The organism is Micromonospora sp. NPDC000121, assembly GCF_042899165.1.
GTDB lineage: Bacteria > Actinomycetota > Actinomycetes > Mycobacteriales > Micromonosporaceae > Micromonospora.
Window position 1 is genome coordinate 1 of record NZ_JBIAZP010000016.1, and the last position, 53,156, is coordinate 53,156.

Here is a 53,156-nt window from a genome sequence, read left to right on the forward strand (position 1 = left end):
ACAACCGAAAGCTCGTGAGGGGTCACCGCGACATGACACTACCGCCAGCCCTCAGCAACCCCTCCGACACGCCGGACCTAACAAAGCACTACTAGCCCCCGCCCAATCAATCGTTCGCTCTTCTGCAGCTGAGGATCATCTGCTCCGCCGTATGCCCGCCATCGGGTACTCATTGTGACTGGGTCCTTCCAGCCCGTCCGGGGGGCATTGGGCTCTTACAACAGGTGGAGCACTTCATGGCGACTTAAATCGCCAACGTGGTTCACACGCATGTAGATCATCGACGACCGCGCGCTTCGCTGGTCCTGCTGGTAACAGCGCGCCAGTTCAAGTCGGGAGCCAGGTCAGTGATGGAGACGCCAGCGGCAGCAAGCTGCCGCAGGTTCGCTTCGTACGCTGGATGCGCGGCGAGTTCTGCCTTGACGTTCGGAAAGGCATATACGGGCAGGCCGGCGCCCAAAGTCTGGTTGAGAATGCCGAGAGCAAGAGTGTCGTTGATGCCGAGTGCCCACTTGTTTATGACGTTGAATGTGGCTGGTGCTACCACAGTCACGTCAGCCGCGGGGTGAGGCTCTGGTTCGCCGGGCAGTCGCCACTCAACCCGAACCGGGTACCCCGTTTGTTGAACCACGGCGTCCCGATCGATCCAGGTTGCGGCGGTCGGCGTAGCAGTCACGCAGACAGTCCAGCCCTCATCCATCAGCAGGTCGATGAGCTCACCGATCCGCAGCGCCGGCGGGGCGGCGCAGACAACGAGGGCCAACACCGGATACGTGCTCATACCGATAGCCCTGCCCGCTCAGCCAGCGGTCGGAGCCCCGGCATAGCAACCCGCCGCTCCTTGGACAGCAGGTCGAGCAGAAGCTCGCGGGCCTGGATGTTGGTGTGTACCACCTCCGCGGCTACCCGTTCGGCTTCGAGCAGGTGGAGCACAGCAGCGGATTTGTCCGGCGTGCCCATCATCGCTGCTGCGGCCAGGTCGACATGTACCTGCGCCCGCCGGCCGACGAGCACGGTTGGCAGGTGTGAGGTGTCGAGCCGGACTCCGACTTCGACAGCATGGCCTACGTTGCCAGCACCTACCGCCACCGAGACGGTGTGGATGGCGACATTGGTGGGACCGAAACCGGTCCACAAGCAGTTGCGGTCCGCCCCGAGCTTTTCGGCCAGCCCATCGGCTCCGGCGAGGTTTCGTGCCGCATCCTTCGGCTTACCACGGCCGGCGGCAATCACGGCAGCCAGGAGCAGCAGTGCGCCGTGCGCGGAGAGGAGGGCCGGATCGGCCGTCCGCGTGTCGGGAGCGAGTTGCGCGATGCTGGTCTGCACGACCTGCTCGGCTTCGTCCCTCCTCCCTGGCGCACGCAGTAGCCCGCAAGCCGCCTGGTAAGCGGCTACTGCCGCCAAAGCGCGATCGCCAGCGAGCCCTGCGGACGTCGATGCCCGGTCGGCCGCTAACAAGGCGGTGTCGCCATCTCCCACCTTGACCGCGAGCTTCGAGGCCGCAATGTAGGCAGCGGCCAGCACCCGGAACGCGCTGGAGCGCTGGACCCCGGACGCCTGCCCCGCCAGGTCGGTGGCCTGGCTGAGGACATCCGGCAGCAGTCGAGCGGTGGAGCTGTAGCTTGCACGCTGGTAGAGGTGGTGGAGCCGACCCACGCTCCGGCGTACCTCCACGAGGGAACGTAGCGGCTCCGCAGACCGGCCAGGTATGTAGCTGGTGAGGAACGTACGTACGCCGGTCAGGAGCTCTGAACGGGCCGCTGCCGACGCGGGACTGCGGATATCCTCTCCCATCATCTTTCCTCGACACTTCGCCACTGACACGTCGACGAGCATCTCGTCGAGTTGTTCGAGGGTAATTCGCAGTGCCGAAGCAATCCGGCTCCGGTGCCATGGCTGTGGGTCTGTCTCGGCGCTTTCCCAGCGGACGACGGTCGACCTCTCCACACCGAGCGTTTCGGCCAGTCGCTCCTGACTGAAACCGAGCGCCTTCCGCCGCTGGCACAGCCGGTGTCGTTTCAAGGCCACGACCGGTTCTCCCTCCGTCTGCCGCCACTGTAGTAACAGTCCGTCGATAGAGCGGGTACGCGCATGCCTCACTTATGCGTCACTTCGGCCCCTCGAACGCTGTAGTCCCTGGTCAGCCGTGCGACAAGGCTGAAGCGCATGGCCCGGGGCGGGTGCTGGCTCCGGAACTGCGTCGACCCGAACGACGCAGCTCCGCCCCCGCCCGCCCCGGTGCCGTTCCACAAACCGCAAATTGAGGGGCAGCAGAAACGTGACCACCCTGCTCGACGACTTCCCGGTCCTCACCCCCGTCACCGACGAGGACCTCGCCACCGCCGTACGGGCGGTGCGCACCCACGTGCCGGAGAGCTGGCCGGAGGGCGAGCTGTGCCGCAGCGAGCGCGTCCCGTACCCCTGCCGCCTCGCCCGCTGGGGCCGCGCCACCCTGGAAGCCGCCGGCCTCACCGAAGCCGAAGCCGAGGCCGAAGCCGGGGGCGAGCAGGGCGGCTGGGCATGACCGCACAGGAGGCGGTCGGCCAGTGGCTACGCCTCGTCGTGGCGGACGCCGAGCTGTCGCCGTACCTCATCGGGGTCGATCTGGACCGGCTCGGCGCGCACCTGGCGGCGAGCCTCACCGCGGCCCTCGAAGGTCAGCCAGCGACGGACCCGTGGCGCGGGTTCGGCCTGTCGGAGGCGCAGCACCGGCGGATCATGGACTACCTGGCCGGCGTCCTGTGGGCGCTCGACCTGCCCGACGACCGGGTCGCCCGCACCCGGCGGGCCTTTGCTGACGAGGTGGGCGCGTGAACCTCGCCGCCGCCTGGGAGGCGGCCGTCGACAAGGGCGCCGACGCCTTCTGGTGCACGCTGGAGGACAGCCGCCCCGGGCTGCTCCCCGAACGGGACGCGCCACTGCTCTTCGCCGCGCTCGGCCGCCTGACCAGCGGCGGCGACAACCCGGCCGGGCGGGCGGCGCTGCTGACAGTGCTCGGCCGCGCGTACCGCCGGCACGGCCTGCTGCCGCACGAGGCCGCCATCGGCGAAGCGCTGCTCGCCGCCGTCGCCCGGCAGGCCCGCGCACTGTGGACGCCGCCGCTTGCCGCAGAGTGGGAGCGCGCCGGCCGCCGCGCCGCCGAGGCCGTGCGCGACGCCGCCGCCCGCGCCGACGACGGCCCGGCCTGGTGGCCCGTCGAGGTGATCGGCCGCGACCGGCCGTGCGACACCGTCGTGATCCTGACCGTACGCCCCTGGCGTCGCCTGCCCCACCGGCCCGGCCAGGCGGTCCCGGTCTGCACGCCGCGCCGGCCCGGCCGCTGGCGTTGGCTCTCCCCGGCCAACGCCCCGCGCCCGGACGGCACCGTCGAGCTGCACGTCCGCGCCATCGCCGCCGGCACCGTCTCGCACAGCCTCGTCCACGACGTACGGCCCGGCGAGCTGCTCTGGCTCGGCCCGCCGCGCGACGCCGGCCTCTGCCTGGACCTGCCCTTGCGCAGAGATCTGCTGCTCGTCGCCGGTGGCACCGGCCTGGCGCCGCTGCGCGCCCTGGTCGAGCAGGTCGCCGCCGCGCCGGACGCCCGGCGGGTGACCCTGGTCGTCGGCGTCCGCAGCTTCGCGGACCTCTACGACGCGATCGCCCTCGACCGGCTCCAGGGTGCCCACGACTGGCTGACGGTCGTGCCCGCCTTCAGTCACGACCCCTGCGCCGAGCCGGCCGAGCAGGGCGACGCCCTCACCATCGCCCTCGACCACCATCGTCCGGACCACGACGTGTACGTCTGCGGCCCACCGCCGATGCTGGCCGGCGCGCGGCTGCGGCTGCTCGCCGCCGGGGTGCCCGCCGACCGCATCCACCTGCCGTCGGAGATGGCGCCCTGATGGCCGTCTACCGCAGCCGGCACGCCCTGCCTGGCCCGCTGACCCCGGACCGGGTCCTCGGCGTCGCGCTGCCGCGCACGTCGCTCTGCCGGCGCGGCTACCGGGTCGACGAGGTCGACGCCCTGCTGCACCGCCTCGCCCACGAGCTGCGTGACCGCACCCGCCAGCTCGACCTCACCCGGGCGGAGAACCACCGCATCAAGGAGGCGCTCCGCACCTGGCAGACCCGGCACGCCGGCCGGTAAGCGGTCGTCTCGCCCGATGAGCCGGCAGGGGGCGTTCGGCGGTCGGCCGTCCCGGCGATCGGGCCCACTGTGGAATGACGGAAGCACGTTGGTGTCGGTAGCCTCCTTGGATGCTCGACGCCATCCACGACGACCTGTTGGCCGACTTCACCCCCGTCCAGCCGTACACCACGGAGGCCGCGGCCGCCGCGCCCCAGTCGCCGGGCGTGCACGTGGTCCTTGAGGACGGGAAGGTCATCTACGTCGGCTTCACGGGCAACCTGCGCAACCGGCTCCGGCAGCACCTGACCGGCAACCGCGAGTCTTCGGTGCTGCACCAGCAGGTCGGTCAACAGCTCGACAAGCTCGGCCCGGTGGCAACGGCCACGGACATCGCCGACTGGCTGGGCCGGTGCGAGGTCCGCTGGCGGAAGGACGACAACCCGCAGGGAGCGAAGGAAGCACTGGTCCTGGCCCTGAAGCCGCGCTTCAACCGGCAAATCCCGAAGCCCCGCCCTGCCGCAGAGTAGGAGCGGGGGCTTGGCGGCCCTCAGCTTGCTGCGGGGCGGGGAGTCGTCTTGCGCTCGGGCACCCGGATGATGTCCGTGTCGATGCCTGGTCGCCGGGGAACATAGAACCAGCCCTCATCGGTGTCCGGGTCGTAGTGCAGAACAGTGTTCTCCCTCGCGAGCCGCCTGAGCCAGGCGTCCAGCTTGACTCTCTCCTCTTCCCGCAGTTGCTTGCCGGCGCGACGGCGCGCTTCGGTGCGCAACATCTGGATCGGGAAGAGCCACCGGTGCTCATCCCTGAGGAGCCACGGGATCAGCTCGTCATTGCGGATCGTCCGCCGCTGGAGTCCTCGCCGTCGGCGGAAGTTTCCCCAGAGCGAGGGCACGGTGTCGATGCCGTACTTGCGGCGGTACTCCTCCACCATCCACTGGTAGCTTCGCCCCTCCTCGAACCATCGCAGGACCTCTTGCTCATTCTGGATCTTGCTAGCGGGCATCCCGATTCGTTCGACTTTCTTTCTGGCTGGGCGCGCCAGCTGATCAACAACCTGCGGGATGAGTGAACATCCGGGTGGTCAACACGTCAACCACTGTCAGTAGGCTGCGGTGCAGCATCGGCGACATGAACAGGAACGGTTGTGAAAGTCACCATCACCGTGTGTGACGTGTGTCAGGACAGGCAGCGTGAGGCCAAGACGTACGAGGTCGTCTCGGAGGGCCGGACCGCGGAAACCGACCGCTGCGCGGAGCATGCGGCTCCGTTCGAGGCGCTGTTCCCAGTGACCGAGCCGCGTCCGGGGCGACGCCGGTATCAGGTCACCACGATGGAAGAGATCGAGGCGCGCAAGGCGAGCCAGGCCAGCACCCGCTCGCGGGCCTGACCGCAGCTCATTACGCCGCTCGGAGTTCATGGCCACCCGCGCCCGCCGCGCCTCTGCTCACTTGCGCCAAGCCGGGGCCATGCGCTCGGACATCTCGTGCCAGAAGGTTCGCAGGTCGTCCCGGTTGACCGCCTGCCAGTCCGCCCGCCCGGGCGAGCGGAACCAGCGCCCGACGAGGTCGATCTGGTGGGCGCAGAACGCCTCGTCCATCTGGTACGGCAGCTCGTCGCCCTTCGGTGGCAGCGGGCACAGCCGGAACGGGCAGTCGTCGATGCAGGTGGAGCCCGGCTGGACGTCGTGGGCCTGGCGGCGGCTGAGGGTGACCCGCATGGCGGTGCGGTCGATGGTGAGGCACGGGGGCAGGTCGGCGCGGCTGGCCCGGCTGAGCCGGCGCGCCCGCTCGTCGTTGTCCCGGCCCCGGTCGGCGAGGTTGAGCAGCAGCATCACGTCGGCCAGCAGCCGTTGGGCCCGCGGTTCCAGGACGGCCCAGCCGTGCGACGGCGGTAGCCAGGAGTCCTGGAGCCGGCGGATGCCCGGCTGCGGGCTGACCGCCCCTACCCGGCCGACGATCTCCCGCTCGTCCACCCAGCAGTGGCGCTCGGGGTGGCGGTCGATGAGCGCCTCGACGCACAGGTCCGCGACCTCGAGGACGAGCGGGTGGGCCGTACCGCTGCCGGGTTGTGGGGCGCGGTGCCCGCCGCCCGCGATCGAGGTCCAGAACGCGACCAGCCCGCGCGGGTCCGAGCCCTGACCCCGTTCGTGCAGCGTCTCGCCGGGGTCGCGGGGAAGGGCCAGCAGGGTGAGCGCCTGGATGAGCACCAGGTGGGAATACCAGAACCGGGAGTGCCGCAGCGCCTTCTCGGCCTCCTCGACGAGCAGGCTGCGGTGCGCCGGGTAGGTGCGGCAGTTGGCGGCGAGCCGGAAGCCCTGGGCGAGGGTGAGCTCGTAGACGCGGGCCCCGTCGGAGGCGTCGGTGGCCAGGCGGTGCACCCAGCGGCGCAGGGTCTCCCGGGCCACGTGCTGCCAGTTCGGTTCGCCGGGGGCGTGCGCGCCGTCGGCGTAGAGGAACAGTGACGGCGCGATCCAGGTGCGCAGCTCCTCCAGGCGCTCCCGGCCCGTGGCGTCGGCCGCGTGCGGCGGCTCGTCGAGCAGGTCGCGCAGCGCGCGGGCGGCCGCGTTGCCGCCGCTGGCGATCTCGCGGGCCGCGGCGAGCCGGGGGAGGTACGACGACTCGTCGGCCATCATCTGGAACAGCTGGCGGTACTGCGGTGTGGGCTGCCGCGGCCGGAGCCCGGTGGGCTCGGGTGGCCGGTCGGCGAGTTGCCGGGCGGCGTCGCCGTACCGGTGCACGAGGGCGATCTTGGCGTCTTCGAGGGGGCGGTCGGTGACGGACCCGTCGCCCTGGTAGCGGGGCCAGGCGTGGCGGATGGCGTCGGCCAGTTGCCGGTGCGCGGCGTGCCCGGTGGCGGCGTCCATCTCCAGCGCGGCCGCGAACATCTCCAGCGCCCGGGTGCGGTTGCGCGTCGCGGTCGCCGCGTCGAGGAGCCGGCGCACGAGCGCGGCCGACCGGTGGCGGGTGGCCCTCTCGTCCCGGCCGCCGGTGGGCAGGCCGACGGCCCGCCGGGCGGTGTCGGCGAGACGGTGCAGGTCGGCTCGCCGGGAGGCGGGGCTGCGCCGCCCGTCCAGTCGTTCGAACGCGCCCGCGCTGCGGGTGTGCAGGGTGAGGGCGGACAGCAGTTCCCGCCCGGGGCCGTGGTTGCGGGTGAAGGCCTGCGTGAGGAAGTCGTCGTCGCGCATGGCGGCGGTGAGGAAGCGCGAGCCGAGGTACGCCTGGATCACCCCGTGCTGGAAACGCACCCCGTCCTGCCGCTTCACCACGATGTTCAGGGCGTCCCCGGTGGTCTCGGCGAGGCCGATGTCCTGCGGGTTGTCGGCGCTGAGCTTGTGCAGCCGGGCGCGCAGCTCGGTCAGGATCCACCCCCGGCCGGCGTCGGTCGTGCCGTCGCCGCCGGTGAGTTCCGTCGTACGCACCGACAGCCGGTTGTTGCGCAGCCCGATGCAGGCGAGGGCGGAGAGCACCTCGATCGCGTCGGACCGTTCGGTCTGCGGCATGCCGTAGTCCTCGTACAGGTCGCCGGCGACGGTGGCGTCACACCACTCCTCCAGCAGGCTCCAGCGCAGCGCCGACCTGCCGGGGCCTGCCGGCTCGACCCGGTCGAGGCGGTCGACCTCGTGGAGCTGCCCGATGACCCGCAGGTAGAACGGTGAGTCGGCGACGTCGGCGGCCTTGACCAGCCCGGTGATGCGGTCCCACCGGTGCCCGGCGTCCGAGCTGCGGCTGTGGGCCCGCACGTACTCCAGGGCGGCGCCCTGGGAGAGCGGTTCCAGTTGCAGCAGCAGCGCGTCCAGCCCGCGCAGCGGGTCGTCGGGCCGCGACGCGACCACCAGGGGGAGGCGCTCGCGGACCGCGCCCCGGACGGCCTCCCGGAGCACGCTGTCCCGGTCGGCGGGCTGGGTGGCGTCGGCGAGGACCTCCTCCAGGCCGTCGGCGAGCACCACGATGCGGTTGTCCAGCCAGAGCCGCCGCCACATCCGGTCCGCCTCGCCGGCGGCGTGGAGCTGGGTGTCGATGGTGCGCTGGAACTGTTCGAGGGCGAGCTGGTGGAAGTTCAGCTTCTCCGGATCGGTGACCGTCCGCAGGTCGATCCCGATCGGCACGACGCCGGTGGCCATCAGCATCTCCGCGAGGCGTGCCAGGGTGGCCGTCTTGCCGGTGCCGATGCCGCCCACCAGCAGCAGCGGGCGTCGGGTCGTCTCGTCGCGGAGCCGCTGCATCATCAACTCGCACAGCTCGTCGCGGCCGACGACCCTGCTCGGGTCGAGGTCCCGTTCGGCGGTGGGCAGCAGGATGCGGCTGTTGCGCAGGACGTTGCGCCGGTACCAGCGACGGACCGGCACGTATCGCCAGAAGAGGAAGAGCGCCAGGCCCAGCGCCGCGACCATCGGGGGCTTGACGAAGCCTTCCACCTGCCCGCAGTAGTACGACCTCGGCGGTTCGCCCGCACACCATTTCGACACCTTGAGGAAGCCTGGCTCGGTGTCGAGGATCATCAGGACCAGGGAGAGGGCGGTCCACACCAGGAACACCCCGGCAATGGCGACGATCGTCCACCGCAGCCCGCGGTGGTGCCGCCAGCTCATCCGGTGGTCGGCCCGCTCGTCCGTACGCCGGCGGCGGTTGCGTTCCGCCTGCCGTTCCCGTCGGGTGCGCCACCGACGCCGCCGCTGGCGGAGCCAGAGTTGGGCCGCCCAGACCGGACCACGTTTCGGCCCGTGCATGGACACCCCCATGATCGACATGGTCGGCCACCGGACGGCGACGCCTGCCCCTCCACTCCACGCCAACGCTAGTGCGGTCGCCGCAGGCCAGCGCCCGGTTCCGGCATTCCCGCGCCGGCCCCGGGCCCGGCCGTGACCCGTCGGCGGTCGTTTGGCGTAATGTCCCGTGGACCTCGTGGGGAAGGTGAGGGCGATGGTTGTCGAGCTGGAGGTGCCGCCGGCCGTCGAGGCGGAGCGGGTCATCACGGCCGTGCTGGCCGACCTGCGCTCGGGCGAGCACCGGGGCGTCGTGGTCGACTCGCCGCCCGGGGCCGGCAAGTCGACCCTGGTGGTGCGGGCCGCCGTCGAGCTGGCCGCCGCCGGCGAGCCGCTGATCATCGTCGCGCAGACCAACGAGCAGGTCGACGACCTCATCGACCGCCTGGCCCGCAAGGTGCCCGAGCTGCGCATCGGCCGGCTCTCCGCCGCCGACTACAAGCCGTCCGAGCGGGTGAAGGGCCACGAGACGGTCCGGGTCGCCGCGAAGGTCGCCGACCTCGGCGGCCCGGCCGTCATCATCGGTACGGCCGCCAAGTGGGCCACGGTCGCCGAGGGCTCCTGGCCGTGGGCGATCGTGGACGAGGCGTACCAGATGCGGTCGGACGCCCTGCTGCGCGTGGCCGGCAGGTTCGAGCGGGCGCTGTTCGTCGGCGACCCCGGTCAGCTCGACCCGTTCTCGACGGTGGAGACGGCGCGGTGGACGGGGCTGACCTGGGATCCGATGCAGTCGGCGGTGGCGGTGCTGCTGCGGCACAACCCGGAGCTGCCGGTGCACCGGCTGCCGGTGTCCTGGCGGTTGCCCGCCTCGGCGGCCCCGGTGGTGGCGGCGGCGTTCTATCCGTTCACCGGGTTCCGCGCCGGCACGTCCGCGTCCGACCGGGCGCTGACCTTCGCCGAGGCGGGGCCGGGGGACGCGCTGGACCGGGTGGTGGACCTGGCGGCGTCCACCGGCTGGGCGCTGCACGAGTTGCCGGCCCGGCACACCCTGCGTACCGATGCGGAGGCCGCCTCGGCGTGCGCGGCGCTGGCGCTGCGGGTGTTGCAGCGCGGCGCGGTCGCCGTCTCCGAGCACGCGCCGGCGGGCGCGCCGGTCACCGCGGACCGGATCGCCGTCGGGGCCGCCCACCGCGACCAGGTCGCGGCCATCCGCGCGCATCTGGGCGAGGCCGGGGCGGGCATCACCGTCGACACCGCCAACCGCCTCCAGGGCCGGGAGTACGACGTGACGATCGTGCTGCACCCGCTGTCGGGGCGGCGGGACGCCACTGCGTTCCACCTGGAGTCGGGGCGGCTCTGCGTGTTGACGTCCCGGCACCGGCACGCGTGCGTCGTGGTGGCGCGCGCCGGCATCGGCGAACTGCTGGACGCCCATCCGTCCACCGAGATCGTGCACCTCGACGTGCCGGTGAAGTTCCCGGACGGCTGGGAGGCGAACCAGACGATCCTCGCGCTGCTCGCCGGCTCTGTCGGCGGCCGGTCGCGGTGACGCCGTCCCGGCCCGCCTGCCGGGCGTTGGCCTCCAGCCGGCCCGCCTGCCGGGCGTTGGCCTCCAGCCGGCCCGCCTGTCCCGGCCAGCCTGTCCCGGCCCGCCCGATCCGGCAGGCCGGGACGGACCGGCGCCCCTGGTGACTAGAAGTCGGCGGCCACGGCCATGTTGAACTTGTCGATGGCCTCCTTCTTCTCCGGCGGGAGCGCCTCGACGTCGATCCGGTCGGTCTCGCTCTTCCCGTCGTGGGTGTCGACACCCTTGATGAGGTGATCGACGACGGAGTTCGCCTCGTCGGGGGTGAAGCCTGCGTCGGTCAGGATGTGCAGCGGAAGTTCACTCATGTCGGCCGCCGGTACCCGTCATCACCCGCCTGCACACGCCGTCGGGACCCCTTCCGCAGCGATAGGGGTGGACGACTTCCGGCCCAGTGGCGGGGTGGCCGCCGCGCCGACCGCCGTCACCGTCGGGGCGTACGAGGCGGAGGCGTTCGCCGGCAACTGGTCGAACACCACGTACGCGATCTGCGCGACGGCGTAACCGACGCGCAGCCCCGGCCGGTGGACACGCCCGACGAGGGCGCGTCCGCCGCGGCCGCGTCGGCGATCGGGTCGGGATGCCGGGCAGGGTGGACGCGCCGTGGGCGCGGACGCGGAGCGGTGAGCCCGGCGCTAGGCGGTGGTGGGAAGGCTGAACCGCACGCCGGTCGCCTGTTCGGACAGGTCCCACAGGCGGCGGCCGGTCTCGACGTCGGCCGCCGCGGGGGACAGCCGCACCAGCGTCGGTCCGCCGCGCAGTTCGGCAAGGCCGTCCGGCCCGACGAACTGGCCGCCCCGCACGGTCGGGTCGGTTGCCGCATACAACTGTGGCAGCGCGCCCACGGCCGGGGCCTGGGCGAACAGTGGGTTGCCGATGCGGCCGAGCACGACCCGCCACGGGCCGACCGGCGCGCTCGTCTGCAGATTGGTGGCGGTGTAGCCGGGGTGGGCGAGGACGCTGCGGACCGGGCTGCCTGCGGCGGTCAGCCTGCGGTGCAGCTCCCACCCGAAGGCGGCGTTGGCGAACTTGGACTGGTTGTAGAAGGCCATGGGCGAGTAGCCGTGCTCGCCGGTGAGGTCGTCGAACCGGATCCGCCCCTGTCGGTGGTTGATCGAGCTCACCGTGACCACGCGGGGGTCGCGTCCGGCGGTCAGCAGGTCGAGCAGCAGCCCGGTGAGCGCGAAGTGGCCGAGGTGGTTGCAGGCGAACTGCAACTCGTGGCCCTGTGCGCTCAGCGACCGCGGCGGCGCCATCACGCCGGCGTTGTTGACGAGCACGTCCAGGCGGGGATGGTCGGCGCGCAGCCGGTCGGCGAAGGCGCGGACCGAGTCGAGGTCGGCCAGGTCGAGGTGGCGTACCTCGAGGCTCGCGTCAGGGTGCTCGGCGGCGATGTCCCTGACCGCCGCGTGGCCCTTCGCCTCGTCGCGTACGGCGAGGATCACGTGGCCGCCGCGGCGGGCGAGCGCCCTGGTGGTGGCGAGGCCGAGGCCGCTGTTGGCTCCGGTGACGACGAACACCCGACCGGTCTGGTCCGGGATCCTCTCGATGGTCCAGCCCTTCCGCATCATGCGGCACATCATGTCCCCGGTGGCACTCAGTGTCAATAAGTTGCCGGGGTGTCATGCATGGCATGGTTTAACATCGGCCCATGAGCGCCAAGCCGGAAGTGACCATGGCCCAACGCAAACGTCAGCTCGTCTCGGACGAGCTGACCGAAGCGGCGCTGCAACTGCTGGCACTCAAGGGGTTCGACGCCGTCACCATCGACGAGATCGCGGCCGCCGCCGGCGTGTCCCGGCGTACGTTCTTCCGCTACTTCGCATCCAAGGAAGACGTCGTCGTCCAGTTCCTCACCGGCATGGGCGCCGACATCCAGGCGGAACTGGCGGCACGACCCGTCGAGGAGCCGCCCTCCGTCGCGCTGCGGCACGCCGTCTGGGTGCCGATCGCCGCCTGCGCCGACCATCCGGGCAGGGCGCTGCGCGTGGTCCAGCTGATCCTGCGTACCCCCGCCCTGCTCGCCCGCTTCCTGGAGCGTCAGGCGCAGTGGCGCGACGACCTGGCGGCGGTGCTGGGAAGCCGCCTGGGGCTCGACCCGGACACCGACCTGTACCCACGGTTGGCCGCCGGGATGGCGCTGAGCGCCTTCGACGCCGTGCTGCAACGCTGGAGCGACAGCGACGGCGCCGAAGACCTGGCCGACCTCACCGACCGGGCCTTCGCGGTCATCGCCCCGGCGCTGGACGCCGTCGAGGGGCGAGCCGCCGACGCACGCGAACCGCGGTAGACCGGCCGTCGAGGGGCCGGCGCCGCGGGCCCGGGTGGCAGGAGGCGGTGGCGACGCGAACGACCTCGTCGGCCACCTGATCCGCTGGCCGAACCAGCCGTCACCGGCCCGGGGGCTGGTATTCGACCCGCTCCCGGGTCGCCTCGTCGATCTCCTCCGGGGTCAGCACCGGGGTGACCCGGGTGTCCACCCCACCCGCCGCCCGGATGTCGATGGCTACCGCGGCGGCGGTCTTGTGGTCGGGCAGATCGCACACCACGTAGGTGTCGTCCGCGCCGAACCCGAAGTGCATCGACTCCATCCGACCGCCGGCGCCTTCGATCGTCTTCCGGACGACCTCGGCGCGTTTGGTGCCGCCGTCGGCGGTGAGCCCCTTGATTCCGTCGATCGTGTAGGTCGACTTCAGCAGGAACTTGGCCACGCCGCCATCACCTCCCCGAAAATCGTCGCCCAGGGATCAGCTCGATCCCTGTCGTTGGACCCGCTGTGCGCCCTCGACCTTGGCCCGTCCCTGGTCGCGTTCGCTGCCGGACGATCCGCTGGCGGTGCGCAGGTGACGGGCCTTCGGCGAGTGCTCGGTGGAGGAGCCCTGGTGGCCGGGCGCCCCGCTGCCGGGATGTCGCCGGCCGCGCGCCGACTCGCCGCCGGGATCGTGCTTGTTCTCCTTGTGGCTACCCATGCGCCGCGCGTACCCGGTCCTCCGGCGGCTAGTCCTCGCCGCGCAGTCGGCCGACGACAGCGGGCGAGAAGCGGGCATCCGACCCCGTCCGGGCGGAAAGCCGACCGGCAGCACAAGACCCGGATCCGCGCCGCCGTCGATCACCGGAATTCATGTCGGTCTACCGATAGAACGACGATTCATCTGATCAATGTCGGTCGATAGCGTGACCGGGAAAGGCCGTCCATGAAAGGCGGACCATGACCAATCCCATCACCTCACCGTCCCGGCGGCGGATCCTGCTCGGCGCCGCCGCGGCCTCGGCGGTCACCGTCGCCGGGGCGAGCGCCGCACACGCCGCACCACCCGCCGGGGGAGCATCCCCGGCGCGACCCGCCCAGCCCCTCGTGGCCCGGGACCGGGTCGCCACGGCACGGCTGGCCGGCGGGCCGGCCCGCTTCCAGGCCGACTTCCACGAACGCCTCGACGCCTGGCTGGCCTTCTGGTCGGCCAACTCGCCCCGGAGCTGGAGTGCGCCGGTGGAGGTCGAGGGCACGGTGACCGCGGCCGGCGACGCGTTCACGCTGCACACGATCCGGATCAGCCGCGACGACGAGACGCGGGACGCCTTCACCGCCGGGCGGGTGGACGCCGGCCACCTGGCGACCCTCGCCAGCCTGCACCACCACTTCCCGTCGGTGCGCGTCGAGGCCGGCGGCGCGTTGCGGGTCACCGACGGCCCCGCCGGCTGGACGGGCTCGGCGGAGCAGGTCGCGTTCGCCGTCACCGCCTGCCGTGAGATGTGGGGGCTGCGCGCCGCCGACGCGACCAACTGGCGGGCGCACGCGCGCCGAGCCGGGCACGGGGTTGACCCCGCCTCCCGCTCCGGCTGGGCGGCATTCACCAGGGCGAGTCTGCGGCGCGGGCTGCGGACCGAATCGTACTGATCTGTGGAGGTAAGGACATGGCACGCAGCGAATTCCGGTTCGTCGTCGACGGCGTCGAGCTGACCCCCGACCAGCAGAGCCTCATCGCCAGCGAGATCCAGAAGGCGGGCCTCAACGCGCTCTCCGTCGCCGGCAGCAAGCTGACCAACCCGCTCGCCGTCGGGCACGCCAACATCAAGCTCCGTCCCGAGTGGTACGGGCTGTGGCTGATCGACGGCCCGTTCGCCGAGGAACTCGGCCAGAAGATCAACGACCTCGGCTTCTGGATGCAGCGGTGACGGACCCCGTCCACCGGCCGGACCCGCCGGAGCGGATGTGCCCGAGCACCCCCGCGGCCAACGCCACGGTCTTCCTCGGCATGATCACTCCGGCGGGTCGGGTCGCCTACGTCACGCCGCCGCTCCCGGCCGAGGTCGCCCTCGCCCAGGCCGGCACGGACGAGCCGGTCGAGTCCCGCTACCGGCTTGCCGGCCCGTGCGTCACCGCGAAGTGCGGCTTCTGGACCGGCGAGCACTGCGGCCTCGGCGAACGGGTCGCCGCCTCGTACCGCGACACCGCCGGCCCGGCCGAGGCGGACCTGCCGCGCTGCGCGATCCGGCGGACCTGCCGGTGGTACGCCGAGCAGGGCCGCGCGGCCTGCGCGGCCTGCTCCCACGTGGTCACCGACGCCCGCTGACCCGGTGCCGCCCGACGTCCTCGCCCGCCTTCGGCGTCGGTCGACCTTCCGGCAGACGGGCCGGAGGCGGCGGGATGTCCGACGGTTCCGCTACGGTCGCAGGCGTTCAGCCGCTGCCCCGGCACCTCTGGCTCCCGGGGCGACCGCTGACCCGAAAGGGCGGGTAAACCTCGCGGCCCGCTGCGGTGTCTTGCTGACTGACGAGATCAGGAGGCCAGATGCGGGACACGCGTGGCGCGGAGTTCGACGACTTCGTCCGTACCCGGTCGGTGGCGCTGCTGCGGGTCGCCTACCTGCTGACCGGTGACCGGCACGCGGCCGAGGACCTGCTCCAGGAGGTGCTGGAGCAGGTGTACGTGCGGTGGCCCCGGGTGCGGATCTCCCCGGAGGCGTACGCCCGGCGGGCCTTGGTGAACCGGTCGATCAACCGGTGGCGGCGGCGCGCCCGGCGGCCGGAGCAGGCGCTGGGGGACAACGACGGGGTCGCCCGCGACCACGCCGACGACATCGCGCTGCGCCAGGCGGTCGTAGCGGCGCTGCGTACCCTGCCGCCCCGGCAGCGCGCCGCTGTCGTGCTCCGGTATTTGGAGGACCTGTCGGTCGCCGACGTCGCGGCGACGCTGCGCTGTTCCGAGGGAGCGGTGAAGAGCCACGCCTCCCGTGGGCTGGCCCGCCTCCGGGAGGCGCTGGCCGGATCGAGTCTCGTCCTGCCCCTCCCGACCGGCACCAGGAGTTCGCGATGAGCATCAACGACAGTGACGTCCGGGCCGTCCTGCATCGGGTGACCGACGGCCTCACCGGCCCGCCGACTCTGCTCGACGACGTGCGTCGGGGCGGGCGTCGCCGGTTGCTGCGACGTCGGGTGGTGCTGGCCGCGGCGTGCGCGGCCGTGTTGGCCGTACCCGTCGGAGGTGCGCTGCGCCTGTCGCACGACGGGCCCGCGGTCGAGGTCGCCTCGCCGCTGTTCGACGAGCCCACCCGCGGCGATCTGGCCGGCGACGAAGGGTACCTGCGGCAGGCGCGGGAGGCGTGGCAACAGCGGATGAGGGAGGCCGACGCCGACCTCCCGGGCGAACCGCACGTGGTCTGGGCGGGCAGCACCCCGGCCGGCCCCGCCGCCTATGTCGTCCAGCGGGCGATCAGCAAATCGGTGGTGTGGGAGCCGCCCGGCGAACGCGTGATCGGCCTGGCCGCGTTCGTCGAGCCGACCGCCGACGGGCCGCAGGTCATGAGGGTGGAGAGCCTCAGCGAGGCCGGCACGGACGGCAACTCGCAGGCCGTGCTGCTCGGACCGAGTCGCGACGTGCTGGTTCTGCTCGACTTCGGAGACCCGGTGGAGTTCTCCCCGACGCTCCGGTACGCCGCCGACGGCCGGATCGAGCGCACCTTCCAGCGGGTGACGTTCCGGGACGGGGCCGCTGTCCTGTCGGTGCCGTCGCAGCACGGCAAGGTGACCGTCGCCCTGTCGCGGCCGCCGGTCAGCCTCAGGAACGCCGTGCACATCAGCAATGCGAGCCAGATCCTCTTCCCGGACGGGCAGAGCAGCCCTCAACCGCGGCAGCTCACCCACACGTTGCCGGGCGCGCAACGGGCCTGGGGCCCCGAACCCGCCAGGCAGGCTGCCCTGGCGGCTCACGACACGGACCCGCTCGCCGCCTACATCGACGCCGGCGGTACCCACCGAGAGGGGGATGCGCCGCGGCTGACCGTCTACGGGGCCACGCCCGACGGTCGGCGGCTACTGCTCCAGACCATCCAGTACGACGACGACCCCGCCCGCGTGATCGCCCTGCTCACCCGCGGCAACGCCCCCTTCCAGGCGGCGGCCAGCGGGTTCGCCGACTGGCAGGCGCCGCTGCCGGTGCGGCTGCGGCTGCCGGATGCGCAGGGTGTCCTCGTCGCCGCCGAGGGCGCGACGCTGAGCTACCGGGTCGGCGCCGGGCGGTGGCAGGACGCCGGGCGGGACGCGGCGCTGCTGCCCGCCGATGCCACCGACGTGCGCGTCACCGCCGCCGACGGCGAGATCGCCACCGTCCCCGTCGGCCCCTGACCGGCCACGGAAACGACGACGGGCACCACCACGGCCGTGGCGGTGCCCGTTGCCCGTTTCGCGAATCAGCGGCGGTTGTAGCGGTACATGGTCAGGACGCCGAAGACCACCACGAACCCGGCGCTCCACGCCAGCGTCCACATCGTGCTCGACGCGTCCGACGCACCCGACATCACGGCCCGCACCGACGCCACGAGCTGGGTGATCGGGTTGACCTTCACGAACGCCTGCAACCAGCCGGGCATGGTGGCCGGATCGACGAAGACGTTGCTCAGGAAGGTCAGCGGGAACAGCACCATCATGCTGACCCCCATCACCGACTTCTCGCTGCGCAGCACCAGGCCGAAGAACGTCCAGACCCAGGAGAACGCGAACGAGAAGACCACCAGCAGGCCGATGCCGCCCAGCACGCCGAGCAGCCCGCCGTCGGGACGGAAGCCCAGCACCAGCCCGACGCCGAGGATGACCACGGCGGCCAGCACGTAGCGCAGCACGTCGCCGAAGATCATGCCGACCAGCGCGGCGGGCCGCCACACCGGCAGCGTCCGGAACCGGTCGAAGACGCCCTTCTCGATGTCGGTGTTCAGGCCCACCCCGGTGTACATGGTGATCATCACGACGCTGGTGACCATGATGCCGGGCAGGAAGAACTGGAGGTAGTCCCGCGGGCTGTCGGCGAGGGCGCCGCCGAACAGGTACGTGAACATCAGCACCATGATGATCGGGAACGCCGTCACGTCGAACAGCTGCTCCGGCACGTGCTTGATCTTCAGCAGGGCCCGCCAGCCGAACGTCAGCGACGCCGACAGCGGGCTCGGCCGGCTCGGCCGGGCGCCGGGCGCGAGGACGGTCGCCAGCGCGTCCGCCGACGGTACGTAGACCGACGGGGCCGGCCCGGTAGTGGTGGTGGCGTCGCTGCTCATCGGGCTGCCTCCAGCTGCGCGTCCCGCTCGTCGGCGCCGACCGCGGGGTGATCGGTCAGGGCCAGGAATACCTCGTCCAGGCTCGGCTGGCCGAGAGAGAAGTTGTCGACGACGATGCCGGCGCGGGCCAGGTCGCCGAGCACCCGGGCGGCCTGCTCGCTGGCGTCGAGGTCGCCGCCCTCGCCGCCGACCCGGGCGGTCAGCGCCACCGGGTCGGGCTCGAGTTGCACCGGCACGCCGAGCACCGCGTGCAGCAACCGCTCCGCCTCGGGCCGCTGGTGCGCGTCGCGCAGTCGCAGGTGGATGGTGCCGGAACCGACCGAGGACTTCAGCTCGCCCGGGGTGCCCTCCGCGATCACCCGGCCGTGGTCGACCACCGCGATCCGGCCGGCCAACTGGTCGGCCTCGTCGAGGTACTGCGTGGTCAGCAGCACCGTGGTGCCGTGCGCCACCACGGCCCGGACGATCTCCCACACCTGGTTGCGGCTGCGCGGGTCCAGACCCGTCGTCGGCTCGTCCAGGAACAGCAGGTCGGGGGTGTTGAGGATGCTCGCGGCGATGTCGAGGCGCCGCCGCATGCCGCCCGAGTACTTCTTGACCTGCCGGTCGGCCGCCTCGGTCAGCCCGAACGCGGCGAGCAGCCCGGCGGCCCGCTGCCGCGCGGCCGGCTTGCCGTACCCGAGCAGCCGACCGAGCAGGATCAGGTTCTCCAGCCCGGTCAGGTCCTCGTCCACCGAGGCGTACTGGCCGGTGAGGCTGACCCGGGCCCGCACGGCGTCGGCCTCCTGGACGACGTCGTGGCCGAACACCCGGGCCCGCCCGCCGTCGGGGCGCAGCAGCGTGGCCAGCACCCGCACCGCCGTGGTCTTGCCGGCGCCGTTCGGGCCGAGCACCCCGTAGACGGTGCCGGCGGGCACCGCGAGGTCCAGGCCGTCCAGCGCCCGGGTGTCCCCGAACGAGCGGGTCAGGCCCTCGGCCTCGATGGCCAGGCCGGTGCTGCGTCTGTTCACGATCCCTTCCCTTCTTCACGAATCTTCAAAGGACGTACGGGGGGCGCGGCGCGGCCGCCGCGCATCGTCACGACGTGCAGGGCGGTGAAGACCGTCCGGAGCCGGTACATGGCGTGCAGGCCGACCGAACCACAGCCGTACGACACAAAACCCACCGGCTTCGCGTGCCACTCGTCGTACGCGTTGTCGATCGCCTGTTTCAACGACGCCGGGAAGCTGTGGTTGTACGCGGGGGAAGACCACGACGGGCTGGGCGATCCTGCCCGGGCACCAGGGCCGCGGGCTGGCGACCGCGGCGGTGCGGGCGGCGGTGGCCGTGGCCCGCGCCCGGCGGACGCACCGCTTCGCGCACGCGTACCCGTCGGTTGACAACGCCCCGTCCAACGCGGTCTGCCGCAAGGCGGGCTTCACGCTGCTCGGCGAGACCGAGTTCGAGTACCCGCCCGGGCGTCTCATGCGCTCCAACGACTGGCGCCTCGACCTGACCACGTAGTCGGGGCGAGGGCCGACCGGGGAGCGCGATCAGTGGATCGGATCGTGGGAGCCGGCCCGGTATGCGGCCAGCGGTCACCAGGGCAGCACGCCGTAGCCCCCGCCGGCGTCCATCTGGTAACCCCAGAGCAGCCCCGTCGGCCCGTCCGCCGGCAGCGTCGCCAGGTGCACGCTCACCTCCGCGCCCTGCTCCGCCGTGCGGAAGCCGCCGTGCCCGTTGAGGTCCGTGGCGCAGTAGCCGGGGTTGGCCGCGTTCACCTTGATCGGGGTGTCCCGCAGCTCCTTGGCGTACATCGCGGTGACCATGTTCAGCGCCGCCTTCGACGACGGGTACGGCACCGAGGTCAGCTCGAAGAACGCCCCCTGCGGGTCCGTCATCACCGCGATCGAGCCGACCTCGCTGGAGACGTTGACGATCCGCGCGGCCGGCGCCCGGCGCAGCAGCGGCAGCAGCGCGTTCGTCACCGCCACCACGCCGAAGACGTTCGTCTCGTAGACCCGGCGCAGCGTGGCGACGGTGGCCTCGCTCGGCAGCGACCGGTCGCCGTCGCCGAGCACGATGCCGGCGTTGTTGACCAGCACGTCGAGCCGGCCGTACTCCTCCTCGACCAGCTTGGCGGCGCGCGCCACCGACCCGTCGTCGGTCACGTCCAGCGGCACGTGGCGGGCGTCGACCCCGCCGTCGCGCAGCTCCCGCTCGGCGGCCAGGCCCCGCTCGGCGTCCCGGGCGCCGACCAGCACGGTCATCCCGCGCGCGCCGAGCTGCCGGGCGGTGGCGAGACCGATTCCCTTGTTGGCCCCGGTGACCAGGGCGATCATCTTCGTCGTCATGCCGTCGACCCTGCCGGCCGGGCCGGGTCGCGGGGAGAGACCGGCCGAGGCTGGGACCGGCGGTACCACCCTCGCCGCCCCCGCGTACGGCAGGCTGGAGGACATGACGACCACCGGGCTGCGCCGCGACGAGCTGGCGGCCTTCCTGCGTACCCGCCGCGCCCGGCTGCGCCCCGCCGAGGTCGGCCTCCCCGACGGGGTGCGCCGCCGCACCCCCGGCCTGCGCCGGCAGGAGGTGGCCCAGCTCGCCGGGATGTCGGTCGACTACTACATCCGCCTGGAGCAGGGCCGCGGCCCGCACCCGTCCGGGCAGGTGCTGGCCGCGCTGGCGCGGGCGCTGCTGCTCACCCGCGACGAGCGGGCGTACCTGTTCCGGGTCGCCGGCCAGAGCCCGCCGCCGACGGCCGGGCCGAGCCGCGAGGTGGACCCGGGGCTGCGCCACCTGATCGACGCGATGACCGAGACCCCGGCGTACGTCGTCGACGCCCGGTACGACGTGCTGGCCTGGAACCGGCTGGCCGAGCACTTCTTCGGCGGGTTGTCCACGGTGCCGGGCGCCGACCGCAACATGGTCCGCTGGATGTTCCGGCGGCCCGCCGACGACCCGCACTGGTCCGACCCGGACACCCTGTGCTTCGTCCGCAGCACGGTCGCCGACCTGCGCGCCGCCTACGGCCGCCACCCCGCCGACCGGGGCCTCGCGGAGCTGGTCACGGAGCTGCTCGGCACCGCACCCCGGTTCGCGTGGTTCTGGGCCGAGCACGACGTCGAGGAGCGCCGCCCGGTGGTCAAGCGGGTGACGCACCCGGAGACCGGGCCGCTGGAGTTCGAGTGCCGGGTGCTGCACGTGCCGGAGACCGGGCAGCGGCTCGTCGTCTACGTCCCCGAGCCCGGCTCGCCCACCCAGGCGGTCTTCCGTCGGCTCGCCGAGCGCGTCGGCTCCTGACCCGGCCGGCGGCCCACCAGGTCCTCCCCGCCCGCCGAGCGCCGGTAGAGCACGCTGTGCCGGTCCCGGCTCCGGACCACCAGACCGGACCGCAGCAGCACCCCGAGGTGGTAGGAGACGGTGGCCGGGGCCAGCCGGTGCCGCTCGCTGAGCTGCCGGGTGGAGCGGGGCACGTCCAGGTCCGCCAGGATCGCCGCCCGGCTCGTGCCGACCAGCTCACCGAGCCCGCCCCGGCGCTGGTCGGCGCGCCCGGCGCCGATCGGGTAGACCAGCACGGCGTTGCCGGCGTCGCACATCTGCGTCGAGATGTGCGGCCAGGCCAGCACCGACGGGGCGAGCACCAGCTCCGCCTCGACGAGCGCCGTGGTGATCCGGTACGAGCTCTCGATGGTCAGCTCCCGGCCGGTCCAGGCCACCCTGGGATGCAGGCTGTTCAGCACGCTGCCCACCCCGGTGGTCGCCATCGTGGTGGCCCGCAGGGCCAGCTCCGCCTCCAGCGTGGCGCGCAGCGCCGGCCACTGGTCGGCCAGCGCGGCACGCCAGAAGTGCCGGAGCCCGTCGGCGACCCGCCGGGCCAGGGCGCCGTCGTCGACCGCCGCGCGTACGCGCACCGGCAGCCGGCCGGCCGGGAATCGTTCGTCCACCTGCACGGCCACCTCGTCGGCCGACGTCGCCTCGACCGCTGCCAGCTGCTCGTCGAACACGGCGTCGGGCGGGCCCAGTGGCGGCTTCGGGGTGAGCAGGTCCGGCGTGTAGCCGAGCTGGCCGGGCGGCATGACCAACCGCGCGACCAGGGCGACGTCGGGGTGCCGCAGCGCGGCCCGCGCGGCCGGGCCGGGATCGCCGTGCACCGGGTGCCCGAACGGCGACAGCGCGGCCTGGAGCCAGGACGTCACCTCCGCCGCCGGCGAGGTCGCCAGGCGGAGCCGGGCGAGAGTCGGGCCGTCCAGATGCGCGACCAGCACAGGCGGAGCCTACCGGTGGTGTCGTCGGTGCGGTGTCGGCATTCGACCTGGATCGAATCACTGGCCGGGTGCGCCGTGGGCGGGGTTGGCTGCCCTCCGACCGCCCTGCTCGTCGCCGAGGAGCCTCCGATGCGCCCACCCGCCTCCGCCCGTACCGCCGGCCGGCTCGGCCACACGCTCGCCCTGCTCGGGCTCGCCGCCGGCCTGCTCGCCGCGGCTCCCGGGGCCGGGTCCGCCGCCCCCGACGACGCGACGGCCGGGGGCGGCGACGCCACCGCCCACGGCTGCGAGCGCGCCTTCGACCGCGCCGTCCAGGCGTACGTGGACACCACGGTGCGACGTGACCTGGACGGCTTCGCCGCCCTGCTGCACCCCGACGTCACCTGACCCCGGGGGGGGTCACCATCGGGGGGAGGGGCGGGCGCGGCCGTTGCCGCGCCCGCCCCACAGCGGGTGCTCGGGCGGCCTGTCACAGCGCGGCGGGTCCTCAGCCGGCATGTCACAGCGCGGCGGCTGTTCGGCCGGCCTGCCGCAGCGTGGCGGGTGCTCAGGCGGCCTTCGCCAGCGCGGCGGTCGCCAGCGGGGCCACCTTGGCGAGCAGCGCGGTGCCGGCGGCCAGGTCGCCGTCGTTCGCCGAGACGTCCACCTGCATCACGAAGTTGCCCCTGACCAGCAGCAGCGTGCACTGGTGGCGCGTGGCCTGGCCGATCAGCTTCTCGCAGAACGTGATCACGTCCGGGCCGTTCGGCACCGGCGGGGGCGACGGCCGCACGATCACCGAGGTGCGACCGTCGTCCGGCACCTCGTACTTCTCGCACGTCTTGAGCACGGATCGCAGCTCGTCGGCGAGCTTGCGGCCGGGCACCTTGAGGTAGCCGACCACGTACTGCCGGATCCACACGGTCTCGCCGTCCCAGATCCGCTCCCGGTGGGCGGTGCGCCTGCGGTCCGAGGGCAGGGCGTCCCGGCACAGCGAGATCAACTTCCACGCGTCGCTGTTCTCCTCGGTGTGCTCCGCCGTCTCCGGGTGGAACCCGTCGCCCAGGTCCAGCATCGCCGCCGAAACCCGGCTGCGTACCTCGGCCGTGGAGGTCGGGGCGGGGCGCGGCGGCTCCGGTGTCGGCGACGCCGCCGCCGACACCGGTGCGGACCAGCGGGGCGGCTCGGCGGCCTGGCCGGGGGCGCAGGCGGCGGACCCGGCCAGGGCCAACGACAGCAGGACCAGGGGAGTGCGGCGCGTCATCGCGGGAGCGCTGTCCTTCCGTACGGGCAGAGGGGGCCGTTCGGCCCCCTCCTACGTGCGCTGTCCCGCGGTGTCGCGTTACGCGGGGACGTAGTCGAAGGTGTCCGGATGCGCGCCCTGCCGGCCGGCCTCGCCCCGGTCCAGCCCCGTGATCCGCTCCATCGCCGTGTCGTCCAGTTCGAAGTCGAAGATGCGGACGTTCTCCTCGATCCGGGCCGGCGTGGTCGACTTCGGAAAGACGATGTCGCCGCGCTGCACGTGCCAGCGCAGCACCACCTGGGCCGGGGTTCGGCCGACCTGCTCGGCGACGTCGACGACCGTGGGATCGCCCAGCACCTTGCCCTGCGCGATCGGCGACCACGCCTCGGTCAGGATGTTGTGCTTGTGGCCGTGCTCCCGCACCTGCTCGTTGCCGAAGTACGGGTGCACCTCGATCTGGTTGACCGCCGGCGCCACGTCCGCCTCGGCGGCCAGCCGCTCCAGGTGCGGCACCTGGAAGTTCGACACGCCGATCGAGCGGGCCCGCCCCTCGCGCTGGAACTCCTCCAGCGCCTTCCACGTCGAGACGAAGTCGCCGTCGTAGAGCGTGGGCAGCGGCCAGTGGATCAGGAACAGGTCGATGTGGTCCATCTTCAGCGCGGCCAGCGTCGACTCGAACGCCCGGCGGGCGTCGTCGGGCCGGTGGAAGGCGTTGCTCAGCTTGCTGGTCACGAAGACCTCGTCGCGGTCCAGCCCCGACTCGCGGACCGCCTGGCCCACCTCCGCCTCGTTGCCGTACATCTCGGCGGTGTCGATGTGCCGGTAGCCGACCTCCAGGGCCTTGCGGACCGCCGCCACGGTGTCCTTCGGCTCGATCTGGAACACCCCGAAGCCGAGCTGCGGGATGGTGTTGCCGTCGTTCAGGGAGATGCTGGGGATCGCGTTCGCCATCGGGGCTCCTTCGCCGGTCGTCAGGAAGCCGGGTGCGGGAAGCGCTTCCACGCCCGGCGGGCCGTGTCCTGGCGTACCCCTGATCCGAGGTGTTGCAACCGTTGATCCCGGCCTCAGGCCGGCTCGTCGAAGAGCACCGGCCAGGGCCGGGGCGCCGGCACGGGCGGCGGCGCCGGGGGCGCGGACCCGTCGGCCAGCACCTCCGCCGCGAGTTGCCCGAACATCGGCGCGGCCGGGTGCGCGGACCGGCGCGGCCAGGCCGCCGAGGTGCGCTTGACCAGCGGCGACCCGGCGATCGGCCGCCAGGCGATCCGGGGTTCCCGGCGGGCCGTCGCGGCGGGCTCGACGGCGACCCCGCCGCCGGCGAGCACCAGCCCGAAGAGGAACTCGGGGTTGCGCGCCGGGCGGACCCGCGCCGGCGCGAACCCGTGCCGGCGGCAGACGTCGAGCAGGTGGTCGTGCCAGCCGGGCGCGGTGGCCCGGGGCGCGGTGACCAGGTCCAGGCCGGCCAGCGCCGCCAGCTCCACCTCCCGCCCCCGGGCCAGCGGCGACGCGCGCGGCAGCAGCACCCCCAGCGGTACGTCGACGGCGGCGCCGAGGCGCAGCCCCTCGTCGGTGACGGGGTGGTGGAGCAGGCCGACGTCCAGCCGCCCCTCGGCCAGCATCCGTTCCTGCTCGCCGCTGGTCAGCTCGTGCAGGTCCACGTCGAGACCGGGCGCCCGGTCGGCCAGCCGGTCGAGCAGCTCGCGCAGGGTCACCGCGGGCGTCTCCGGGGGCACGCCCGCCCGGAGCACCCCGGACACCCCGTCGCGCACCTGGCGCATCAGGTTGCGCAGCCGGCTCTCCCCGGCGAGCAGGTCCTCGGCCTCGCCGAGCAGCAGCTGACCGGCGGTGGTCAGGCGCACCTGGCGGCGGGACCGGTCGAACAGCTCGACCGCCAGCTCCCGCTCCAGGCGCTGCACCGACTGGCTCAGGGGCGGCTGGGCCATGCCGAGCAGCTCGGCGGCCTGGCCGAAGTGCAGCTCGCGGGCGACCACCACGAAGTGCCGCAGGTGCCGGAGCAGGTCCACGGCCGGACCCTACGCCAGCGCCCCGACGCGGACGGCGGCTACCGTGCGCAGGGTGGTGACGGAGCGGATCGCGGAGATCTTCGAACGGGTCGGGGTCGTCGGGTGCCTGCACGCGGTCGACCTCGACGTGGCCGACGACGGCGCGGGGCGGCCCGGCGGCCGGCGGGAGGTGGCGGTCCGGGCGGACGAGCAGGTGGTGATCGCCTCGATCTTCAAGATCCTGCTGGTGCTGGAGTTCGCCCGGCAGGTCGTCGCCGGCCAGCTCGACCCGCAGGAGCGGGTGCTCGTCGCCGCCGCCGACCGGCTCGGCGGGTGGGGGATCGCCGGCTGCGCCGACGACGCCGAGGTGTCGCTGCGGGACCTGGCCTACTTCGCCATGTCGGTCAGTGACAACACCGCCGCCGACCTGCTGCTGCGCCGGGTCGGCGCGGACGTGCTGCCGATGCTCGCCGCCGAGCTGGGGCTGCCGCGTACCCGGATCGTCGGCGGCCCCCGGCACCTGGTGGAGATGATGCTCGCCGACGTCGGCGCGCGCACCGAGGCGGACTTCGCCCGGATCTTCCCCACCCTGCCCGCCGAGCGGGTGCGCGCGATGCGGGTGTTCGACCCCGCGCACACCACGTCGAGCACCGCCCGGGAGATCACCCGGCTGCTCGGCCTGGTCTGGCGGGACGAGGCCGGTCCGCCCGAAGCCTGCGCGATGGTCCGGGGCTGGATGGCCCGGCAGCTCTTCTGGACCCGGCTGGCCTCCGGCTTTCCGCCCGGCGTGCGGGTGGCCGGCAAGACCGGCAGCCTGCCGGGGCTGCACCTAGAGGCCGGTGTGGCCGAGTATCCCGACGGCGGCCGGTACGCGATCGCCGTCTTCGCCCGGGCCGCCCACCTCGCCACCCGCCGCATCGACGTCGACCTGGCGATGGGCGAGGCCGCCCGCGTCGCCGTCGAGGCGCTGCGCGCCCGCTGATTTCCGGCCGGGACGAGCCGCGCCAGGCCCCGCTGAGCTGGCCCGATATGCCGGCGGCTATCGACCGTTCCGGTCGCGGATCTTGGACCGGTCGGGGGTCGTGCTGGTTGGCTCGGACCGACCGATCAGCACCACGACGGGGAGAGTTCCGCATGCCCAACCTCGACCGCCGCCGCTTCCTCCGCGACGCCGCCGCCAGCACCGCGCTGGTCTCCGCCGGCGGGCTCGCCGGCACCGCCCTGGCCGGCGGCCCGGCACAGGCCGCGCCGCCGGCCACCGCCCCGGTCGCCGCCGCACCGGCCGGCCGCCGTCGCGGCCCGGTCAGCTTCCGCTGGTGGGGTACGTCGGCCTGGCGCATCGACATCGGCGATCACACCCTCCTGGTCGATCCCTTCCTCAGCCGCATCGACACCGGGCTGTTCAGGGGCGCCTTCGACGCGGCCGTGCCGCTGGAGGTCCGCACCGACGTGGTGGACTCCCTCGTGGACCGGGCCGAGACGGTGCTCGTCACGCACACGCACTGGGACCACTACATGGACGTGCCGCACATCGCCGGCCGCACCGGCGCCCGGGTCGTCGGCACGCTGACCGCCTACCACCTCGGGCTGGCGTACGGGCTGCCGTCGGGGCAGCTCAGCCCGGTGCGGGGCGGGGAGGTGCTGGACTTCGGCGCGTACACCGTGGAGGTGGTCGGCTCGCTGCACAGCCGCAACGCGTCGTACTCGATGGCCTTCCCGGGGGTGCGGGTCAGCCGGCCGGCGCAGCCGGCCACCATCGCGGACCTGCCGGAGGGGGACACGCTGGCGTACCAGGTGCGGGTGGCCGACGGGCCGTCGGTGTTCTTCATGGGGGCGAGCGACTTCGTCGCGCGGAACCTGACCGGCCTCGCCCCCGACGTGGCCATGGTGGCGTTGCCGAGCAGCACCGCCACCGCCGACTACGTCGAGCGGCTGCTCGACGCGCTGGACCGGCCGAAGGTCGTGGTGCCGGTGCACTTCGACATCTTCGAGACGGAGCTGCGCAACCCGGTGCCCGTGGCGCCGAAGGACCGGGAGCGGCTCGACGGACTGATCGCGGCGGTGCGGCGGGTCTCCCCGCGCAGCCGGGTGGTCGTGCCCGAGTACCACACCGCGTACCACTTCTGACGGGACGGTGCGGTCGCGGCCCCGGGCCGCGACCGCCCGCCGAACCGGATCACCCGTTGACGGCGGACCCGACCAGTCCTAGGGTTCCCGCTTAACGGTCAGGGCCGTAACTGTGGAGGCTTTGGTCGGCTCAGTGTGAACCCAGCCGGAAGGGCGCATAATGTCGGGAAATCTCTCACGGCGGGCACTGCTCGCCGGGCTCGGTGCGGTAACGGCGGCAGCCGTATCTCCGCAGGCGGCCCTCGCCGCCACTGACGGCGAACTCGGCGAGACGCTCGACGTCGCCATCACCGACCTCGGCCCGGCCTCCCGGGTGCTCAACTTCGGCAACGGCGTCCGCGTCGGCGACGAGATCTGGTTCGCCACCCGACAGATCCTGCCCACCCGGGTCGCCGCGTACGACCTGACCCAGCGGCGGATCACCAAGACCGCCCTCATCCCCGACGTGCCCGGCCTCTGGGGCATCGACGTGGTCGGCACCGACCTCTTCGTCTCCTCGTACTCCCCGGGCCTGCTGTTCAAGGTGGACACCGTCACCCTGGAGGTGACCCGGGTGCTCGACCTGAAGGAGGAGGTCGGCTGGACCGTCAAGGCCTCCCCGGACGGCAGGGTCTTCGTCGGCACCTACCCCTCGGCGAAGCTCTGGGAGTACGACCCGGCGACCGGCCGGGCCACCGACCACGGTCGGATGGACCCCGACGACACCTACGTCCGCGACCTGGTCGCCACCGACACCACCGTCTACTGCGGCATCGGGTCCCACGCCGGACTCGTCGCCTACGACCGGGCCACCGGCACCCGCGCCGACATCCTCCCCGCCGCGCTGCGCGACCGCACCTTCGGCGCGGTCTGCCACCTCGCCGGCGACCACCTCGTCGTCGGCATCTCGCCCACGGCCGAGATCCTCGTCGTGGACACCCGCGACCACAGCCGCCACCAGATCCTCAAGACCCCGAACGACTCGTTCGTCGTCGGCATCACCAGCCGCGGCGACGAGATCTTCTACACCACCCGCCCGAGCGGGTCGCTCTACCGGTTCCGGCTCGGCGACACCGCGCCCACCCTGGTCGGCGTCCCGATCGCGGAGGCGTCGAACGTCCGGATCGGCTTCCTCGACGACGGCCGCCTCTGGGCCGTGCAGGGGGCCGGCGGCATCCTCTACGACCTCGACACCCGCACCACCGAGGCGCTGGACATGAGCTCGCCGGACCTCGCCCCCACCCCGGAACGGCCGATGTCCCTCTGCCACGCGGGCGACCGGATCGTGGTCGGCGGCACCCTCGGCGTGCAGGTGGTCTCCACCGAGGCCACGCCGGCCTTCGGCACCTTCCGGGTGCCGTTCGGCGGCGAGGCGAAGGACATGGAGGCGTACCGGGGCGAGGTGCACATGGGCGTCTACACGCTGGCCCGCTACCTCACCCTGCCCGTCGACGGACGGGCCGCCACCGAGGTGGCCCGGGTCGACGCCGACCAGGAACAGACCCGGCCGACGTCGCTGACCGTCGACCGGCGCCGCGGCCTGGTGCTGATGTCCACCGAGCCGGACTACGGCCGCTGGGAGGGCGCGCTCAACATCTATGACGGGCAGCGGATCCGCAGCTGGCGGGGCATCCTGCCGGACCAGACCGTGCAGTCGCTCTGCCCCGACCCGCACGGCGTCTTCCTCGGCGGCAGCATCCGCAACGGCTACGGCACCACCCCGACGACCAGCCGGGCCAGGCTCGGCTACTTCGACTACGGCACCGAGCGCCTGGCCTGGCTCGTCGAGCCCACCACGGGCGGCGTCATCGTGGACCTGAAGCTGATCGGTCAGGTGCTCGTCGGCGTCACCAGCGACGGCGAACTCTTCGCGGTGGACCCGCGCACCCGCGAGGTGCTCTGGCGGGTCGACGTCGGCGCGGCCGGCGGCAAGCTGGCCGTCATCGACGACCGGGTGTTCGGCGTCGACGGCACCCGCCTCTGGACGGTGCCGGTGGGCCGCCGCCAGCCGGCGCTGACCGTACTGGCGGACGGGCTGAACCAGTCCTGGTTCGGCGCCCCGGAGGTGGTCACCGACGGCGTACGCACCCTCTTCACCACCCGCGGCACCAACCTGATCCGGGTCGACCTGAGCTGACCGGTCCCCGGCCCACACTCGGGGCGCGCCGTCGACAGGGGGCGGCGCGCCCCGACCGTACGCTCAGCCGGCCAGATCGGCCGGCGGGCGGCGCGCCACCTCGCCGCCCCCGTCGCGGACGCTCAGGGAGTCGCCAGCTCCGCGAGGGCGCGCACCGACCGCCAGTTGCGGGTCGTCGCCACCACGCCGAGCTTCTTCTCCAGGTAGTTGTTGGTGAACTTCGACCGGCCGTAGCCGCCGTCGGGATAGTGCAGGTAGACCTCGCGCCCGGTGACCGTGAACGCGACGTTCTCGCCGCCGGGCACGGTCAGGGCGTCCACCGTGGACCGGTCGGGCGCGGTCGCGAGGAAGGCGACCAGCAGCCGTGTCGGGTCGTCCTCCCCGTCGGCGTACGGGTTGCCGCCGGCCACGGCCGCCACCTCCCGGCCGCTGCGCACCAGCACCGGCACGGTCAGCCCCAGATCGTCGGCGATCGCCCGCTCGATGCCCCGCGCCAGCGCCTCGGCGTCGCGCACCGTGCTGCCGAAGACCACGTTGCCGCTCTGTAGGTACGTCTTCACGTCGTCGTGGCCGAGGCCGGCGACCAGCCGGCGCAGGTCGGCCATGCCGACCTTCGCGCCGCCGACGTTGACCCCGCGCAGCAGCGCCACCCACCTGTCCATGCGACCCCCCTCGACCCTGGTACGGGCCAGCCTAGGGGCCGGCCCGCGCGGCGGGCTCAGCGCTGGCTCAGCGCCGGCGGATGGCGGTGGAGTCGAGGCGGAAGCCGATGGTGCGGTCGACGATCCGGTCGACCAGGTCCGCCTTGCGCAGCCCGGCGACGCCGCGCAGCTCCAGGCTCGCGGCCAGCGCCCGCAGGTCGCGGGCGGTCCAGCCGGAGAGGTACGCCGTGCCGTCGGCTCGGCGGGACATGGCCGCCAGCGCGGCGCGGGCGCGGACCGGGTCGGCCGCCGGCGCAGCCCGCCGGGCGGGCCGGCCGGGCGGATCCGCGGGCGGGCCGGGGGAATCCACGGGCCGGCCCGGGCGGCCCGCCAGCTGGCCGGCGGGACGCGCGGGTGGGGCGGCCGGATGCGCGGCCGGCTGCGCCGGTGGGGCGGCCCCACGAGCGGGGGACGCCGGGCGTGCGGCGGTGGGCGGACCGGGCGGAACCCCGTCGAGCGGCACCACCGCGAGCCGGGCGCGCCCCTCGACCAGGGCGGCGAGGTCGGCGGCGGGCAGGTCCCGCAGCAGCGCGGTCAGCAGTTCGGTGACGTCGCGGCCCGGCCCGGTCACGCCACGACCCGCGCGGGTTGGAGGTGTTCGAGGAACTCGGTGGCGAGCTGACGCAGCTCGTCGCGGACCACCGGGGCGGTGATCCGGTCGCGCAGCACCACCGGCACGCCGCGCGGGGTGTTCGTGGCGTACGCCGTGACGTTCTCCCGCAGGGCGGTGGGGAAGACCGGCAGGCCGAGGGCGCGGACCTGGTCCATGTAGCCCTGGTGCGCGGCGATCGGCCGCTGCGCCATCAGCTGGATCATGGTGAACACCACGCCGGCCACGCCGGGGGCGACCTTGTGGTGCCGGCGGGTGGTGGCGAACCGGCGGGCGTCGGCGTTGTAGCGGTCGACCAGCTCCCGCACGTTGCCGTGCAGGTAGTCGATGCCCAGCGTGGAGAGGTAGTCCGCCTTCGCCGGGATGAGCAGGTGGTCGCTGGCGATGATGGCCGACTGGGTGACCACGTTGAAGTTCGGCGGGCAGTCGATGAGCACCATGTCGTAGCCGCCCAGCGCGTCGTCGTGCAGCCCCTCGGCGAGGGAGCCGCGCACCCGGAACAGCTCGGCGTCGTACTCCTCGCCGTCGGCCACGCCCCGGGCCAGGGTCAGGTCGATGTCGACGAGCTGGAGGTGGGACGCGATCAGGTCGAGGCGGCCGGCGCCGGTGAGCCGCGCGTTGGCCGGGCCGGGCGAGACGACCAGCTCGCCCAGGGGCACCGCCGGGGTGTCCCCGCGCAGCCCGTCGTACCAGCGCTTCACCGTCCGGCCGTCGCGCAGCCGCTCCCGCCAGTCGTCGGGTTCGTAGAAGCCGAACGTCAGGCTGGCCTGCGGGTCGAGGTCGACGAGCAGCACCTTCATGCCCCGGTTGGCCAGTTCGGCCCCGAGATTGGCGGTGACGGTGGTCTTGCCGACCCCGCCCTTGTAGTTGATCACGGACACCACGTACATCGGCGGTACCTCCCCGACCGGGAACGGTAGCTGGCGGTCGATCTTCGCGCGGAACCTGCTCCGGCCCACGCGGGCACCGAACGGACCACCGAACGGGCAGGGCAGTCGACGCGGCCGGGGACCGGAGATCCCGCGCCTGGTCGGCCGCCGGGCGCTGATCTCTCCGGCTGTTAGAGTCTGCGCTGCTCCGGTGCGCGGCGTGGGGGAGGGATCGACGGTGGTGCTGTTCCGCGTCGCGCTGTCACAGATGCTCAAGGCGCGCTTCCCGATCCTCTACGTCGAGTCCTTCGAGGAACAGCGGGTGATCGCCGAAATCTGCGCGGTCGCCGGGGACGCCAGGGTCGTCCGCACGCCCCGCGCGGTGTGGACCTGGTCGCAGACGACGGGGCTCGTGCAGCCCGACGGAGTCGCCCGCAAGGGCACGACCGACCCCGAGGACGCGCTCGACGCGGCGCTGCGGGTCGACCACCCGAGCGTACTGATCTTTAAGGACCTGCACCCCGCGCACGGCGGCGGCGACCGACCGGGCGGGCCCGGCGTGGTCCGCCGGCTACGTGACCTGGCGGCGGCCTTCAAGGCCGGCCCGGTGCCGCGCACCCTCGTCCTCGTCTCGCCGGTGCTGCACATCCCGGTGGAGCTGGAGAAGGACGTGACCATCGTCGACTTCCCGCTGCCCACCGAGGCGGAGATCCGGCGGGTGCTGGACGGGATGATCGCCGCCAACTCCGCCAGCGGCCGGATCCGGATGGCGCTGGACGACCTCGGCCGGGAACGGTTCGCCAAGGCCGCCCTCGGGCTCACCCTGCACGAGGCGGAGAACGCGTTCGCCCGGGCAATGGTCAACGACGGGGTGCTCGACGGCAGCGACCTCTCCGTGGTGCACGAGGAGAAGCGGCAGACCGTACGCAAGTCGGGGCTGCTGGAGTTCGTCGATGTCGCCGTCGATCTCGCCGACGTCGGCGGGCTGGAGAACCTGAAGCGGTGGCTGTCCCGGCGGGACGGTTCCTGGCTGGCCGAGGCGGCGGCGTACGGGCTGCCCGCACCCCGGGGCGTCCTGATCACCGGCGTGCCCGGCTGCGGCAAGTCGCTGACCGCGAAGGCGGTCGCCGCGGCCTGGGGCCTGCCGCTGCTGCGGCTGGACGTCGGCCGCGTCTTCGCCGGGCTCGTCGGGTCGAGCGAACAGAACATGCGCACCGCGATCCGGACGGCCGAGGCGACCGCGCCGTGCGTGCTGTGGGTCGACGAGATCGAGAAGGGCTTCGCCGGCGGCGCCGGCGACTCCGGCACCTCCGCCCGGGTCTTCGGCTCCTTCCTCACCTGGATGCAGGAGAAGACCCGGCCGGTCTTCGTCATCGCGACCGCCAACGACTTCGAGGGGCTGCCCCCGGAGCTGCTCCGCAAGGGCCGCTTCGACGAGATCTTCTTCGTCGACCTGCCGACCCGCGCGGAGCGGGCCTCGATCTGGCGGGTCCATCTCGCCCGGCGGCTGCGCAACCCGGCCGTCGCCGGCGGCCTCACCCTCGACGACGCCCTGCTCGGCGAGCTGGCCGGGCTCAGCGAGGGCTACTCGGGAGCCGAGATCGAGCAGGCCGTCGTCGGCGGGCTCTTCGACGCGTTCGCCGAGCGGCGTCCGCTGAGCCGCGACGACCTGGTCCGGACCCTGGTCGGCATGGTGCCGCTCAGCGTCACCCAGGCGGAGCGGATCGACGCCGTCCGCTCCTGGGCCGACACCCGTGCCGTCGCCGCCACCGCCGCCGAGGACTGGGACCTCGGCGGTCGGCCCGGCGGCCCGGGCGGTCCCCGCCCCGGCGGCCCGGGGCAGCGCGGCCAGGGCGGACGAGCGGTCGAGTTCTAGTGTGTGCGTCGACACGAAGGGGAGGGGACCGATGAGCGTCTCACTGATACTCCTGCCACTGGCCGTCGCCGCCGTCGCCGCGGCCCACGGCGCCACCGCCGGCCGGGACCGGGAGGGGCGCGTCGTCTGCCAGGTGCAGACCCGGATGCGGGACGAGACACTGCTCACGGCCGCGCTGGGTGACACCGGCGCGGCGGTCACCACCGACGGGGACGCGATCATCGCGGACTGGGCCGAGGTGCGGGCCGGCTTCCGGCGCGGCGAGGACGGCATCTGGGCGGCGCACTTCACCGGCGAGGTCGACGAGCAGCGGGCCGTCGAGGCGGTCCGGGCGATCGACGCCGCCTACGGGCGGCAGGTCCAGCGGGCCGTGCTGGCGCGGCTGCGTGAGCAGGCCCCGGCCGCCGGCCTGCGCCTGGAGTCCGAGCAGGTCACCGAGGACGCGAGCGTCCGCCTGGTGTTCGCCGTGGAGGGCAGGTCCTGATGAGCGGGCAGCCGCGGATCGTGGTCACCGTGTCCAGCGAGGGCGTGGTGAGCGCCGAGACCCGAGGGCTGCTCGGTGACCGCTGCCTCGACTACGTCGCCGTGCTGGAGGACCTGCTGGCGGCGCAGACGGTGAGCAGCGCGTACACCGCCGACCACGCCCGGGTCGCCGTGACGGCACACCAGGAACAGCGCGATGTCGAGCGCGCCTAGCCCGGGTTGGCCGCATCCTGCGGCGCCATACCCGGCCGCCCCGGGCCCGGCCGGCCCGGTGGGGAGCCTGAAGTGGCGGGTGCTGCACAGCTGGTGGCTGCTGCTGCCCCTCCTCGGCTGCAGCTGCCTCGGCGGCCTCGGGTTCATCTACGTGGGGCTCCGCGCCCGCCGTGCGGCGTGGTGGATCCCCGGCATCGTCTACACCCTGGTGGGCTGGACCGCCTTCGTCCTCGTCGGCGAGTCCGACAAGGAGAGCGCCGTCAGCGACTGGGCCGTCGGCGCGCTGCTGGCCGTCACGGCGGCCGGTATCCTGCACGCCCTGCTGATCAACTCGGCGTGGCTGCGCTGGCGGGCCGGCCACCGCCCCTGGTACGCCCCACAGCAGGCGGCGCCGTGGCCCGGCGGCCCGTACCCGCCCGGCCCGCTGGCCCCGCCACCCGGGCTGACCGCTGCCGGTCCGTTCCCGCCCGCCACCGGGTACCCACCCGCAACACCGGCCTACCCGTCCGCGTCGCCCGCGTACCCGTCCGCGTCGCCGGCGTACCCGCCCGGGTCGCCCGCGTATCCGTCCGCGTCGGCGTACCCCCTGCCGACCTACCCGCCGGTGTCGGCGGGATCTCCGCCCTCGCCGCCGCCGGCCGACCCGACGCTGGTGCCGCACCAGCCCGCCGACTACTTCGGGCCCGGGCCGGTCGCAGCTCCCGTGTCCCCGCCCGGCCAACCGGTCGCGGGCCGGCCGTCCGGCGGGCCGGTGGACGTCAACGCCGCCGGCCAGGACGACCTCGCCGCGCTCCCGGGCTTCGACCCGCGCCGCGCCGGCCAGGTTGTGGCCGAGCGGGGACGGCGTGGCGGGTTCGGCAGCCTGGCCGAGTTCGCCGTCGCCGCCAACCTGGCCCCCCACGAGTACGCGCGCCTGCGGGACGTCCTGGTCTGCGCCCCGCCTGCCGGCCCGACGCCGGGGCAGCCGCCGCCCGGCCGGGTCCTCGATGTCTGAGATCGCCCCGGCCCCCGGCGCGGTACCCGAGCCCGCGCCGGTCCCGGCGCCCGGCACGGTGCCCGGCCCGGCGCCCCGCGCGGCGGGCGGGGCGGAGACCGTCGCCGTGGCCCGGTTCCTCGGCTCCACCCGGGCCGAGGGGCCGGGCGAGCGCACCGCCGTCTGGGTGCAGGGCTGTGCCATCCGCTGCCCCGGCTGCTTCAACCCGCACCTGTGGAGCTTCCGTGGCGGCGAGCGGACCGCCCCGGCCGAGCTGGTGCGCCGCGTGCTCGACGCCGGCACCGAGGGGTTGACGCTGCTGGGCGGCGAGCCCTTCGACCAGGCGGCCCCGCTGGCGGCGGTCGCCGCCGGCGTACGCGCCGCCGGGCGCTCGGTCATGACCTTCACCGGCTACACCACGGCCCAGCTGAACCGGGCGGTCGACGCCGGCCGGGACGACGTCGCGGCGCTGCTCGCGGCGACCGACCTCCTCGTCGCCGGGCCGTTCCTGGCCGACCGGGTCGACGCCCGACGGCCCTGGGTGGGCTCCACCAACCAGGAGTTCGTGCTGCTCGACGACCGCTTCCCCGACCTGCTCGACGAGGTGACGCGCAGCCCGGACCGGGTCGAGGTCACCGTCGACGCCGCCGGCCGGATCGCGGTGAACGGCTGGGCCGAGGTCGACGCGCTCGACGACCTGCTGGCGTCGGTGGCCCGCCCTCAGCCGCGCCGGGCGAGCTTCGAGCGGCGATAGCCGTAGAGGGCGTAGATCAGCGCGCCGATCACGAACCAGACCGCGAAGCGCAGCCACGTCTCCGGGGCGAGGAAGGTGATCAGCCAGAGGGAGAAGAGCGCGCCGACCGCCGGCACCACCGGCATGCCCGGCAGCCGGAACGTGCGCGGCGCGTCGGGGCGGCGGTAGCGCAGCACGATCACCGCGACGCAGACCACCACGAAGGCCAGCAGGATGCCGATGTTGGTCAGCTCGGCGGCCTCCCGGATCGGCAGGAAGCCCGCGATCAGGGCCGAGCCGACGCCGACGATCCAGGTGACCCGGCTCGGCACCCGGCGGACCGGGTGCACCTTGGCGAACCAGCCCGGCAGCAGGCCGTCCCGGCTCATCGAGAACCACACCCGGGTGACGCCGAGCATGAAGGTGAACATCACGGTCAGGATGCCGATGATCGCGCCGACGGCGATCACGCTGGCCAGGCCCGACAGGCCGACGGAGGCGAAGGCGGAGGAGAAGCCGCTCTCCGGGTCGATGTCGCGGTAGTTCTGCATGCCCGTGAGCACGAGGGTGGCCAGCACGTAGAGGACCATCGAGATGGCCAGCGAGTAGATGATCGCCTTGGGCATGTGCCGGCGGGCGTCCTTCGACTCCTCGGCGGCGGTGCTCATCGCGTCGTAGCCGAAGACCGCGAAGAAGACCGTGGCCGCGCCGGTGAGCGCCCCGCTCAGCCCGAACGGGAAGAACGGCGAGTAGTTCTCGGTGCGGACGTGGAAGAAGCCGACCACGATGACCAGCAGCACCACGGCGACCTTCAACCCGACGACGAACGTCTCGAAGCGGGCGGCGGACTTGATGCCGAGGTTCAGCAGGAACGCGATGAACAGGCAGAGGATCACCGCGAAGAGGTCCACCACCCGCCCCTCGCCGGTGCCCGGGGCGCCCAGCATCCAGGCCGGCAGCTGCGCCCCCAGCTCGGTGACGAGGAACGAGAAGTAGCCGGAGATGCCGATGGCCACCACGGCCACGATCGCCGTGTACTCCAGCAGCAGGTCCCAGCCGATGAACCAGCCCACCGCCTCGCCGAGCACCGCGTACCCGTAGGTGTAGGCCGAGCCGGCCTTCGGGATCATGCCGGCGAACTCCGCGTACGACAGGGCGGCGGCCGCGCTGGCGAGCCCGGCGATCAGAAACGAGATCAGCACGGCCGGGCCGGCCGTCTCGCTCGCCACCGCGCCGGCCAGGGCGAAGATGCCGGCGCCGATGATGCCGCCCACCCCGATGGCGGTGAGTTGCCAGAGCCCGAGGGATCGGGCCAGCCCACCGCTCTCGTCGGCGATCTCCTCGACCGGCTTGCGGCGGAAGATGCCCGTGCCGCCGCCGCCCGCAGCGCTTCCCGCGGAGGTCATCGTCGTCCCCCTTCCGAACCCGCCCGGGTGATCACCCGTGCGCCCTGCGGTACCCGCGAACGACGCGGGTAAATCTCCAACGAGGCCAACCGTGCCGGGGTGCGGCACCGGCTCACTCGGCCACCGGCAGCACCACCTCGTTATGGCGCAGGAACCAGGGCTTCCACGGCGGGTCGAAGCGCGCGTACCGGACGGCACCGGTGGGGCGCAGCCCGGCCGCCGTGACCGCCCGGCCGAGCGCGGTCGCCCGCTGGTCGAACGCCCGCGCCGTCCACCGGCCCCGGAACCGGACCGCGGCGGCGAGCTGCGCGGGGACCTGCCGGGTGTGGACCCGGGGGTCCGTCGGCTCGGGCAGCGTGTCGGGGGCGCAGGCCGACGGCAGCACCAACCGCAGCAGCCAGCAGCCCGGCCGGTCGGCCTCCTCCTGGAGGTACGGAGTGGTCATCGCGATCGTCGCCGGGCCCGCCTCCCGCGCCGCGCTCCCGCCCGCGGCGCGGGAGCGGTTGGCGCCCCCGACGTACGCGGCGAGCGACCGGAAGCCGTCCCGGGCGGCCTGCTCGAACGTTCCCTCGACCTGCACCTCGGCGGCCAGGTGCGGCGGGTAGCGGCGCAGCTCGAAGCCGGGGTGCCGGGTCACCACCCGGTACGGCTGCTGCTCGGTCATCGCGCGCTCCCCGTGCCAGGGCCCCGTCGAACGCAACGCTACCGCCCGTCGACCTCCGGCTCAGGCGAAGTCGCGTCCTCCGGCCGGTGACGCACGGCGGACCGGGCCGGCCGCCGTGTACTGCCGTTCGCGCCCGTCGCGGACCGGAGCGGGAGGCAGGGCGACGCCGGGCCCGGGGCGCGGGAGTTCCTCGCCCAGGCGCCGGGCCGGCGTCGCCGTGACCGTCCTACCGGTCCACCTGTCCCTGGCCGGCTCGGTCGTTGCCGGCGCCGATCCCGCAGTCCGGCGCGGACCAGCTGGTGGTGTTCGGGGTGCGGTCGCTGTTGTTCTCCCGCCGCGAGTCCACGTGCACGTGGTCGTCGTGGTCCGGGTAGCCCGGCCCGTAGATCCCGCTGAAGCCCCGGTTGCGGGCGTCCCGGGCCACCTCGCACAGCGAACTGGTGCGGGAGACCACGTCGGCGGCGTTGCCGTAGAGGTGCTGGCTGTCCGACGCCCCGCCGACCTGGTCGTTGCAGGCGCGGCTGCGGAAGCCGCTGCTCACGTAGAGCGGCTCGTCGCCGAGGCTGTGCCGCAGCGCCTCCAGCTTCCACATCGTGCGCAGGGCGTTCTGCCGGGTCTGGGCGGGCGACAGCGGGCCGCCGGTCCACCCGCCGCGACCGCAGCCGTCATCCATCTCCCCGAAGCTGAAGTGCCGCGGGGTGCAGTCGTTGTCCTGCAGCTCGTAGATCTTGGCGTACGTCTGCGGCCCGGCGATGCCGTCGACCCGCAGCCCGTAGGCCGCCTGGAACCGCCGGACCGCGGCGGCGGTCTTCGGCCCGAAGCGGCCGTCGAGTTCGACGATGTCCCGGTTGCCCGCCCAGCCGGCGACCCGGATCTGCAACTGGCGGACGTCCTCGCCGGAGCGCCCCTGGTAGAGGTTGCGGTTCCACGTGTAGCAGCCGTCGGCATGGGCGGCCGGCGCGGCGACCACCGTCGCGATCGCGGCGCCCGGCACCGCCAGGGCGAATGCGACAAGCGCCCGTTTCAGGGTGTTAACGCGCACAGGAGTCCTCCCGATAGGAGTGCGATTGGGGTGGCCTTCGGGACATCGACCGGGGCGTCCCGCGTTATCCACCCTGGCACCCGCACGGCCCCTCGGTGGCAATTAACGAGAATTGTCCTCACAATTGGCTGTTCCTGGGCCCTGCCTGGGAATCGGGCCCATTTGCGAAACGCCCATCCGTCGCCAACCGGCAGCAGAAACGCGAACGGCGCAGGAATCGCGATCGGCGACACCGAGGGTGATGTTCCACGGGCGGCCGGACGCGGTAACGTCAGCGCCGGCGGGAACGGGGGAGGTGGCGGCGGTGGCGCGCGGTGGCGTCTTCTGCATCGAGGGCCAGTGGCACCGGGACCTCAACGAACGCGGCTCCGTCCTGCCCACCCTGGAACTGCTTGAACGGCTCGGGAAGATCCGCTTCATCCACAAGGACGCGGCCACCCGCGACGAACTCTTCTACTTCGTCGACCGTTGGTTGCTCAAGCAGTACGCCGACCACCGGGTGGGTTTCTTCGCGATGCACGGCGAACCGAGCCGGCTCTGCCTCACCGACTGGGAATCCGTCGAACTCGCCGACGTCGCCGAACTGATGGCCGGTCGCTGCGAGGGCCGGCGGCTCTATTTCGGCAGCTGTTCCGTGCTGCGCGCCTCCGACGCCGCGCTGCGGGACTTCCTGGATGCCACGGGAGCGGCACTGATCTGCGGTTTCACCCGGGAAGTGGACTGGGTGGAATCGGCCGCCTTCGAAACCGTGCTGCTCGACGTGCTGGCCAACGGGCAGCGGCACAACGCCGCCGAGCTGCGGATGGGCTCGGCGCACTGGGCGCCCCTCGCGTCGTACCTCGGTTTCCGGATCATCTACGCCAACGGCCGCGCCTGGCGGCCCTCGGTCCGGCCCCGGGTCCCCGCCCAGCCCGCCGCCGGCCGCGCCGCATCCCGCCCGCGCTGATCCCCTGGTAGAAACGGGTGGTGGCACGAAGCATCGCGACGAACACCCGGGTCGACCGGGCCGAGCTGGTCGAGTTCCTCCGGCCCCGGCACCGGGTGGTGCTGATGACCACCCGCGCCGACGGCCGGCCGCAGTCCTCCCCCGTCTCCGCCGGGGTGGACGGCGAGGGACGGCTGGTGGTCTCCACCTACCCCGAGCGGGCCAAGGTCGCCAACATCCGCCGTGACCCCCGGGTCTCCGCGTGCGTGCTCTCCGACGACTGGAACGGCCCGTGGGTCCAGGTCGACGGCACCGCGGAGGTGCTCGACCTGCCCGAGGCGCTGGAGCCGCTCGTGGACTACTTCCGCTGTATCTCCGGCGAGCACCCGGACTGGGACGAGTACCGGGCGGCGATGGTCCGCCAGGGCAAGTCGCTGATCCGCGTCACCGTCGACGCCTGGGGGCCGATCGCCACCGGCGGCTTCCCCGCCCGCCTCGCCGGCTGACGGTCGGCGCCGCCTCAGTACGCGGCGGTGAACCGCTGGTTCGCGTGGCGCGGGTTCTCGATCTCGTCGACCACCGCCACCGCCAGGTCCTCGTAGCTGAGTACCGAGCGGCCCTCGTCGTCGGTGACCGGCTGGTCGCCGCCGGTGCGGTAGTGCCCGGTGCGCTCGCCGGGATGGAACTCCAGCGGCGGCGGGGAGACGTACGTCCAGGTCACCCCGTCGGCCGACGAGCGGTAGAAGTCCAGGGCGTCGGCCTGGCCCTGCGCGGCGTCGCGGTACTCGTCGGGGAAGTCCGGCTCGTCGAGGTAGCGGGTGCCCTTCGGCGTGAGCAGCGTGGACCCGCCTCCCACGTGGATGATCCGGGGCGCGGCCGGCAGGCCCCGCAGCGTGCCGACGAGGGTCCGCGCCGCGTTGAGCCACAGACCGCGCTCCCCGCCGCCGATCGCCACCACCATGGCGTCGGTGTCGGGCGCCAGCTCCCGCACGCTCTGCCCGCTGGTGGCGTCGCCGGTGACCAGCTTGACCGACGGCGGCAGGTACGAGGTGGCCTCCGGGCGGCGCACCGCGGCGGTGACCCGGTGCCCCCGGCCGACCGCCTCGGCGGTGATCCGCGAACCCGCGGTGCCGCCCGCCCCGAACACGACGATGTTGCTCATGACCGCCTCCCGCCCCCGTCCGGCCGGGGCGGTGACCGTCTGCCTGCCCGCCCGCCGGGTTGCCGTCCGCCTCCCAGGTTATGGAGCGGGCGGCCCGGCCGGTGCGGTAACCGGCGATCCGACGGTGCCCGGCACGGGCCGGGCACCGTCGCCCGGGTCGCCACCGGCGGGCGGCGAGCCCGGCCGGCTCAGTCGACCAGGGCGGAGTAGACGAGCTGGCGCAGCTGCGGCCGCAGCGGGTAGGTGCTCGACGGCATGAGCTGGGTGAAGAGCAGCGCGGTGACCTCCTCGACGGGGTCGACCCAGAACGCCGTGCTCGCCACCCCGCCCCAGTAGTACTCGCCGACGCTGCTCGGCACCCGGCTCGGGACCGGATCCTGCACGACCGCGAAACCCAGCCCGAAGCCGATCCCGTCGAAGTTGGTCTCGGCGAACCCGCCGGTCGAGAGGGCGCCCAGGTCCTGCCCGCCGGGAAGGTGGTTGCGGGTCATGAAGCGCACCGTGCGCGGCCCCAGCAGGCGCGCCCCGTCCAGCTCGCCGCCGCGCAGCAGCATCTGGGTGAACCGGTGGTAGTCGGCGGCCGTGGAGAGCAGGCCGCCGCCGCCGGAGAGGAGCAGCGGCTTCTCGTACGCCAGGGCGCCCAGCTTGTCGTAGCGGAACGCGCGGCCGGTGCGCGGGTCGGGCGCGTAGAGCGCGGCGAGCCGGTCGGCGGCGTCGCCCTCGGCCCACCAGTGGGTGTCGGTCATGCCCAACGGGCGGAAGATCCGGTCGGCGAAGAAGGCGTCCAGGCTCTGCCCGGAGACCACCTCGACCAGCCGGCCCAGCACGTCGGTGGCGACGGAGTAGCCCCAGGCGGTGCCGGGCTGGAACAGCAGCGGCAGCTCGCCGAACGCCTGGCAGGCGGTGGCCAGGTCGACGTCCGCCGGCGGGTAGATGTCGTAGCCGGCCGCCCGGTAGAGGCCGTCGACCACCGAGGTCTGCATGAAGCCGTACGTCAGGCCGGCGGTGTGGGTGAGCAGGTGCCAGACCCGGATCGGCTCGACCGCCGGCACCGTGTACGGCTTGAGGGCCGAGCCCTTGCTGTAGACCCGCAGGTCGGCGAACTCGGGCAGCCAACGGCTGATCTCGTCGGTCAGCTCGAAGCGGCCCTCCTCCCAGAGCATCATCGCGGCGACCGAGGTGACCGGCTTGGTCATCGAGTAGATGCGCCAGAGCGTGTCCGCCTCGACGGGCGCCCCGGCCTCGACGTCGCGCAGCCCGTACGTCGACGAGTGGGCGACCTCGCCGCGCCGGGTGACCACCACCTGGAAGCCGGCGAGCCGGCCGTCGTCGACGTACCTGCCGAAGTGCTCGTCGATCCGCGCGAGGCGCGCCGGGTCGAAGCCGATCTGGTCCGGGTCGATGTTGCGTGCCACACTCACGGCGCCGAACCTACTAGCCGGTACGCCGCACGGGAAGAGTCGCTGGCCACACATGTCGTACCGGCTCAGTAGCCTGGCCCGATGCCCGAGCTGACCGAGGACGCGACCTTCCGCAACGAGGACTGGTACGGCGAGGAGCTGGTGGACCGGCGCTTCGTCGGCTGCTCGTTCTTCGACGTCGACCTGACCGAGGCGGTCAGCCAGGGCGCGGTCTTCGACGGGTGCACCTTCGGCAACGTGCGGTTCAACGCCTCCCGGCACACCGACTCGGCCTTCACCCGGTGCACCTTCCAGCGGTGCAACCTCTTCGAGGCCGAGTTCACCGGCTGCAAGCTGGTGGGCAGCACGTTCGCGCAGTGCGACCTGCGGCCGTTGACGATCTCCGGCGGCGACTGGTCGTTCGTCGCGCTGCCCGGGGCCGACCTGCGCGGCGTGCGGATCACCGACGTCCGGATGCGGGAGGCCGACCTCACCGGGGCCAACCTGACCGGCGCCACGGTCACCGGCGTGGACCTCTCCGCCGCGCAACTGCACAGCTCCCGGTTGTCCCGCGCCGACCTGCGCGGCAGCGACCTGACCGCGCTCGACCCGACCGTCGTGGAGCGGGCCGGGGCGATCGTCGACCCGGAGCAGGCCGTGGTGATCGCGCAGGCGCTCGGGTTCGAGATCCGCTGAGAAAAAGCCGACGCGGGTTGTCCGGATTGGCTGCCACGCTGGCCCCATGACATGGTGGTCCGACCTCCTGCGCGAGGAACCCGAATTCGCCGAGCGGGTGCGCGCCCGCTTCGCGGTACGCAAGCACGGCACGATGGCGACGCTGCGCCGGGACGGCTCGCCCCGGATCAGCGGCACGGAATTCGACTTCGGCCCCGAGCACCTGCGGCTGGGCAGCATGGCCGGCGCGCTCAAGGCCCTCGACCTGCGCCGCGACCCACGGGTGGCGCTGCACTGCCCGACGGAGGACGCTCCCGAGGACGATCCGCGGTCCTGGGACGGCGACGCGAAGATCGCCGGCCGGGCGCACGAGGAGCCGCCGGGCGACGACGGCTCGCACCGGTTCCGGATCGAGCTGACCGAGGTGGTCCTGACCCGGGTGGGCGATCCGCCGGACCACCTGGTCATCGAGAGCTGGCACCCCGGCCGCGGCCTGCACCGCCGCCGCCGGCACTGAGCCCCTGCGCGACGCCCACATGGGACACTCGCATCCGCCCGGGTGGCGGCTCCGTGCGGCCGCGTGGCGGCGTTCGCCCGGTGGTCGGCCGCGCCGGAGGGTAGCGTGGTCGCGACGAGGAGCGGCGCGGACGAACGGGAGGTCCGATGACGTCGGGCGAGCAGGTGCTGGACAGCCCGCAGGGCTGGGTGGCCGACCACATCCGGCGGTACGTCGAAACCGACGGCGCCGAGGGCCACGAGTGGCGGCCGGGCGTCTTCACACTGCTGCTGACCACCCGGGGGCGGCGCAGCGGAAAGCTGCGGCGCACCGCGCTCATCTACGGCCGCGACGGCGACGCGTACCTGGTGGTCGCCTCGCAGGGCGGCGACCCGAAGCACCCGGCCTGGTACCTGAACCTGCTCGACGAGCCGCTGGTCGAGGTGCAGGTGGGCGGCGAGCGGTTCACCGCGCGGGCGCGTACCGCGACGGCCGAGGAGAAGCCGCGGATGTGGTCCACGATGGCCGCCATCTGGCCGTCGTACGACGAGTACCAGGCGAGGACCGACCGGGACATCCCGGTCGTCGTGCTCGACCGCGTCTGACCAGGGGCGGCGGGTCGCCGTTACCTCGTGGGTAATCGACGCCGGGCGGGCGCCGGCGCGAGACTCGGCGTACCGCACCGGCGATCCGGCCGGGCGGACCGGCTCCACGGGGAGGACCCATGCCCGCGTTCGCGCTCGCCCACCTGTACGCACCGCAGATCAACGAGGACGTCCTGACCTACATCGAGCGGATCCAGGGCACGCTGGACCCGTTCGGCGGCCGGTTCCGGGTGCACGGCGCCGAGGTGGAGGTCAAGGAGGGCGACTGGCCCGGCACCGTGGTCATCGTGGAGTTTCCCGACCTGGAGCGCGCCCGGGCCTGGTACGACTCGCCCGCCTACCAGGAGATCGTTCCGCTGCGCACCCGGAACATCCCGGGCGCGACGCTGATCGTCGACGGGGTCGCCCCCGACTACGACGCCCGGCGCACGGCAGCCCGGCTGCGGGAGCACGCCGCCCGCTGATCCCCCGGGCGGGGGAGTCGGTCCACCCCCGCTGGGGAACCGGCGCGCCGTGTACGACGGCAGCTTGGTGGCATGACCACCACCCTGCCGTCGCCGGCCCCACCGCCCATCGCCGCCCGCCCGCGCCGCCCGGTCCTGCCGTACGCCGTGATCGCCTGGGCCCTGCTCTACGGCGCGGTGCGGGTGCGCTGGGCCCTCGTCGGGTCGCCGGCCTTCCCGCCGCTCGACACGGACCTCGTGGTCTTCACCGGCTGGTGGGCGGTGGCGCTCTGTGCCGCCGCGGGGCTGGTCGGCGCGGGCCTCGCCGTCGCCCGCTCCTGGCGGCCGGCGCTGGCCGCGGCCGGGTGGGTGGTCTGCGCGGCGGTGCTGGTCTCCTGCGCGCTGCTGCTGCTGGACGTGGTCGGGCTGCTGATCCTCGACCCGGGCAAGGCGTTCCACCCGGGCGCCCTGCTCAGCCGGATCGCCTGCCTCGCCGGGGCCGCGCTGCTGCACGCGGCGGTCCGGCAACACCGGCGCCGGCTGCGGGGCGACTGCCGCCGGTGCGGGCGCACGGGCCCGGCGCGTGCGGTGACGACGGTGCCGACCTGGGCCCGGGTGGCGGCGTGGTCGGCGGTGGCCGGCTGCCTGCTGCGCCTGGCCGCCCAGGTGTGGTTCGGCTTCGAGGGCATGTCGCTCAGCGAGAGCGCGTCGATGGTCGCCTTCGAGGTGGGCTTCCTGCTGGCGGGCGTGCTGCTGCCGCTGGCCCTGGTGCACTCCTGGGGCGTGGTCTGGCCGGGCTGGGTGCCGCTGCTCGCCGGCCGGCGGATCCCCCGGCTGCTGCTCCTCGTCCCGGCGGCGCTGTTCTCCGTCGGCCTGGTCTGCTACTTCGGGGTGGGCCTCGCCCAGCTCGCCGTCGAGACGGTCACCGGCACGTTCGATCCGGGGGACGGCCGTTTCCCGCTCGCGTTCTTCTGGGTCGCCGAGCCGGCGTACTGGCTGTGGGGTTGGGGGCTGGGGGTGGCGGCGGTCGGGCACCACCTGCGCACGCGGCGCCCCTGCCGGGGCTGCGGTCGCTGACTCCGGGACAGTTTGTCCGTCGCGCTGTGTTCGCCGTGCCGTAACTTTCTGCTGTCCACGTCCGACAATCCTCTGTGGAGGCTCGACCGATGAGCAGCGCCACCACCCGCACCGTCCGTCCGCCCGCCCCACGCGGCGGCGGGGAGCCGTCCGGGGAGGTGCTCCGGGAGATCCCGCTGCCGCCGTACGTCACCGCCGAGGATGCGCAGTTCGCCGTCCGGGCGGTCGTGGTGCACGCGCCCCGAAGCTGGTCCGGCGGGACGGTCTGCCGCAACGACGCCAGCCCGCACCCGTGCCGGCTGCACCGCTGGGGCGTCCGGGTGCTGGCGGAGCGCGGCCTGCGCCCCGCCGACATCGCCGCGCTGATCGCGCGCGGCGACCCGACCGCCGAGCCCCCGCACCGCCCGGGCGCCTGAGCGCCTGAGCGCCGGCGGGGCCCTCGCCCCCGGCCCCGCCGGCCTGTCGCCGGCGCCGGGTGCGGGGGCCCCGCCAGTCCGTCAGCAGGCGACGGGCTTCACCCAGGAGCACTCGCGGCCCTCGGGGACCCGGGGCGCGTCGGGCGCCGACGGGGGCGCCATCCGCGCTGCGGTCACGCCCTTCCCGGTGTACGAGGCGAGCGCGATCGCGATCTGGTCCTCCAGCCCCTTCACCGACGAGGCCAGGTAGTTGTTGAGCAGGATGGAGAACGCGAGCACCCGCCCGTCGGCGTCGGTGACGTAGCCGGAGAGGCCGGAGACGCCGGTCAGGCTGCCGGTCTTGGCGTGCACGTTGCCCGCCGCCGGGGTGCCGCGCATCCGGCTGCGCAGCGTTCCGCCGACGAAGCGGTCCGCGTCGCCGGCGATCGGCAGGGCGGCGTACCAGGTGTCGAACCAGGGCTCGGCGCGGACGGCGGTGAGCAGGTCCACGAACTCCTCGGCGGGGATCAGGTTGCGCCGGGAGAGCCCCGAGCCGTCCCGCTGGCGCAGCGTGCCGGTGTCCATCCCCGCGTCGGCGACGTACTCGCTGATCGCCGTCAGCCCGGCCGTCCAGGTGCCGGAGCCGGAAAGCACCCGGCCGATCTCCTTGGTCAGCACCTCGGCGTGCCCGTTGTTGGACAGCTTGAGGAACGGCACCATCAACTGGGCCAGCGGCATCGACTCGTGCCGCCCCACCTCGGCCGCGCCCTCCGGGGTGGCCTGACCCAGCACGGTGCGGCCGAGCACCCGTACGCCGTGCTTGCGCAGCGCGGCGCGGAAGACGTCGGCGGCGTACCCGGTCGGCTCCCAGACCGTCACCCAGTCGCTCTCCGGCGCGTCGCCGAGCGCGATCTGCCCGGTGACCACGACCGTGTTGCTGCCGTGCGCCCGCTCGAAGGAGATCGACGTCTCCCCGTCGGCGACCGTCTGGGCCCGGTTGTCGATCTTCAGGTACCCGGTGGCCGGGGTGGTGGTGACGACCGGGCGGGTGCCGGCGCTCGCGCCGGGTGCGGCGTGCACGATGACGGTACCCGCGTCGTAGTCGGTGTCGGGGGCGACGGTCAGGGCGGAGACCTGCGCCGCGTAGTAGTAGGGCTCGTCGTCCCAGGTCCAGTCCGGGCCGAGGCGGGTGCTGTCGTAGCGGGTGTCGTCGGCGACCAGGTTGCCGGTGACCACCCGGACGCCCTCGGCGGCGACCTGCGCGGCCAGCGCGTCGTAGTCGGCGGCGAGCATGGTCGGGTCGCCGCCGCCGCGCAGGTAGAGGTTGCCGGAGACCACGCCCGCGCGGCGGGTGCCGGTGGTGCGCGCCTCGGTGGCGAAGCGGTGCCCCGGCCCGAGCAGTTCGAGCGCCGCGGCCGAGGTCAGCAGCTTCGTGTTGGAGGCGGGCACCAGGCGGCGGTCGCCGTTGCGGTGGTAGACGGTCTCGCCGGTGACCGCGTCCTTCACGACCACCGACGCCTGCGCCCCGGCCAGCCGGGAGTCGGCCAGGATCGCGTCGATGGTGGCGTTCAGGCGGGTCGCCGCGGGGGTCGGCGACTCGGCGGTGGCGGTCGGGGCGCCGGCCGTGGCGGCGGCGGCCACCAGCGCCGCCAGCGCGAGCGCCCGGGGGAGGAGACGACGATGCATGCGCTGATGCTGCCATGGAGGTATTCGCCAGAGAAGACCGCCGAGCGAAAGAAATTTTCCGCCCGTGGCCGCCCTGCAACAGGCCGACCACCTCCTCCGGCGACCGGCACTCGTACACCGTCTGCGGGTCAGCCGTCGAGCGGCGCGGCGGTGACCGGCCCGCCGGACGCCTCCGGGGTGAGGACGGCGACCGCCCGGTCGGCCAGGCCGTCCGCCACCAGCACCAGCCGCCGGCACTCGGGATCGCCGGTCCGGTCGGGGAGCTGGCCGGCCAGGGCACGCACCTTCTCGGCCGAGGCGTCGTCCAGCACGAACCCGCCCGCCCGCCACCGCCCGTCGACGCTGAAGAACGCCTTGCCGTCGTGGTCCAGGTCGCCGTTGAGCACCACCGTACGGTCCCCGCCGCGCAGGTCGCTCGACGCCTCGTTGAGCCCCCACGCCTCGTACGACGCCGTGCCCTCGGTCGGCGCCTCGGCCACCCCGACGCCCGTGCAGCCGCTCAGCAGCACGCCCACCGCCGCCGCCGGCAGCAGCGCCCGCCACCTGCGCCGTCCACCCATTCCGCCTCCCGCCCGAACCCGGCCCGTACGCCGATCAGACTCCCGGCGGGGCGGCCCGGTTCCTACCCCGGCCGGGACGTCGTCACGCCGGCGGCGGGTGGCGCGCGTGTGAGCGGAGAGACGCCGCCCGGTGGGCAGCCGGTCGCGGCGTTCGTTGTTGCACCCGACATGGACGAGCGCTCCGTCGACGTGCTGGTGATCGGAGCCGGCCAGGCCGGCCTCTCCGCCGGCTACCATCTGCGCCGCGCCGGTTTCGCCCCCGGTGACGGCTTCGTACTCCTCGACGGCGACGACGGGCCCGGCGGGGCGTGGCGACACCGCTGGCCGACGCTGCGGCTCGACCGGGTGCACGGCTTCCACGACCTGCCCGGCCTGCCCTTCCCGGCGGCGGATCCCGACCGGCCCGCGGCCGAGGTGGTCAGCGCCTACTTCGCCGCGTACGAGCGCGAGTTCGCCCTGCCGGTACGGCGTCCGGTGCGGGTCCGCGAGGTGCGCGACCGGCCCGACGGCCGGCTGGACGTGCTGACCGACCAGGGTGCCTGGGCCACCCGCGCCCTGGTCAACGCCACCGGCACCTGGACCCGGCCGTTCTGGCCGCACTACCCGGGCCGGTCGGTCTTCCGGGGCCGCCAGCTGCACACCGCCGACTACCGGGGCCCGGCGGAGTTCGCCGGCCGGCGGGTCGTGGTGGTCGGCGGTGGGACGTCCGCCGTCCAACTGCTCGCCGAGGTCTCCGCCGTCGCGGCCGGCACCACCTGGGTGACCCGGCGCCCGCCCGACTTCCGCGACGAGGAGTTCACCCCGGAACGGGGACGGGCGGCGGTGGCCCTGGTCGACGCGGCGGTCCGCGCGGGCCGCCCGCCGGCCAGCGTCGTCGGGGTGACCGGGCTGCCGCTCACGCCCGAGCTGCGCCGGCTGCGCGAGCGCGGCGTCCTGGACCGCCTACCCGTCTTCGACCGGATCACGCCCGACGGCGTGGCCTGGGACGACGGCAGGTTCGTGCCCGCCGACGTGATCCTCTGGTGCACCGGCTTCCGGGCCGCGCTGGACCACCTCGCGCCGCTGCGGCTGCGCGCGCCGGGCGGCGGTATCACGATGGACGGCACCCGGGTGGTCGCCGACGAGCGGATTCACCTGATCGGGTACGGACCGTCGGCGAGCACGGTCGGCGCCAACCGGGCCGGCCGCGCGGCGGCACGCGAGATCCGGGCACTGCTCGCCCCGGCGGGCGCCCGCCACTGATCCCGCTCTATTTGACGGATCCCCCGGCAGGGGGCACCGTAGGCCATGGAGGGGCCCTGACCTGCCCCGACCTGCGACGGCGATGTGCGTGTCGCCCTTCCATCGCCTCCCACGTGCGCTCGTGCGCGGGCCGAATCCCGGTCCGCACCGCGTATCCGAGAATCCACGAGGAGTTCCGCCATGCTCACCATGACCGACAACGCCGTGATGGTGATCCGAGACCTCGCCAACCAGGAGGACGTCGCCGAGGACGGCGGGGTGCGGATCGCCGCCGACACCCAGGCGGGCTCGCTCACCGTCGAGCTGGTCGCCGAACCGGTCGACGGCGACCACGTGGTCGACAACCAGGGCGCCCGGATCTTCCTGGACTCCGACGCCGCCGAACTGCTCGGCGACGCCTCGGTCGACGCGACCGTCGACGACGAGGGCATCGTGCAGTTCGGGTTCACCGAGAAGCAGTGACGGGGCCCGTGCGGGGCGCCGGCGCTGAGGTGGCGGGTCAGCCGGCCCGGCGGGTCTCGCCGCCCCGGTGCGGCCGGGCGGGCCGGCCCCGCTCGGCGGCCGGCTGACCGGAGCGCCACGGCCCCGGCCGGGCCTCCCGCCCGGGGCGCGCCAGCGTCGCCAACACGTGCGCCAGGTGGTGCGACGTGCTCCACGCCGCCCAGTTGCTGGCCGAGCCCGCACCGGCGCCCCGCCGGGCGCGCCGGACGATCTCGTGGTCGCCCCAGGAGAAGTCGCCTCCGGCGGCCGGCCAGTGCGGTGCCGAGACCAGTGCGCGGCACAGGTCCGCGAAGCGGTCGTCGCCCCGCCCACCCCGCCGCGACCAGCGGTACACCCACCAGGCGTTGTCGGCGGTGTAGCGGACGGTGGGCAGCCGGTCGCCCGGCTGGTCGGCGCCGGGCACCGCCGAGCCGACGCCGTAGTCGCCGTACCCGACGCCGAGGTCCGCCAGCCGCTGCCAGAGCCGCCAGTCCCAGCGGTCGAGGCGTACCGGCTCGTCGGTGGGGAGGCGGGACACCGCCGGCGGCATGCCGCCGGCCGCCACGCTCACCGAGCGCCAGGCGTGCCGGCGCGCCCACTCCAGCAGCCGGCGCAGCCGCAGCTCGGCCAGCCGCACGTCGGCCGCGCAGCACACGTCCCCGGCGTCGAGGAGCAGGTCGCACTGCTCGGGGACGAGGCGCGTGAGGCGCCAGACCCGCTCCACCGCCGCGGTGGTCGCGTCCGGGCCGGCCCGGTCCTGGCCGAGCCGCAGCCGGACCACCGCCCGGTGGGCGTGGCTCCGCGCCGCCGCGCCGTGGGTGACCAGGCGCCGGTCGCTGTCCGCGAGCCCGATCACCGGCACCAGCGGTACGCCCCAGCGGGCCAGCTCGGTCTCGGGGGCATCGGGCAGACCGGTGACGTCGACGGTCGGGAGCAGCCCGGCGGGGAGCCGGCCGAGAACGTCCAGTGTGTACGAGTCCAAAACGGACACCTGGAGAACCGGAGCGAGCAGGGGGGTGACGACGTGGTCGAGGTGACCGAGCGCCTCCAGCTCGCCCCGCCGGCTGGCGAGGATGGGGCGGTAGACCGGTTCCGCCGCCCGGCCTCCGTGGGCGGGCACCATACCCCAATGTAGCCAGACATCGGTGTCGGTCACAGGGTCGATCGGCCCACCCCTGCGAGTCCGGTACGCCATCCGTCCACGCGAGACGCCCGCCACCGAACTGCCCGCCACCAGACGCCCGGCACCCGACGCCGCACGGGACGCCCGCCCTCCACCGCCGGCCGCCGGTCCGAACGTGACCCGACCGGCCGACGCCGCCGCCCCCCCCTGACGCGGGAGGCGGCGGCACCGGGGTCAGTCGTCGTCGCCGGAGTCGTCGTCCTTGTCGTCGTCATCGTCGTCGTCGCGGTCGTCGTCATCGTCGCGGTCGTCGTCGTCATCGTCGTCGACCGGCTCCTGCTCGGCCTTGACCACGGTGCCGTTCTCCCGGTCGACGTCGATCTCGTGCTCCGTCTGCCCGGCGACGATCTCCACGCTCCACACGGGCCGACCGTGCTCCTGCTCGGCCTCGATCTCGACGACTTGGCCGCCGCCCGCCCGGGCGAGCGCGATCTCGCGGGCCCGCTGCTCGGTCACGGCGTCCCCGCCGGTCGCCGGGGCGCTGCCGCCCGACGGCGCGCCGGGGGCCGCCGAGGTGCCGCCGGTCGCCGGAGCGCTGGTCGCGCTGTCGTCCGGGCTGGCGGCGGTGGTCGGGGCGGTCGTGGCGGCGACCAGGGTGGTCGCCCGGGCCGGACCGCCGTCGGCGGCCGCGACGCCGAGGGCCGCGCCGGCCACGGCGAGCACGGCCATGCCGCCGACCGACGCCAGGATCAGGGGGTTGCGCTTCATCTCGGTTCGCCTTTCCTCGGTTCCTGACCACGAGGATCGCGCCTGCCCGGATAGCGGCACGCTGCCCGAACGCTAAGCCCGGGTTAAGGCCGCCGGGTTCGGCCGCTGTGTTCGCCGCCAGTACCCCGACAGCCTGCCCGGCGCGGCGCGGCGCGAGCTGCGGGTCAGGGCGTCGGCGGGCCGAGTTCGAGGCGTACCTCGGCACCGCCGGAGGGTGCGGTGTGCAGGGTGAGGCGGCCGCCGGTGGCCTCGGCGGCGCGCCGGGCGATGTCCAGGCCGAGGCCCGTGGAGCCGGCGGTGCTGGCACCCCGGCCGATGGTGTCGGGCGGGACGCCCGGTCCCTCGTCCGCCACGGTCAGCACGGCCCGGCCCGCCCCGGCCGTCAACCGGACGGCGAACGCGGTGCCGTCCGGGGTGTGCGCGAAGACGTTGCCGAGCAGGGCGTCCACGGCTGCCGCCAACTCGTCGGCGGGCACGCCCACCGGCAGCGGTCCCGGCGCGAGGTCCAGGGTGACCGCGCGCCCCGTGTCCTCGGCCAGCACCGACCAGAACGCCACCCGTTCGGCCACCACCGTGGCCGCGTCCGCGCTGGCCGCCCCGGCAGTCGGCGCCCGCCAGCGGGCCTGCCGGATCAGGCCGGTGACCGCCCGCTCCAGCCCGTCCACCGCCGCGGTCACCCGGGCCGCGTCCTCCGGGTCCCGCAGCGACTCGGCCTCCAGCCGCAGCGCGGTCAACGGGGTGCGCAGGCGGTGTGACAGGTCGGCGACCTCCTCCCGCTCCTGCGCCAGCAGCACCTGGATCCGACCGGCGAGGTGGTTGAGGGCGCCGGCCACCTCACGCAGCTCGGGCGGCCCGGCGGGCGTGACGCGGGCGTCCAGTTCGGCGTTCGCCAGCCGGTGCG

At 73.8% G+C, this 53,156-nt stretch carries 62 protein-coding genes and 2 pseudogenes (1 of these 64 running past the window's edge); 35 read left to right on the forward strand and 29 right to left on the reverse strand.

The window, feature by feature from the left end; all coding sequences use genetic code 11:
- Positions 1–277: 277 nt before the first annotated feature.
- Together ACFY23_RS29895 and ACFY23_RS29900 are read right to left on the reverse strand one after the other, a co-directional pair.
- A complete protein-coding gene (locus ACFY23_RS29895; RefSeq protein ID WP_350687261.1) occupies positions 278–781 on the reverse strand; it encodes a flavoprotein in 504 nt (167 codons plus the stop codon).
- Positions 778–2,028, reverse strand: a complete 1,251-nt coding sequence (locus ACFY23_RS29900) for a helix-turn-helix transcriptional regulator (protein ID WP_350687263.1) — start codon at positions 2,026–2,028, stop codon at positions 778–780. Before ACFY23_RS29900 ends, ACFY23_RS29895 begins: the two co-directional genes overlap by 4 nt.
- A 232-nt stretch (positions 2,029–2,260) precedes the next feature.
- Between ACFY23_RS29900 and ACFY23_RS29905 the strand changes: the two genes are divergently transcribed.
- The 5 genes from ACFY23_RS29905 to ACFY23_RS29925 all read left to right on the forward strand — a co-directional run bounded on the left by ACFY23_RS29905 (position 2,261) and on the right by ACFY23_RS29925 (position 4,635).
- Positions 2,261–2,524, forward strand: coding sequence for a hypothetical protein (locus ACFY23_RS29905; RefSeq protein ID WP_350687265.1), 264 nt, complete (start codon positions 2,261–2,263; stop codon positions 2,522–2,524).
- Complete coding sequence (locus ACFY23_RS29910) at positions 2,521–2,814, forward strand: hypothetical protein (protein ID WP_350687266.1); 294 nt, start codon at positions 2,521–2,523, stop codon at positions 2,812–2,814. Before ACFY23_RS29905 ends, ACFY23_RS29910 begins: the two co-directional genes overlap by 4 nt.
- The gene (locus tag ACFY23_RS29915; RefSeq protein WP_350819479.1) at positions 2,811–3,881 is read left to right on the forward strand and encodes an FAD-binding oxidoreductase; all 1,071 of its coding nucleotides are present in this window, start codon (positions 2,811–2,813) and stop codon (positions 3,879–3,881) included. The genes ACFY23_RS29910 and ACFY23_RS29915 overlap by 4 nt, the downstream gene beginning before the upstream one ends.
- Complete coding sequence (locus tag ACFY23_RS29920; RefSeq protein ID WP_350676963.1) at positions 3,881–4,126, forward strand: DivIVA domain-containing protein; 246 nt, start codon at positions 3,881–3,883, stop codon at positions 4,124–4,126. Before ACFY23_RS29915 ends, ACFY23_RS29920 begins: the two co-directional genes overlap by 1 nt.
- 110 nt (positions 4,127–4,236) lie before the next feature.
- On the forward strand, positions 4,237–4,635 hold the full coding sequence (locus tag ACFY23_RS29925; RefSeq protein WP_350676962.1) for a GIY-YIG nuclease family protein: 399 nt from the start codon (positions 4,237–4,239) through the stop codon (positions 4,633–4,635).
- A 20-nt stretch (positions 4,636–4,655) separates the two neighbouring features.
- On the opposite strand, the gene ACFY23_RS29930 is transcribed toward ACFY23_RS29925, so the two are convergent.
- Positions 4,656–5,111 (reverse strand): hypothetical protein, encoded by a 456-nt coding sequence (locus ACFY23_RS29930; protein ID WP_350676961.1) that lies wholly within the window; start codon positions 5,109–5,111, stop codon positions 4,656–4,658.
- 141 nt (positions 5,112–5,252) lie between these two features.
- On the opposite strand from ACFY23_RS29930, the gene ACFY23_RS29935 reads away from it, so the two are divergent.
- Entirely contained in the window at positions 5,253–5,495 is a 243-nt protein-coding gene (locus tag ACFY23_RS29935; RefSeq protein WP_350676960.1) for a hypothetical protein, read from the forward strand.
- A gap of 57 nt (positions 5,496–5,552) precedes the next feature.
- On the opposite strand, the gene ACFY23_RS29940 is transcribed toward ACFY23_RS29935, so the two are convergent.
- Entirely contained in the window at positions 5,553–8,846 is a 3,294-nt protein-coding gene (locus ACFY23_RS29940) for an NACHT domain-containing protein (protein ID WP_350676959.1), read from the reverse strand.
- A 181-nt stretch (positions 8,847–9,027) separates the two neighbouring features.
- Between ACFY23_RS29940 and ACFY23_RS29945 the strand changes: the two genes are divergently transcribed.
- Entirely contained in the window at positions 9,028–10,359 is a 1,332-nt protein-coding gene (locus tag ACFY23_RS29945) for an AAA domain-containing protein (RefSeq protein WP_350676958.1), read from the forward strand.
- Positions 10,360–10,502: 143 nt separating this feature from the next.
- Here the strand turns inward: ACFY23_RS29945 and ACFY23_RS29950 are convergent, their stop codons facing one another.
- The gene (locus ACFY23_RS29950) at positions 10,503–10,703 is read right to left on the reverse strand and encodes a hypothetical protein (protein ID WP_350676957.1); all 201 of its coding nucleotides are present in this window, start codon (positions 10,701–10,703) and stop codon (positions 10,503–10,505) included.
- A gap of 67 nt (positions 10,704–10,770) precedes the next feature.
- Between ACFY23_RS29950 and ACFY23_RS29955 the strand changes: the two genes are divergently transcribed.
- A complete protein-coding gene (locus tag ACFY23_RS29955; protein WP_350676956.1) occupies positions 10,771–10,899 on the forward strand; it encodes a hypothetical protein in 129 nt (42 codons plus the stop codon).
- Between the two features lie 131 nt (positions 10,900–11,030).
- On the opposite strand, the gene ACFY23_RS29960 is transcribed toward ACFY23_RS29955, so the two are convergent.
- Entirely contained in the window at positions 11,031–11,963 is a 933-nt protein-coding gene (locus ACFY23_RS29960; protein WP_350676972.1) for an oxidoreductase, read from the reverse strand.
- A gap of 83 nt (positions 11,964–12,046) precedes the next feature.
- Between ACFY23_RS29960 and ACFY23_RS29965 the strand changes: the two genes are divergently transcribed.
- Positions 12,047–12,685: a TetR family transcriptional regulator gene (locus ACFY23_RS29965; RefSeq protein ID WP_350676954.1), complete on the forward strand. Its 639-nt coding sequence runs from the start codon at positions 12,047–12,049 to the stop codon at positions 12,683–12,685.
- Between the two features lie 100 nt (positions 12,686–12,785).
- Here the strand turns inward: ACFY23_RS29965 and ACFY23_RS29970 are convergent, their stop codons facing one another.
- Positions 12,786–13,106 (reverse strand): GYD domain-containing protein, encoded by a 321-nt coding sequence (locus ACFY23_RS29970; RefSeq protein WP_350676952.1) that lies wholly within the window; start codon positions 13,104–13,106, stop codon positions 12,786–12,788.
- Positions 13,107–13,142: 36 nt separating this feature from the next.
- The gene (locus ACFY23_RS29975; RefSeq protein WP_350676950.1) at positions 13,143–13,364 is read right to left on the reverse strand and encodes a hypothetical protein; all 222 of its coding nucleotides are present in this window, start codon (positions 13,362–13,364) and stop codon (positions 13,143–13,145) included.
- 239 nt (positions 13,365–13,603) lie between these two features.
- On the opposite strand from ACFY23_RS29975, the gene ACFY23_RS29980 reads away from it, so the two are divergent.
- The 5 genes from ACFY23_RS29980 to ACFY23_RS30000 all read left to right on the forward strand — a co-directional run bounded on the left by ACFY23_RS29980 (position 13,604) and on the right by ACFY23_RS30000 (position 17,016).
- Positions 13,604–14,290 (forward strand): hypothetical protein, encoded by a 687-nt coding sequence (locus tag ACFY23_RS29980; RefSeq protein ID WP_350676948.1) that lies wholly within the window; start codon positions 13,604–13,606, stop codon positions 14,288–14,290.
- Positions 14,291–14,307: 17 nt separating this feature from the next.
- The gene (locus ACFY23_RS29985; RefSeq protein ID WP_350676946.1) at positions 14,308–14,568 is read left to right on the forward strand and encodes a hypothetical protein; all 261 of its coding nucleotides are present in this window, start codon (positions 14,308–14,310) and stop codon (positions 14,566–14,568) included.
- Positions 14,565–14,966 (forward strand): hypothetical protein, encoded by a 402-nt coding sequence (locus ACFY23_RS29990; RefSeq protein WP_350676944.1) that lies wholly within the window; start codon positions 14,565–14,567, stop codon positions 14,964–14,966. Before ACFY23_RS29985 ends, ACFY23_RS29990 begins: the two co-directional genes overlap by 4 nt.
- A 218-nt stretch (positions 14,967–15,184) precedes the next feature.
- On the forward strand, positions 15,185–15,709 hold the full coding sequence (locus tag ACFY23_RS29995) for a SigE family RNA polymerase sigma factor (protein ID WP_350676942.1): 525 nt from the start codon (positions 15,185–15,187) through the stop codon (positions 15,707–15,709).
- Positions 15,706–17,016, forward strand: a complete 1,311-nt coding sequence (locus ACFY23_RS30000) for a hypothetical protein (protein WP_350676941.1) — start codon at positions 15,706–15,708, stop codon at positions 17,014–17,016. The genes ACFY23_RS29995 and ACFY23_RS30000 overlap by 4 nt, the downstream gene beginning before the upstream one ends.
- Positions 17,017–17,081: 65 nt before the next feature.
- Here ACFY23_RS30000 and ACFY23_RS30005 read toward each other — a convergent pair whose 3' ends face one another.
- The 3 genes and pseudogenes from ACFY23_RS30005 to ACFY23_RS30015 form a co-directional block, all read right to left on the reverse strand.
- Positions 17,082–17,939: an ABC transporter permease gene (locus tag ACFY23_RS30005; RefSeq protein ID WP_350676939.1), complete on the reverse strand. Its 858-nt coding sequence runs from the start codon at positions 17,937–17,939 to the stop codon at positions 17,082–17,084.
- Entirely contained in the window at positions 17,936–18,949 is a 1,014-nt protein-coding gene (locus ACFY23_RS30010) for an ATP-binding cassette domain-containing protein (protein ID WP_350676937.1), read from the reverse strand. The genes ACFY23_RS30005 and ACFY23_RS30010 overlap by 4 nt, the downstream gene beginning before the upstream one ends.
- A pseudogene (locus tag ACFY23_RS30015) lies at positions 18,946–19,179 on the reverse strand (NADPH-dependent FMN reductase); the annotation flags it as partial. The pseudogene ACFY23_RS30015 and the gene ACFY23_RS30010, both read right to left, overlap by 4 nt.
- 20 nt (positions 19,180–19,199) lie before the next feature.
- Here ACFY23_RS30015 and ACFY23_RS30020 point away from each other — a divergent pair.
- Positions 19,200–19,442 (forward strand): annotated as a pseudogene (locus ACFY23_RS30020) (GNAT family N-acetyltransferase); the annotation flags it as partial.
- A 74-nt stretch (positions 19,443–19,516) separates the two neighbouring features.
- On the opposite strand, the gene ACFY23_RS30025 reads toward ACFY23_RS30020, so the two are convergent.
- On the reverse strand, positions 19,517–20,272 hold the full coding sequence (locus tag ACFY23_RS30025; RefSeq protein ID WP_350676935.1) for an SDR family oxidoreductase: 756 nt from the start codon (positions 20,270–20,272) through the stop codon (positions 19,517–19,519).
- 103 nt (positions 20,273–20,375) lie between these two features.
- On the opposite strand from ACFY23_RS30025, the gene ACFY23_RS30030 reads away from it, so the two are divergent.
- A complete protein-coding gene (locus ACFY23_RS30030) occupies positions 20,376–21,218 on the forward strand; it encodes a helix-turn-helix transcriptional regulator (RefSeq protein ID WP_350676933.1) in 843 nt (280 codons plus the stop codon).
- Here ACFY23_RS30030 and ACFY23_RS30035 read toward each other — a convergent pair.
- Positions 21,149–22,183, reverse strand: coding sequence for a DUF5937 family protein (locus tag ACFY23_RS30035; protein ID WP_350676931.1), 1,035 nt, complete (start codon positions 22,181–22,183; stop codon positions 21,149–21,151). The genes ACFY23_RS30030 and ACFY23_RS30035 overlap by 70 nt on opposite strands.
- Positions 22,184–22,312: 129 nt before the next feature.
- Between ACFY23_RS30035 and ACFY23_RS30040 the strand changes: the two genes are divergently transcribed.
- Positions 22,313–22,570, forward strand: a complete 258-nt coding sequence (locus ACFY23_RS30040; protein WP_350676928.1) for a hypothetical protein — start codon at positions 22,313–22,315, stop codon at positions 22,568–22,570.
- Positions 22,571–22,730: 160 nt separating this feature from the next.
- Here the strand turns inward: ACFY23_RS30040 and ACFY23_RS30045 are convergent, their stop codons facing one another.
- From ACFY23_RS30045 to ACFY23_RS30055, 3 genes are all read right to left on the reverse strand, one after another.
- Complete coding sequence (locus ACFY23_RS30045) at positions 22,731–23,426, reverse strand: hypothetical protein (protein WP_350676926.1); 696 nt, start codon at positions 23,424–23,426, stop codon at positions 22,731–22,733.
- A 78-nt stretch (positions 23,427–23,504) separates the two neighbouring features.
- A complete protein-coding gene (locus ACFY23_RS30050) occupies positions 23,505–24,356 on the reverse strand; it encodes an aldo/keto reductase (RefSeq protein ID WP_350676923.1) in 852 nt (283 codons plus the stop codon).
- 113 nt (positions 24,357–24,469) lie between these two features.
- Complete coding sequence (locus ACFY23_RS30055) at positions 24,470–25,426, reverse strand: LysR substrate-binding domain-containing protein (RefSeq protein WP_350676920.1); 957 nt, start codon at positions 25,424–25,426, stop codon at positions 24,470–24,472.
- Between the two features lie 52 nt (positions 25,427–25,478).
- Between ACFY23_RS30055 and ACFY23_RS30060 the strand changes: the two genes are divergently transcribed.
- From ACFY23_RS30060 to ACFY23_RS30070, 3 genes are all read left to right on the forward strand, one after another.
- Positions 25,479–26,387 carry a serine hydrolase gene (locus ACFY23_RS30060; RefSeq protein WP_350676918.1) on the forward strand — a complete coding sequence of 303 codons (909 nt, stop codon included), beginning with the start codon at positions 25,479–25,481 and terminating at the stop codon, positions 26,385–26,387.
- Positions 26,388–26,539: 152 nt separating this feature from the next.
- Positions 26,540–27,532: an MBL fold metallo-hydrolase gene (locus tag ACFY23_RS30065; protein ID WP_350676916.1), complete on the forward strand. Its 993-nt coding sequence runs from the start codon at positions 26,540–26,542 to the stop codon at positions 27,530–27,532.
- Positions 27,533–27,692: 160 nt separating this feature from the next.
- On the forward strand, positions 27,693–29,648 hold the full coding sequence (locus ACFY23_RS30070; RefSeq protein ID WP_350676913.1) for a hypothetical protein: 1,956 nt from the start codon (positions 27,693–27,695) through the stop codon (positions 29,646–29,648).
- Between the two features lie 122 nt (positions 29,649–29,770).
- Here the strand turns inward: ACFY23_RS30070 and ACFY23_RS30075 are convergent, their stop codons facing one another.
- The 3 genes from ACFY23_RS30075 to ACFY23_RS30085 all read right to left on the reverse strand — a co-directional run bounded on the left by ACFY23_RS30075 (position 29,771) and on the right by ACFY23_RS30085 (position 31,918).
- Positions 29,771–30,310: a DUF1697 domain-containing protein gene (locus ACFY23_RS30075; protein WP_350676911.1), complete on the reverse strand. Its 540-nt coding sequence runs from the start codon at positions 30,308–30,310 to the stop codon at positions 29,771–29,773.
- Between the two features lie 67 nt (positions 30,311–30,377).
- Entirely contained in the window at positions 30,378–30,920 is a 543-nt protein-coding gene (locus tag ACFY23_RS30080) for a Rho termination factor N-terminal domain-containing protein (protein WP_350676909.1), read from the reverse strand.
- Positions 30,917–31,918, reverse strand: a complete 1,002-nt coding sequence (locus ACFY23_RS30085; RefSeq protein WP_350676906.1) for an AAA family ATPase — start codon at positions 31,916–31,918, stop codon at positions 30,917–30,919. Before ACFY23_RS30085 ends, ACFY23_RS30080 begins: the two co-directional genes overlap by 4 nt.
- A gap of 130 nt (positions 31,919–32,048) precedes the next feature.
- On the opposite strand from ACFY23_RS30085, the gene ACFY23_RS30090 reads away from it, so the two are divergent.
- The 5 genes from ACFY23_RS30090 (at position 32,049) to ACFY23_RS30110 (ending at position 36,127) form a co-directional block, all read left to right on the forward strand.
- Positions 32,049–33,704: an AAA family ATPase gene (locus ACFY23_RS30090; protein ID WP_350676904.1), complete on the forward strand. Its 1,656-nt coding sequence runs from the start codon at positions 32,049–32,051 to the stop codon at positions 33,702–33,704.
- 31 nt (positions 33,705–33,735) lie between these two features.
- Positions 33,736–34,188, forward strand: a complete 453-nt coding sequence (locus ACFY23_RS30095; protein ID WP_350676901.1) for a hypothetical protein — start codon at positions 33,736–33,738, stop codon at positions 34,186–34,188.
- Positions 34,188–34,400: a DUF2997 domain-containing protein gene (locus tag ACFY23_RS30100; RefSeq protein ID WP_350676898.1), complete on the forward strand. Its 213-nt coding sequence runs from the start codon at positions 34,188–34,190 to the stop codon at positions 34,398–34,400. The genes ACFY23_RS30095 and ACFY23_RS30100 overlap by 1 nt, the downstream gene beginning before the upstream one ends.
- A gap of 79 nt (positions 34,401–34,479) precedes the next feature.
- Positions 34,480–35,394 carry a helix-hairpin-helix domain-containing protein gene (locus tag ACFY23_RS30105; protein WP_350819481.1) on the forward strand — a complete coding sequence of 305 codons (915 nt, stop codon included), beginning with the start codon at positions 34,480–34,482 and terminating at the stop codon, positions 35,392–35,394.
- Positions 35,387–36,127 carry a 4Fe-4S cluster-binding domain-containing protein gene (locus ACFY23_RS30110; RefSeq protein ID WP_350676894.1) on the forward strand — a complete coding sequence of 247 codons (741 nt, stop codon included), beginning with the start codon at positions 35,387–35,389 and terminating at the stop codon, positions 36,125–36,127. The genes ACFY23_RS30105 and ACFY23_RS30110 overlap by 8 nt, the downstream gene beginning before the upstream one ends.
- On the opposite strand, the gene ACFY23_RS30115 is transcribed toward ACFY23_RS30110, so the two are convergent.
- The 3 genes from ACFY23_RS30115 to ACFY23_RS30125 form a co-directional block, all read right to left on the reverse strand.
- The gene (locus tag ACFY23_RS30115; protein ID WP_350676891.1) at positions 36,094–37,512 is read right to left on the reverse strand and encodes an amino acid permease; all 1,419 of its coding nucleotides are present in this window, start codon (positions 37,510–37,512) and stop codon (positions 36,094–36,096) included. The two genes, ACFY23_RS30110 and ACFY23_RS30115, sit on opposite strands and share 34 nt — an antisense overlap.
- 112 nt (positions 37,513–37,624) lie before the next feature.
- Positions 37,625–38,176 carry a heme-binding protein gene (locus ACFY23_RS30120; RefSeq protein ID WP_350676889.1) on the reverse strand — a complete coding sequence of 184 codons (552 nt, stop codon included), beginning with the start codon at positions 38,174–38,176 and terminating at the stop codon, positions 37,625–37,627.
- A 226-nt stretch (positions 38,177–38,402) separates the two neighbouring features.
- Positions 38,403–39,218 carry a D-Ala-D-Ala carboxypeptidase family metallohydrolase gene (locus ACFY23_RS30125; protein ID WP_350676886.1) on the reverse strand — a complete coding sequence of 272 codons (816 nt, stop codon included), beginning with the start codon at positions 39,216–39,218 and terminating at the stop codon, positions 38,403–38,405.
- Between the two features lie 304 nt (positions 39,219–39,522).
- Here ACFY23_RS30125 and ACFY23_RS30130 point away from each other — a divergent pair, with 304 nt between their 5' ends.
- Together ACFY23_RS30130 and ACFY23_RS30135 are read left to right on the forward strand one after the other, a co-directional pair.
- A complete protein-coding gene (locus tag ACFY23_RS30130; RefSeq protein ID WP_350676884.1) occupies positions 39,523–40,164 on the forward strand; it encodes a DUF6642 family protein in 642 nt (213 codons plus the stop codon).
- A gap of 20 nt (positions 40,165–40,184) precedes the next feature.
- Entirely contained in the window at positions 40,185–40,649 is a 465-nt protein-coding gene (locus ACFY23_RS30135) for a PPOX class F420-dependent oxidoreductase (protein ID WP_350676881.1), read from the forward strand.
- Between the two features lie 14 nt (positions 40,650–40,663).
- Here the strand turns inward: ACFY23_RS30135 and ACFY23_RS30140 are convergent, their stop codons facing one another.
- Positions 40,664–41,305: an NAD(P)H-binding protein gene (locus tag ACFY23_RS30140; protein ID WP_350676879.1), complete on the reverse strand. Its 642-nt coding sequence runs from the start codon at positions 41,303–41,305 to the stop codon at positions 40,664–40,666.
- A 188-nt stretch (positions 41,306–41,493) separates the two neighbouring features.
- Positions 41,494–42,726: a serine hydrolase domain-containing protein gene (locus tag ACFY23_RS30145; RefSeq protein WP_350676876.1), complete on the reverse strand. Its 1,233-nt coding sequence runs from the start codon at positions 42,724–42,726 to the stop codon at positions 41,494–41,496.
- A gap of 81 nt (positions 42,727–42,807) precedes the next feature.
- Here ACFY23_RS30145 and ACFY23_RS30150 point away from each other — a divergent pair, with 81 nt between their 5' ends.
- The 6 genes from ACFY23_RS30150 (at position 42,808) to ACFY23_RS30175 (ending at position 46,417) form a co-directional block, all read left to right on the forward strand.
- Positions 42,808–43,401 (forward strand): pentapeptide repeat-containing protein, encoded by a 594-nt coding sequence (locus ACFY23_RS30150; RefSeq protein ID WP_350676874.1) that lies wholly within the window; start codon positions 42,808–42,810, stop codon positions 43,399–43,401.
- A 46-nt stretch (positions 43,402–43,447) separates the two neighbouring features.
- Positions 43,448–43,897 (forward strand): pyridoxamine 5'-phosphate oxidase family protein, encoded by a 450-nt coding sequence (locus ACFY23_RS30155; RefSeq protein ID WP_350676872.1) that lies wholly within the window; start codon positions 43,448–43,450, stop codon positions 43,895–43,897.
- Positions 43,898–44,043: 146 nt separating this feature from the next.
- A complete protein-coding gene (locus tag ACFY23_RS30160; protein WP_350676869.1) occupies positions 44,044–44,481 on the forward strand; it encodes a nitroreductase family deazaflavin-dependent oxidoreductase in 438 nt (145 codons plus the stop codon).
- A 119-nt stretch (positions 44,482–44,600) separates the two neighbouring features.
- A complete protein-coding gene (locus ACFY23_RS30165) occupies positions 44,601–44,945 on the forward strand; it encodes a DUF1330 domain-containing protein (protein ID WP_350676867.1) in 345 nt (114 codons plus the stop codon).
- Between the two features lie 72 nt (positions 44,946–45,017).
- Positions 45,018–46,001, forward strand: coding sequence for a hypothetical protein (locus ACFY23_RS30170; protein ID WP_350676865.1), 984 nt, complete (start codon positions 45,018–45,020; stop codon positions 45,999–46,001).
- An 89-nt stretch (positions 46,002–46,090) separates the two neighbouring features.
- A complete protein-coding gene (locus tag ACFY23_RS30175) occupies positions 46,091–46,417 on the forward strand; it encodes a hypothetical protein (RefSeq protein ID WP_350676862.1) in 327 nt (108 codons plus the stop codon).
- Positions 46,418–46,498: 81 nt separating this feature from the next.
- Here ACFY23_RS30175 and dacB read toward each other — a convergent pair whose 3' ends face one another.
- Entirely contained in the window at positions 46,499–48,082 is a 1,584-nt protein-coding gene (gene dacB, locus ACFY23_RS30180) for a D-alanyl-D-alanine carboxypeptidase/D-alanyl-D-alanine-endopeptidase (protein ID WP_350676860.1), read from the reverse strand.
- A gap of 128 nt (positions 48,083–48,210) precedes the next feature.
- Positions 48,211–48,642: a hypothetical protein gene (locus ACFY23_RS30185; protein ID WP_350676857.1), complete on the reverse strand. Its 432-nt coding sequence runs from the start codon at positions 48,640–48,642 to the stop codon at positions 48,211–48,213.
- A gap of 108 nt (positions 48,643–48,750) precedes the next feature.
- Here ACFY23_RS30185 and ACFY23_RS30190 point away from each other — a divergent pair, with 108 nt between their 5' ends.
- Together ACFY23_RS30190 and ACFY23_RS30195 are read left to right on the forward strand one after the other, a co-directional pair.
- Positions 48,751–49,884, forward strand: coding sequence for an NAD(P)-binding domain-containing protein (locus ACFY23_RS30190; RefSeq protein ID WP_350676855.1), 1,134 nt, complete (start codon positions 48,751–48,753; stop codon positions 49,882–49,884).
- Between the two features lie 180 nt (positions 49,885–50,064).
- Positions 50,065–50,346 carry an adhesin gene (locus tag ACFY23_RS30195; RefSeq protein ID WP_350676852.1) on the forward strand — a complete coding sequence of 94 codons (282 nt, stop codon included), beginning with the start codon at positions 50,065–50,067 and terminating at the stop codon, positions 50,344–50,346.
- A 37-nt stretch (positions 50,347–50,383) separates the two neighbouring features.
- Here ACFY23_RS30195 and ACFY23_RS30200 read toward each other — a convergent pair whose 3' ends face one another.
- The 3 genes from ACFY23_RS30200 to ACFY23_RS30210 form a co-directional block, all read right to left on the reverse strand.
- A complete protein-coding gene (locus ACFY23_RS30200; RefSeq protein ID WP_350676970.1) occupies positions 50,384–51,487 on the reverse strand; it encodes a hypothetical protein in 1,104 nt (367 codons plus the stop codon).
- Positions 51,488–51,721: 234 nt separating this feature from the next.
- Positions 51,722–52,255: a PepSY domain-containing protein gene (locus ACFY23_RS30205; protein WP_350676850.1), complete on the reverse strand. Its 534-nt coding sequence runs from the start codon at positions 52,253–52,255 to the stop codon at positions 51,722–51,724.
- A 164-nt stretch (positions 52,256–52,419) separates the two neighbouring features.
- On the reverse strand, positions 52,420–53,156 hold the 3' portion of the coding sequence (locus tag ACFY23_RS30210) for a HAMP domain-containing sensor histidine kinase (protein ID WP_350676847.1). 538 nt of this gene lie beyond the right edge of the window; 737 of the gene's 1,275 nt are visible here — the last part of the coding sequence; the start codon falls outside the window, past its right edge; its stop codon occupies positions 52,420–52,422.

Coding starts and splice junctions, on each gene's coding strand:
- ACFY23_RS29895 (WP_350687261.1), bottom strand. CDS start 781: ATGAGCACGTATCCGGTGTTGGCCCTCGTTGTCTGCGCCGCCCCGCCG.
- ACFY23_RS29910 (WP_350687266.1), top strand. CDS start 2,521: ATGACCGCACAGGAGGCGGTCGGCCAGTGGCTACGCCTCGTCGTGGCG.
- ACFY23_RS29920 (WP_350676963.1), top strand. CDS start 3,881: ATGGCCGTCTACCGCAGCCGGCACGCCCTGCCTGGCCCGCTGACCCCG.
- ACFY23_RS29925 (WP_350676962.1), top strand. CDS start 4,237: ATGCTCGACGCCATCCACGACGACCTGTTGGCCGACTTCACCCCCGTC.
- ACFY23_RS29930 (WP_350676961.1), bottom strand. CDS start 5,111: ATGCCCGCTAGCAAGATCCAGAATGAGCAAGAGGTCCTGCGATGGTTC.
- ACFY23_RS29940 (WP_350676959.1), bottom strand. CDS start 8,846: ATGGGGGTGTCCATGCACGGGCCGAAACGTGGTCCGGTCTGGGCGGCC.
- ACFY23_RS29945 (WP_350676958.1), top strand. CDS start 9,028: ATGGTTGTCGAGCTGGAGGTGCCGCCGGCCGTCGAGGCGGAGCGGGTC.
- ACFY23_RS29950 (WP_350676957.1), bottom strand. CDS start 10,703: ATGAGTGAACTTCCGCTGCACATCCTGACCGACGCAGGCTTCACCCCC.
- ACFY23_RS29960 (WP_350676972.1), bottom strand. CDS start 11,963: ATGCGGAAGGGCTGGACCATCGAGAGGATCCCGGACCAGACCGGTCGG.
- ACFY23_RS29965 (WP_350676954.1), top strand. CDS start 12,047: ATGAGCGCCAAGCCGGAAGTGACCATGGCCCAACGCAAACGTCAGCTC.
- ACFY23_RS29975 (WP_350676950.1), bottom strand. CDS start 13,364: ATGGGTAGCCACAAGGAGAACAAGCACGATCCCGGCGGCGAGTCGGCG.
- ACFY23_RS29980 (WP_350676948.1), top strand. CDS start 13,604: ATGACCAATCCCATCACCTCACCGTCCCGGCGGCGGATCCTGCTCGGC.
- ACFY23_RS29985 (WP_350676946.1), top strand. CDS start 14,308: ATGGCACGCAGCGAATTCCGGTTCGTCGTCGACGGCGTCGAGCTGACC.
- ACFY23_RS29995 (WP_350676942.1), top strand. CDS start 15,185: ATGCGGGACACGCGTGGCGCGGAGTTCGACGACTTCGTCCGTACCCGG.
- ACFY23_RS30000 (WP_350676941.1), top strand. CDS start 15,706: ATGAGCATCAACGACAGTGACGTCCGGGCCGTCCTGCATCGGGTGACC.
- ACFY23_RS30005 (WP_350676939.1), bottom strand. CDS start 17,939: ATGAGCAGCGACGCCACCACCACTACCGGGCCGGCCCCGTCGGTCTAC.
- ACFY23_RS30025 (WP_350676935.1), bottom strand. CDS start 20,272: ATGACGACGAAGATGATCGCCCTGGTCACCGGGGCCAACAAGGGAATC.
- ACFY23_RS30030 (WP_350676933.1), top strand. CDS start 20,376: ATGACGACCACCGGGCTGCGCCGCGACGAGCTGGCGGCCTTCCTGCGT.
- ACFY23_RS30040 (WP_350676928.1), top strand. CDS start 22,313: ATGCGCCCACCCGCCTCCGCCCGTACCGCCGGCCGGCTCGGCCACACG.
- ACFY23_RS30045 (WP_350676926.1), bottom strand. CDS start 23,426: ATGACGCGCCGCACTCCCCTGGTCCTGCTGTCGTTGGCCCTGGCCGGG.
- ACFY23_RS30050 (WP_350676923.1), bottom strand. CDS start 24,356: ATGGCGAACGCGATCCCCAGCATCTCCCTGAACGACGGCAACACCATC.
- ACFY23_RS30065 (WP_350676916.1), top strand. CDS start 26,540: ATGCCCAACCTCGACCGCCGCCGCTTCCTCCGCGACGCCGCCGCCAGC.
- ACFY23_RS30070 (WP_350676913.1), top strand. CDS start 27,693: ATGTCGGGAAATCTCTCACGGCGGGCACTGCTCGCCGGGCTCGGTGCG.
- ACFY23_RS30075 (WP_350676911.1), bottom strand. CDS start 30,310: ATGGACAGGTGGGTGGCGCTGCTGCGCGGGGTCAACGTCGGCGGCGCG.
- ACFY23_RS30095 (WP_350676901.1), top strand. CDS start 33,736: ATGAGCGTCTCACTGATACTCCTGCCACTGGCCGTCGCCGCCGTCGCC.
- ACFY23_RS30100 (WP_350676898.1), top strand. CDS start 34,188: ATGAGCGGGCAGCCGCGGATCGTGGTCACCGTGTCCAGCGAGGGCGTG.
- ACFY23_RS30110 (WP_350676894.1), top strand. CDS start 35,387: ATGTCTGAGATCGCCCCGGCCCCCGGCGCGGTACCCGAGCCCGCGCCG.
- ACFY23_RS30115 (WP_350676891.1), bottom strand. CDS start 37,512: ATGACCTCCGCGGGAAGCGCTGCGGGCGGCGGCGGCACGGGCATCTTC.
- ACFY23_RS30120 (WP_350676889.1), bottom strand. CDS start 38,176: ATGACCGAGCAGCAGCCGTACCGGGTGGTGACCCGGCACCCCGGCTTC.
- ACFY23_RS30140 (WP_350676879.1), bottom strand. CDS start 41,305: ATGAGCAACATCGTCGTGTTCGGGGCGGGCGGCACCGCGGGTTCGCGG.
- ACFY23_RS30150 (WP_350676874.1), top strand. CDS start 42,808: ATGCCCGAGCTGACCGAGGACGCGACCTTCCGCAACGAGGACTGGTAC.
- ACFY23_RS30155 (WP_350676872.1), top strand. CDS start 43,448: ATGACATGGTGGTCCGACCTCCTGCGCGAGGAACCCGAATTCGCCGAG.
- ACFY23_RS30160 (WP_350676869.1), top strand. CDS start 44,044: ATGACGTCGGGCGAGCAGGTGCTGGACAGCCCGCAGGGCTGGGTGGCC.
- ACFY23_RS30165 (WP_350676867.1), top strand. CDS start 44,601: ATGCCCGCGTTCGCGCTCGCCCACCTGTACGCACCGCAGATCAACGAG.
- ACFY23_RS30170 (WP_350676865.1), top strand. CDS start 45,018: ATGACCACCACCCTGCCGTCGCCGGCCCCACCGCCCATCGCCGCCCGC.
- ACFY23_RS30175 (WP_350676862.1), top strand. CDS start 46,091: ATGAGCAGCGCCACCACCCGCACCGTCCGTCCGCCCGCCCCACGCGGC.
- dacB (WP_350676860.1), bottom strand. CDS start 48,082: ATGCATCGTCGTCTCCTCCCCCGGGCGCTCGCGCTGGCGGCGCTGGTG.
- ACFY23_RS30185 (WP_350676857.1), bottom strand. CDS start 48,642: ATGGGTGGACGGCGCAGGTGGCGGGCGCTGCTGCCGGCGGCGGCGGTG.
- ACFY23_RS30195 (WP_350676852.1), top strand. CDS start 50,065: ATGCTCACCATGACCGACAACGCCGTGATGGTGATCCGAGACCTCGCC.
- ACFY23_RS30200 (WP_350676970.1), bottom strand. CDS start 51,487: ATGGTGCCCGCCCACGGAGGCCGGGCGGCGGAACCGGTCTACCGCCCC.
- ACFY23_RS30205 (WP_350676850.1), bottom strand. CDS start 52,255: ATGAAGCGCAACCCCCTGATCCTGGCGTCGGTCGGCGGCATGGCCGTG.